This is a genomic window from Demequina oxidasica, assembly GCF_000975115.1.
In the GTDB taxonomy this organism is placed as follows: domain Bacteria; phylum Actinomycetota; class Actinomycetes; order Actinomycetales; family Demequinaceae; genus Demequina; species Demequina oxidasica.
Window position 1 is genome coordinate 287971 of sequence record NZ_BBRE01000003.1, and the last position, 56643, is coordinate 344613.

General features: G+C 64.7%; 54 protein-coding genes and 2 tRNA genes (2 of these 56 cut by a window edge). 15 read left to right on the top strand and 41 right to left on the bottom strand.

What is annotated here, in order from left to right:
• A protein-coding gene (locus AOP77_RS10190) for a polysaccharide pyruvyl transferase family protein (RefSeq protein WP_062213241.1) crosses the window boundary here: on the top strand, positions 1-230 show its 3' end. 1294 nt of this gene lie to the left of the window's left edge; 230 of the gene's 1524 nt are visible here — the last part of the coding sequence; its start codon lies beyond the left edge, outside the window; it ends in the stop codon at positions 228-230.
• A gap of 27 nt (positions 231-257) precedes the next feature.
• Here AOP77_RS10190 and AOP77_RS10195 read toward each other — a convergent pair whose 3' ends face one another.
• From AOP77_RS10195 to AOP77_RS10205, 3 genes are read right to left on the bottom strand one after another with little or no spacing between them, the layout of a single operon-like run.
• Positions 258-2465: a bifunctional glycosyltransferase/CDP-glycerol:glycerophosphate glycerophosphotransferase gene (locus AOP77_RS10195; protein WP_062213244.1), complete on the bottom strand. Its 2208-nt coding sequence runs from the start codon at positions 2463-2465 to the stop codon at positions 258-260.
• A gap of 60 nt (positions 2466-2525) precedes the next feature.
• On the bottom strand, positions 2526-3512 hold the full coding sequence (locus AOP77_RS10200; RefSeq protein WP_062213245.1) for a malate dehydrogenase: 987 nt from the start codon (positions 3510-3512) through the stop codon (positions 2526-2528).
• 11 nt (positions 3513-3523) lie between these two features.
• A complete protein-coding gene (locus AOP77_RS10205) occupies positions 3524-4741 on the bottom strand; it encodes an NADP-dependent isocitrate dehydrogenase (RefSeq protein WP_062213247.1) in 1218 nt (405 codons plus the stop codon).
• 178 nt (positions 4742-4919) lie between these two features.
• Here AOP77_RS10205 and AOP77_RS10210 point away from each other — a divergent pair, with 178 nt between their 5' ends.
• Complete coding sequence (locus AOP77_RS10210) at positions 4920-5762, top strand: aquaporin (protein ID WP_201774119.1); 843 nt, start codon at positions 4920-4922, stop codon at positions 5760-5762.
• 99 nt (positions 5763-5861) lie between these two features.
• Here AOP77_RS10210 and AOP77_RS10215 read toward each other — a convergent pair whose 3' ends face one another.
• The 3 genes from AOP77_RS10215 to purN are packed head-to-tail and all read right to left on the bottom strand — an operon-like array spanning position 5862 to position 8491.
• Positions 5862-6251 (bottom strand): hypothetical protein, encoded by a 390-nt coding sequence (locus tag AOP77_RS10215; protein ID WP_062213252.1) that lies wholly within the window; start codon positions 6249-6251, stop codon positions 5862-5864.
• Positions 6252-6268: 17 nt separating this feature from the next.
• Positions 6269-7828 carry a bifunctional phosphoribosylaminoimidazolecarboxamide formyltransferase/IMP cyclohydrolase gene (gene purH / locus AOP77_RS10220; protein WP_062213255.1) on the bottom strand — a complete coding sequence of 520 codons (1560 nt, stop codon included), beginning with the start codon at positions 7826-7828 and terminating at the stop codon, positions 6269-6271.
• Positions 7829-8491: a phosphoribosylglycinamide formyltransferase gene (purN, locus tag AOP77_RS10225; RefSeq protein ID WP_062213258.1), complete on the bottom strand. Its 663-nt coding sequence runs from the start codon at positions 8489-8491 to the stop codon at positions 7829-7831.
• A 50-nt stretch (positions 8492-8541) separates the two neighbouring features.
• Between purN and AOP77_RS10230 the strand changes: the two genes are divergently transcribed.
• Complete coding sequence (locus AOP77_RS10230) at positions 8542-9006, top strand: hypothetical protein (protein WP_062213261.1); 465 nt, start codon at positions 8542-8544, stop codon at positions 9004-9006.
• On the opposite strand, the gene AOP77_RS10235 is transcribed toward AOP77_RS10230, so the two are convergent.
• Positions 8993-10372 (bottom strand): cell division protein PerM, encoded by a 1380-nt coding sequence (locus AOP77_RS10235; protein ID WP_062213263.1) that lies wholly within the window; start codon positions 10370-10372, stop codon positions 8993-8995. The genes AOP77_RS10230 and AOP77_RS10235 overlap by 14 nt on opposite strands.
• A 302-nt stretch (positions 10373-10674) precedes the next feature.
• Between AOP77_RS10235 and AOP77_RS10240 the strand changes: the two genes are divergently transcribed.
• Positions 10675-12312 carry an HNH endonuclease signature motif containing protein gene (locus tag AOP77_RS10240; RefSeq protein WP_062213266.1) on the top strand — a complete coding sequence of 546 codons (1638 nt, stop codon included), beginning with the start codon at positions 10675-10677 and terminating at the stop codon, positions 12310-12312.
• A gap of 247 nt (positions 12313-12559) precedes the next feature.
• Here AOP77_RS10240 and sucD read toward each other — a convergent pair whose 3' ends face one another.
• Together sucD and sucC are read right to left on the bottom strand one after the other, a co-directional pair.
• On the bottom strand, positions 12560-13450 hold the full coding sequence (gene sucD, locus AOP77_RS10245) for a succinate--CoA ligase subunit alpha (protein WP_062213270.1): 891 nt from the start codon (positions 13448-13450) through the stop codon (positions 12560-12562).
• A gap of 13 nt (positions 13451-13463) precedes the next feature.
• On the bottom strand, positions 13464-14630 hold the full coding sequence (gene sucC, locus AOP77_RS10250; RefSeq protein WP_062213271.1) for an ADP-forming succinate--CoA ligase subunit beta: 1167 nt from the start codon (positions 14628-14630) through the stop codon (positions 13464-13466).
• A 339-nt stretch (positions 14631-14969) separates the two neighbouring features.
• Between sucC and AOP77_RS10255 the strand changes: the two genes are divergently transcribed.
• Positions 14970-15839, top strand: a complete 870-nt coding sequence (locus AOP77_RS10255; protein WP_062213273.1) for a L,D-transpeptidase — start codon at positions 14970-14972, stop codon at positions 15837-15839.
• Positions 15840-15929: 90 nt separating this feature from the next.
• On the opposite strand, the gene AOP77_RS10260 is transcribed toward AOP77_RS10255, so the two are convergent.
• The 5 genes from AOP77_RS10260 to AOP77_RS10280 all read right to left on the bottom strand — a co-directional run bounded on the left by AOP77_RS10260 (position 15930) and on the right by AOP77_RS10280 (position 20895).
• Positions 15930-16886 carry an L-lactate dehydrogenase gene (locus AOP77_RS10260; RefSeq protein WP_062213276.1) on the bottom strand — a complete coding sequence of 319 codons (957 nt, stop codon included), beginning with the start codon at positions 16884-16886 and terminating at the stop codon, positions 15930-15932.
• Between the two features lie 93 nt (positions 16887-16979).
• The gene (locus AOP77_RS10265; protein WP_062213278.1) at positions 16980-18068 is read right to left on the bottom strand and encodes a hypothetical protein; all 1089 of its coding nucleotides are present in this window, start codon (positions 18066-18068) and stop codon (positions 16980-16982) included.
• A gap of 52 nt (positions 18069-18120) precedes the next feature.
• Positions 18121-18699: a GNAT family N-acetyltransferase gene (locus tag AOP77_RS10270; protein ID WP_236685815.1), complete on the bottom strand. Its 579-nt coding sequence runs from the start codon at positions 18697-18699 to the stop codon at positions 18121-18123.
• A 9-nt stretch (positions 18700-18708) separates the two neighbouring features.
• Positions 18709-19956 carry a molybdopterin molybdotransferase MoeA gene (locus AOP77_RS10275; RefSeq protein WP_062213281.1) on the bottom strand — a complete coding sequence of 416 codons (1248 nt, stop codon included), beginning with the start codon at positions 19954-19956 and terminating at the stop codon, positions 18709-18711.
• The gene (locus tag AOP77_RS10280; protein WP_062213284.1) at positions 19957-20895 is read right to left on the bottom strand and encodes a UTP--glucose-1-phosphate uridylyltransferase; all 939 of its coding nucleotides are present in this window, start codon (positions 20893-20895) and stop codon (positions 19957-19959) included.
• A 79-nt stretch (positions 20896-20974) separates the two neighbouring features.
• Here AOP77_RS10280 and AOP77_RS10285 point away from each other — a divergent pair, with 79 nt between their 5' ends.
• Positions 20975-21601 (top strand): 5-formyltetrahydrofolate cyclo-ligase, encoded by a 627-nt coding sequence (locus tag AOP77_RS10285; RefSeq protein ID WP_062213491.1) that lies wholly within the window; start codon positions 20975-20977, stop codon positions 21599-21601.
• A 9-nt stretch (positions 21602-21610) separates the two neighbouring features.
• Entirely contained in the window at positions 21611-21832 is a 222-nt protein-coding gene (locus AOP77_RS10290; RefSeq protein WP_062213287.1) for an FmdB family zinc ribbon protein, read from the top strand.
• Positions 21833-21960: 128 nt separating this feature from the next.
• Here the strand turns inward: AOP77_RS10290 and AOP77_RS10295 are convergent, their stop codons facing one another.
• From AOP77_RS10295 to manA, 11 genes are all read right to left on the bottom strand, one after another.
• The gene (locus AOP77_RS10295; protein WP_152649859.1) at positions 21961-26550 is read right to left on the bottom strand and encodes a PDDEXK-like endonuclease domain-containing protein; all 4590 of its coding nucleotides are present in this window, start codon (positions 26548-26550) and stop codon (positions 21961-21963) included.
• A gap of 259 nt (positions 26551-26809) precedes the next feature.
• Entirely contained in the window at positions 26810-27241 is a 432-nt protein-coding gene (locus tag AOP77_RS10300) for an arsenate reductase ArsC (protein ID WP_062213292.1), read from the bottom strand.
• Positions 27238-27672 (bottom strand): ArsR/SmtB family transcription factor, encoded by a 435-nt coding sequence (locus tag AOP77_RS10305; protein ID WP_084622540.1) that lies wholly within the window; start codon positions 27670-27672, stop codon positions 27238-27240. Before AOP77_RS10305 ends, AOP77_RS10300 begins: the two co-directional genes overlap by 4 nt.
• Positions 27669-28787: an ACR3 family arsenite efflux transporter gene (arsB, locus tag AOP77_RS10310; protein ID WP_062213297.1), complete on the bottom strand. Its 1119-nt coding sequence runs from the start codon at positions 28785-28787 to the stop codon at positions 27669-27671. The genes AOP77_RS10305 and arsB overlap by 4 nt, the downstream gene beginning before the upstream one ends.
• Before the next feature lie 147 nt (positions 28788-28934).
• Complete coding sequence (locus AOP77_RS10315) at positions 28935-30248, bottom strand: MFS transporter (RefSeq protein ID WP_062213300.1); 1314 nt, start codon at positions 30246-30248, stop codon at positions 28935-28937.
• Between the two features lie 62 nt (positions 30249-30310).
• Positions 30311-30383, bottom strand: a tRNA-Arg gene (locus tag AOP77_RS10320).
• A gap of 25 nt (positions 30384-30408) precedes the next feature.
• Entirely contained in the window at positions 30409-31395 is a 987-nt protein-coding gene (locus AOP77_RS10325; protein ID WP_062213304.1) for an aldo/keto reductase, read from the bottom strand.
• Between the two features lie 124 nt (positions 31396-31519).
• Positions 31520-32269, bottom strand: coding sequence for a C40 family peptidase (locus AOP77_RS10330; protein ID WP_062213305.1), 750 nt, complete (start codon positions 32267-32269; stop codon positions 31520-31522).
• A 166-nt stretch (positions 32270-32435) separates the two neighbouring features.
• Complete coding sequence (locus AOP77_RS10335; RefSeq protein ID WP_062213309.1) at positions 32436-33119, bottom strand: metal-dependent transcriptional regulator; 684 nt, start codon at positions 33117-33119, stop codon at positions 32436-32438.
• Entirely contained in the window at positions 33116-34450 is a 1335-nt protein-coding gene (locus AOP77_RS10340) for a UDP-glucose dehydrogenase family protein (protein WP_062213311.1), read from the bottom strand. The genes AOP77_RS10335 and AOP77_RS10340 overlap by 4 nt, the downstream gene beginning before the upstream one ends.
• Before the next feature lie 10 nt (positions 34451-34460).
• Entirely contained in the window at positions 34461-35717 is a 1257-nt protein-coding gene (gene manA / locus AOP77_RS10345) for a mannose-6-phosphate isomerase, class I (RefSeq protein ID WP_084622563.1), read from the bottom strand.
• Here manA and serC point away from each other — a divergent pair.
• Both serC and AOP77_RS10355 read left to right on the top strand, forming a co-directional pair.
• Positions 35701-36825, top strand: coding sequence for a phosphoserine transaminase (serC, locus tag AOP77_RS10350; protein WP_062213317.1), 1125 nt, complete (start codon positions 35701-35703; stop codon positions 36823-36825). The two genes, manA and serC, sit on opposite strands and share 17 nt — an antisense overlap.
• Positions 36822-37646 carry a CAP domain-containing protein gene (locus tag AOP77_RS10355; protein ID WP_062213320.1) on the top strand — a complete coding sequence of 275 codons (825 nt, stop codon included), beginning with the start codon at positions 36822-36824 and terminating at the stop codon, positions 37644-37646. The genes serC and AOP77_RS10355 overlap by 4 nt, the downstream gene beginning before the upstream one ends.
• Here the strand turns inward: AOP77_RS10355 and AOP77_RS10360 are convergent.
• Genes AOP77_RS10360 through AOP77_RS10370 form a run of 3 tightly spaced genes read right to left on the bottom strand, consistent with a single transcriptional unit; the run spans position 37643 to position 40266 of the window.
• Positions 37643-38860 carry an MFS transporter gene (locus AOP77_RS10360; protein WP_062213325.1) on the bottom strand — a complete coding sequence of 406 codons (1218 nt, stop codon included), beginning with the start codon at positions 38858-38860 and terminating at the stop codon, positions 37643-37645. The two genes, AOP77_RS10355 and AOP77_RS10360, sit on opposite strands and share 4 nt — an antisense overlap.
• An 8-nt stretch (positions 38861-38868) precedes the next feature.
• Complete coding sequence (locus AOP77_RS10365) at positions 38869-39876, bottom strand: DUF3027 domain-containing protein (protein WP_062213331.1); 1008 nt, start codon at positions 39874-39876, stop codon at positions 38869-38871.
• Positions 39877-39882: 6 nt separating this feature from the next.
• Positions 39883-40266, bottom strand: coding sequence for a cold-shock protein (locus AOP77_RS10370; RefSeq protein WP_061962912.1), 384 nt, complete (start codon positions 40264-40266; stop codon positions 39883-39885).
• 196 nt (positions 40267-40462) lie between these two features.
• Between AOP77_RS10370 and AOP77_RS10375 the strand changes: the two genes are divergently transcribed.
• The 3 genes from AOP77_RS10375 to AOP77_RS10385 all read left to right on the top strand — a co-directional run bounded on the left by AOP77_RS10375 (position 40463) and on the right by AOP77_RS10385 (position 41895).
• A complete protein-coding gene (locus AOP77_RS10375; RefSeq protein WP_062213335.1) occupies positions 40463-41170 on the top strand; it encodes an HD domain-containing protein in 708 nt (235 codons plus the stop codon).
• A 124-nt stretch (positions 41171-41294) separates the two neighbouring features.
• Entirely contained in the window at positions 41295-41585 is a 291-nt protein-coding gene (locus AOP77_RS10380; protein WP_062213337.1) for a WXG100 family type VII secretion target, read from the top strand.
• A gap of 34 nt (positions 41586-41619) precedes the next feature.
• The gene (locus AOP77_RS10385) at positions 41620-41895 is read left to right on the top strand and encodes a DUF4031 domain-containing protein (protein ID WP_062213340.1); all 276 of its coding nucleotides are present in this window, start codon (positions 41620-41622) and stop codon (positions 41893-41895) included.
• Between the two features lie 105 nt (positions 41896-42000).
• On the opposite strand, the gene groL is transcribed toward AOP77_RS10385, so the two are convergent.
• The 3 genes from groL to AOP77_RS10400 form a co-directional block, all read right to left on the bottom strand.
• Positions 42001-43629 (bottom strand): chaperonin GroEL, encoded by a 1629-nt coding sequence (gene groL, locus AOP77_RS10390; protein WP_062213344.1) that lies wholly within the window; start codon positions 43627-43629, stop codon positions 42001-42003.
• A gap of 243 nt (positions 43630-43872) precedes the next feature.
• Positions 43873-44490, bottom strand: coding sequence for a LytR C-terminal domain-containing protein (locus AOP77_RS10395; protein ID WP_062213347.1), 618 nt, complete (start codon positions 44488-44490; stop codon positions 43873-43875).
• Between the two features lie 9 nt (positions 44491-44499).
• Positions 44500-44805 carry a DUF3263 domain-containing protein gene (locus tag AOP77_RS10400; RefSeq protein ID WP_062213348.1) on the bottom strand — a complete coding sequence of 102 codons (306 nt, stop codon included), beginning with the start codon at positions 44803-44805 and terminating at the stop codon, positions 44500-44502.
• 272 nt (positions 44806-45077) lie between these two features.
• Between AOP77_RS10400 and AOP77_RS10405 the strand changes: the two genes are divergently transcribed.
• Positions 45078-45749: a uracil-DNA glycosylase gene (locus tag AOP77_RS10405; RefSeq protein WP_062213349.1), complete on the top strand. Its 672-nt coding sequence runs from the start codon at positions 45078-45080 to the stop codon at positions 45747-45749.
• A gap of 6 nt (positions 45750-45755) precedes the next feature.
• Here the strand turns inward: AOP77_RS10405 and AOP77_RS10410 are convergent, their stop codons facing one another.
• The 7 genes from AOP77_RS10410 to AOP77_RS10440 form a co-directional block, all read right to left on the bottom strand.
• Positions 45756-46529: a hypothetical protein gene (locus AOP77_RS10410; protein WP_062213351.1), complete on the bottom strand. Its 774-nt coding sequence runs from the start codon at positions 46527-46529 to the stop codon at positions 45756-45758.
• Positions 46526-47146, bottom strand: coding sequence for a signal peptidase I (locus AOP77_RS10415; protein ID WP_062213354.1), 621 nt, complete (start codon positions 47144-47146; stop codon positions 46526-46528). Before AOP77_RS10415 ends, AOP77_RS10410 begins: the two co-directional genes overlap by 4 nt.
• 27 nt (positions 47147-47173) lie before the next feature.
• Positions 47174-47584, bottom strand: a complete 411-nt coding sequence (locus tag AOP77_RS10420; protein WP_062213358.1) for a hypothetical protein — start codon at positions 47582-47584, stop codon at positions 47174-47176.
• A gap of 304 nt (positions 47585-47888) precedes the next feature.
• Positions 47889-47961, bottom strand: a tRNA-Thr gene (locus AOP77_RS10425).
• 159 nt (positions 47962-48120) lie between these two features.
• On the bottom strand, positions 48121-48897 hold the full coding sequence (locus tag AOP77_RS10430; RefSeq protein ID WP_062213361.1) for a DsbA family protein: 777 nt from the start codon (positions 48895-48897) through the stop codon (positions 48121-48123).
• A gap of 3 nt (positions 48898-48900) precedes the next feature.
• On the bottom strand, positions 48901-49458 hold the full coding sequence (locus AOP77_RS10435) for a MauE/DoxX family redox-associated membrane protein (RefSeq protein ID WP_062213365.1): 558 nt from the start codon (positions 49456-49458) through the stop codon (positions 48901-48903).
• Between the two features lie 144 nt (positions 49459-49602).
• On the bottom strand, positions 49603-51213 hold the full coding sequence (locus AOP77_RS10440) for a serine/threonine-protein kinase (protein WP_062213368.1): 1611 nt from the start codon (positions 51211-51213) through the stop codon (positions 49603-49605).
• Positions 51214-51380: 167 nt separating this feature from the next.
• On the opposite strand from AOP77_RS10440, the gene AOP77_RS10445 reads away from it, so the two are divergent.
• Together AOP77_RS10445 and AOP77_RS10450 are read left to right on the top strand one after the other, a co-directional pair.
• Positions 51381-52538 (top strand): ABC transporter ATP-binding protein, encoded by a 1158-nt coding sequence (locus AOP77_RS10445; protein ID WP_062213370.1) that lies wholly within the window; start codon positions 51381-51383, stop codon positions 52536-52538.
• Positions 52539-52661: 123 nt separating this feature from the next.
• Positions 52662-54113 carry a DUF4032 domain-containing protein gene (locus AOP77_RS10450; RefSeq protein WP_084622542.1) on the top strand — a complete coding sequence of 484 codons (1452 nt, stop codon included), beginning with the start codon at positions 52662-52664 and terminating at the stop codon, positions 54111-54113.
• Here the strand turns inward: AOP77_RS10450 and rlmB are convergent.
• The 3 genes from rlmB to ispF form a co-directional block, all read right to left on the bottom strand.
• Positions 54110-55078 (bottom strand): 23S rRNA (guanosine(2251)-2'-O)-methyltransferase RlmB, encoded by a 969-nt coding sequence (rlmB, locus tag AOP77_RS10455; RefSeq protein WP_062213372.1) that lies wholly within the window; start codon positions 55076-55078, stop codon positions 54110-54112. The two genes, AOP77_RS10450 and rlmB, sit on opposite strands and share 4 nt — an antisense overlap.
• Before the next feature lie 26 nt (positions 55079-55104).
• Complete coding sequence (gene cysS, locus AOP77_RS10460; RefSeq protein ID WP_062213493.1) at positions 55105-56523, bottom strand: cysteine--tRNA ligase; 1419 nt, start codon at positions 56521-56523, stop codon at positions 55105-55107.
• Positions 56524-56603: 80 nt separating this feature from the next.
• Positions 56604-56643, bottom strand: partial view of a 2-C-methyl-D-erythritol 2,4-cyclodiphosphate synthase gene (ispF, locus tag AOP77_RS10465; RefSeq protein ID WP_062213374.1) — the final stretch only. The gene runs 434 nt beyond the window's last position; the window shows 40 of its 474 coding nt (coding positions 435-474); its start codon lies beyond the right edge, outside the window; its stop codon occupies positions 56604-56606.

The window sequence follows — 56643 nt, forward strand, 5'->3', positions numbered from 1 at the left end:
TGTTTGACAACTACGCAAAGACTGTCGATCTGAGCAAGGAACTGGCGGGCTTCCTCAAGGATGCGCGAGAGAGTAAGAAGCAACTCACAGCCTCCGTGGAAGCGACCCAAGAGAAGCTGACGAAGGCCGAGTCCGACCTCGAGCAATCCCGGGCGACCGTCAGCCGTTACAAGAATCGCAAGGTCGTCAGGCTTGCCGACAAACTCGGACGGATGTTGCCTGGCCGGTAGTGGATGGTCGCTTGACTTCGCGTGAAGTTAAGCGACTCGGTCCATCTGCCACGTGGCGAGCGAAGGTACATTACTTCGCTCGATCTTTCTCGCGGGTGCGCCCTCAATCACGCGCGCCACAATATCCCTCGCGGCGTGGCCAGTGTCGAACTCACAGAACAACTCCTGGAAACGGTTGAGGCGTGCTGCGCTTTCCGGGCTCTCGTACTCACGTGAACTCAACGCGGCAGCCAACTCACTCGCGGTGCGTGCCACGATCCCGGGGGAATCCACCGTGATGTCGAAGTAGGTCCCTCGTTGGATCCTGTACTGTTCCCAGTCATATGCGAACACAATGATGGGCCTGTTGAGGTTGGCGAAGTCAAACATCGCACTTGAGTAATCGGTGATCATGACGTCAGCTGCGAGGTACAAGTCCTCTACCGCATCGTAGGAAGTGACATCCAACATGGAGGCATGCAGCTCTGCGCCACGCTCCCGTCCCGCCAGATAGTGGCCACGCATGAGGAGAACGTCGCCGTCGTCTAGGGCTTCAGCGATGAGGTCAAAGTCTGCTGCCGGGATAAGATCTCTGTCCCGTTCACGGAACGTGGGCACATAGAGAATGACACGGGCATCGGAACCGACTCCGACGCGCTCTCTTGCGGCCTGCACGGCCGAATCGTCCGCGTTGACCAGGACGTCATTGCGAGGGTAGCCATACTCGAGTGTTTCGCAGTTGACGGGGTAACTGTGCTTCCAAACCTCCGCGCTGTAGGAGTTTGACACCAGCGAGTAGTCCCAGTTTTGGCACCTCCCCAGCAGTCCGTTTACCCAGCGGCGGTCTTGTCCTACTTCCTCAACTCCCATTCGCTTGAGCGGGGTGCCGTGGTGAAGTTGGGTGAACACCTGTCGAGGACGCTTCTTCCAGAAGCCCGGAAGGTTGACGTCGAGGAAGAAGTACTTGGCCGTCGCGAGTACTCGGTAATATTTGTGGCTGCCCTTGACCACGTACTCCCAACCAGAGGGCACTCCCGGGGTATCTGCGGCGCCGACGCTCCACACAATTCTCATACCGGGATGGGTCCGACGAATCTCGCGATCAATAGCCAAGCAATTCAGCCGAGGCGCACGGCCCCACAGATTCTCCATCACGACCATGCCGCTGTTGACTCGGGCAAAACGTCGGTAGAAGTCGTAGGAGCGGCGGTTATGGTAGTTCGCTCGCAAAAACTTCACCACTGATCTCGCGCCGTTGCGCAGAGCGGTCTTGGTGGCGATCAGCGCCTCTGACGCCCGCATGCGCAAGGCGAAGGGCTCATACGAGAGCGACCAGAAACGCCGCATCAACTTCCACTTATCGCCCTGAGTCGGCAATACGTAGCTGGCGGGAGCATGCTGACGAACGCTGCGGCGCGCATTGGTGTAAAAATCGCGACGCATGTTGGCCGGAATTCGATGACGCTTTGTCGTCGCGAGAGTGATGATGTTGCGTAGGGCACGCGTAAACACCTCCACGCGCATCTTCTCCTCGATGCCGAGTCCATCCATGACGTCCATCAACCTGTCGAACTGGTCGACAATCTGAACGTGCCTAGCATCGGTGCTGCGGAGAATGGAACCAGACCAGCGTTGGCGATAGCGATAAATGGGTTCGTCGAGTCCAACAATCGAGTTCGCCGCCGCAAGGATCGGATAGGACCACGGGATGTCCTCGTAGTACCCCACTGGAAATTCGACGCCAAGCTCATCAAGGAACTCTCGGCGGTAAACCTTATTCCAGGCAACGTTGAGGACGTCGAGGATCGAAGTGTGGTCAGCAGCAACAAAGGGCCCCTCGAACTGCAACGGCGAGCGCTGAACTCCCTCGACCGCGGATCCATTCGGGTACAGCCGCTCGTATCCGAACACCACAACATCCGCTGCGTACTCATTGAGCGTAAGACGAAGACGCTCAAGCGCGCCTTCCTTGAGGTAGTCGTCGCCGTCAAGGAACACAATGTATTCGCCCTGCGCCTCACGCATCCCCAGGTTGCGAGCACGGCCCAGGCCCACGTTGCTGTCGGGACGCTCGACGCGTACCGATGCGTACTCCGCTGCTAGTTGGTCCGCCAGAACTGATGTTCCATCCGTGGAACGGTCGTCGACAACAATCACTTCCACAGACTCATACTGTGCGACAGACATGACTGCTTGGCGTAGGTAACCCTGAACGTTGTACGCGGGAATGACTACTGAGAACTGAGGGGCGTGCATCGACACTTCTTCCGTTTCATTGTCGCAATCGCTCAACAACCGTGGCGAGCTAGGAGAAAATTAAAGCAGCCCGAGCTCGGTTACAGCGTCACGCTCTTCCACGAGCTCAGCCACAGAAGCGTCGATCTTCTCGCGCGCATAGTCGTCAATCGACAGGCCCTGAACGATCTCCCACTTGCCGCCCACGGATTTCACGGGGAACGAGCAGACGATGCCTTCGGGGATGCCGTACGAGCCATCGGACGGAACCGCCGCGGACGTCCACTCCCCCTCAGGCGTGCCGTTGACCCAGTTGTTCACGTGCTCGATGGCAGCGTTCGCGGCCGAGGCAGCGGACGATGCTCCACGAGCGTCGATGATCGCCGCGCCGCGCTTGGCGACGGTGGGGACAAACGTGTCCTTCACCCAAGCATCGTCTCCGATGACGTCGCCGGCAGGCTTGCCGCCAATGGTCGCGTGAGCGATGTCCGGGTACTGCTTGGCGGAGTGGTTACCCCACACGATCGCGTTCTTCACATCGCGCACGGGAACGCCGGACTTCTCCGCGAGCTGAGCCAGCGCACGGTTGTGGTCCAGGCGCATCATCGCGTTGAAGCGCTCGGCCGGAACGTCGGGCGCGTTGGAGGACGCGATCAACGCGTTGGTGTTCGCGGGGTTGCCGACCACGAGGATACGCACGTCGTCCGCCGCACCGTCATTGATGGCCTTGCCTTGCGGGCCAAAGATGCTGCCGTTGGCCGCAAGCAGGTCGCCGCGCTCCATGCCCGGTCCGCGCGGACGGGCGCCCACGAGCAGGCCGACGTTCGCGCCCTCGAAACCCTCGGTGGGGTTGTCGTAGATGTTGATGTCACCCAGCAGCGGGAACGCGCAGTCCTGGAGCTCCATCGCGGTGCCCTCGGCTGCCTTCACACCCTGTGGGATCTCGAGCAGGTTGAGGTTGACGCGCACGTCTGGCCCCAACAAGTGGCCCGAGGCGATGCGGAAGAGGAGCGCGTAACCGATCTGGCCCGCCGCTCCGGTGACGGTGACATTCACTGCATTCGACATTTGCGTATCTCCTAGGCGAGGCGGGCGGCGAGGTTCTCGTCCAGCGCCGCGAGGAAGTCTTCAGTGGTCAGGAAGGCCTGCTCGGGACCGACGAGCAGAGCGAGGTCCTTGGTCATCTTGCCGCTCTCCACGGTCTTGATGACGACGTCCTCGAGGGTTTCCGCGAAGTCGGTGACCGCGGGGGTGCCGTCCAGCTTGCCGCGGTGCTTGAGGCCACCGGTCCACGCGAAGATCGACGCGATGGGGTTGGTGGAGGTGGGCTTGCCGGCCTGGTGCTGACGGTAGTGACGGGTCACGGTGCCGTGAGCGGCCTCGGCCTCGACGGTCTGGCCGTCGGGCGTCATCAGCACGGAGGTCATCAGACCCAGCGAGCCGAAGCCCTGTGCCACGGTGTCCGACTGGACGTCACCGTCGTAGTTCTTGCAGGCCCAGACGTAGCCGCCCTCCCACTTCATCGCCGCGGCGACCATGTCGTCGATCAGGCGGTGCTCGTAGGTCAGGCCGGCAGCTGCGAACTGCTCGGCGTACTCAGCGTCGAACACTTCCTGGAACAGGTCCTTGAACTGACCGTCGTAGGCCTTCAGGATGGTGTTCTTGGTGGACAGGTACACCGGATAGTTGCGCTTGAGACCATAGGCGAACGATGCACGGGCAAAGTCACGGATGGACTCGTTGAAGTTGTACATGCCCATGGCGACGCCGCCGCCCTCGGGGTAAGCGACTACCTGCTGGTGGATGGGCTCGGAGCCGTCATCCGGGGTGTACGTCATGGTCAGCGTTCCGGCACCGGGCACCTTGAAGTTGGTGGCCTTGTACTGGTCGCCGTGCGCGTGACGGCCGATGATGATCGGCTTGTTCCAGCCCGGCACCAGGCGCGGGATGTTGGAGATGATGATGGGCTCGCGGAAGACCACGCCACCGAGAATGTTGCGGATGGTGCCGTTGGGCGAGACCCACATCTTCTTGAGGCCAAACTCCTTCACGCGGTCCTCATCGGGCGTGATGGTGGCGCACTTGACGCCAACGCCGTGCTTCTTGATGGCGTGAGCGGCATCGATGGTGATCTGGTCGTCGGTCGCGTCGCGCGACTCGATGCCCAGGTCGTAGTACTCAAGGTCGATGTCCAGGTAAGGGTGAATCAGTCGGTCCTTGATGAACTGCCAGATGATGCGAGTCATCTCGTCACCATCGAGTTCCACAACTGTGCCTACGACCTTGATCTTTTCCATGCGAAAGCGCTCCTCTAATAAAGGGAATTGTCCTGCCCTCTAGGGTAGTCCACGCTCACGGGTCCCGGGGTCGGTGCAAAACAGCCTGGCATTCCGACGCGCCAACGCGAACTCAAGCTCACCACGTGCCACTATTCATGAAGGGCAGATGCCCGCCAGTTACTACATGGAGGTCACTATGGCCGAAGAGCCTACGCAGCCCAACGCTGCTGATATAGACGAAGTTCTTGTTGAAGAGGAAATGATCGAAGACATTTGGGTCGAGGACAATTCCGCTCCTAGCCTCATGGCGCGACTCGGAGCTGAGATTGCGGGTACCTTCATCCTGGTCGTGATGGGTGTTGGCACCGCGCTGTTCCTTTCCGTTGGCAACAACGGAACGCTGACCGCGGGACTCGCGTTCGGTGCAGCTGTGGTGATTGGCGCCACGGCGTTCGGTCACATCTCGGGTGCACACTTCAACTCCGCCATCACCGTGGGCGTCTGGCTCTCGGGCCGGTTCCCCGGCCGCGACGTCGCGCCATACATCCTCGCGCAGCTCGTTGGCGCCTCGCTCGCCGGTGGCGCTTTGTACATCATTACGCTCGCCAACCCGCAGATCGTCGATTCTGCGAGCGCACAGACCGTTCTCGCCTCTGGTGCGAACATGTTTGGCGAAGGAACCGCCGGCGGTTGGGGCGTAGGAGCCGCAATTCTGGTCGAGGTCATCGCCACCGCAATTCTGGTGCTGGCTGTCCTCGCCGCCACCTCGGTCCGCGGCGTGCGTTCGCTCGCGCCGTTCATCATCGGTCTCACCCTGGCGTTCGTACTCGTGCTCGCCATCCCGGTGACCAACGGTTCGGTTAACCCCGCCAGGTCGACGGGTATTGCGCTGTTCGCCGGCGCTGACGCTCTCAGCCAGCTCTGGGTGTTCTGGGTCGCGCCACTGGTCGGTGCGGCGATCATCGGCCTGCTCTACCGCGCGTTTGGCCGCGAGGACGAGATCGAAGAAGTCGAAACCATCGACTTCGTCACCGACTAGGTTCTTCGGTACAACGAATCGGGGCCCGTCCATTGCGGGGGGGCCCCGATTTTCGTTTGACGAGTACGTACCGGCCGATGCCGCGGCTGGCTGTGCTTGCTACTCCAGCGGGGTAGCGAATGCCAAGAACAGCAACACGCCACCGAGTATCGCGAGCGTCGCCACGTCAACGGCGCGACGGCGGATGGCGAACGCCATCTTGGCCGGCATCACGATGCGTGCGATCGCCCCGCCAAGGGCCAAAGTCGCGAACAGCACCAGTGCCAATTGCACGCTTACGAGCCATGCCACCGCGACAATCACGAAACACGCCGCCAACGCGCCCACCGCGAGCCGCAACGGCACTAGCCGCAACTTGGGAAGAATCACGAGCTTGCGCACAGCGGCTCGGGGGACACCGTTGCCGGAACCTACGCTTCCGTGCGCAGCGTCGCCAGAGTCCGCGGCTTCAGCCGAAGCCGGCTCGGGTGCTGCTGCTTTGGGGGTCACGGAGGTCTCGGCAGTTCCTAGTGGAAGAAGTGCCTAGTACCGGTGTGGTACAGGGTGATCCCTGCATCCTGAGCGGCCTGGATGACCTCCGAGTCGCGCACCGACCCGCCGGGCGAGACCACGGCGCGAACGCCGGCGTCGATCAGCACCTGGAGGCCGTCTGCGAACGGGAAGAAGGCGTCGGAAGCCGCCACCGAACCAGCGGCCCGCTCGGCGCCAGCACGCTGCACGGCGAGTCCGCACGAGTCCACGCGGTTCACCTGCCCCATGCCGATTCCCACCGCGGCGCCGTCCTTGGCCAGCAGGATCGCGTTCGACTTCACCGAGCGGCACGCGCGCCACGCGAAGTTCAGGTCCGCGAGCAGGGCGTCATCCGCAGGCGAGCCCGCGACCAGCTGCCAGTGCGACGTGTCGTCGCCGGGGGCATCGATGCGGTCCGCGACCTGCACCAGCAGACCGCCGGTGATGCGGCGCATCTCCGTGGCCATGGGCGCGGGGTCGATCTGAAGAATTCGCAAGTTCTTCTTGCGGCTGAGAACCTCGACCGCCTCGTCGTCAAAGCCTGGGGCCACGACCACCTCGGTGAAGATCTCAGCGATCTGCGTGGCCGCCTCGGAGGTGATGTGACGGTTGGCCGCAATCACGCCGCCAAAGGCGGAAATGGGGTCCGTCGAGTGGGCGCGAGCGTGCGCCTGGGCGATCGACTCCCCCACCGCGATGCCGCACGGGTTCGCGTGCTTGATCACTGCGACGGCGGGAAGGCGCTGGTCGTACGCGGCCCTGACCGCGGCATCGGCGTCGAGGTAGTTGTTAAACGACATCTCCTTACCGTGCAGCTGACGCGCGTTAGCGATGCCGCCGGAGACCACCGGGTCCGTGTAGACCGCCGCGGGCTGGTGCGGATTCTCGCCGTAACGCAGCGATGCCTTGCGCTCGAACGACGCGCCCATCCACTCCGGGAAGCCGTCACCGTCGTGGCTGGGGGCAACCACATTGCTCATCCACGAGGCGACATTGAGATCGTAGTCCGCTGTGTGACGGAAGGCCGCCGCCGCGAGCTGCTGGCGCTCCTCGAGCGTGAAGCCACCGTCGGCCACGGCTCCCACCACGTCGCGGTACGAGGCAGGGTCAACGACCACTGCCACCGAGGGGTGGTTCTTAGCTGCGGCGCGGACCATCGAAGGTCCGCCGATGTCGATCTGCTCCACGGTGTCGTTTTGGCTCGCGCCGGAGGCGACGGTCTCCGCGAACGGGTACAGGTTCACCACGACGAGGTCGAACGCCTCGATTCCGAGTTCCTCGAGCTGCTCGACGTGGTCAGGCAGGCGACGGTCCGCGAGGATGCCGGCGTGAATGCGCGGGTGCAGCGTCTTGACGCGACCGTCGAGGCACTCGGGGAACCCGGTGACCTCCTCGACGCCGGTGACGGCGACCCCAGCATCGGCGATCCGAGCGGCAGTGGAACCGGTGGAGACCAACTCGACCCCGGCATCGGCAAGCCCGCGAGCCAGCTCCTCCAGTCCAGTCTTGTCATAGACGGAGATCAGTGCGCGGCGCACAGGTTGGCGGTTCGACATCTAGCTACCTTCCTCGGTGTGGCCCACCCTTACGGTGCGCCCCTGAACTGTCCATCCCTCACGTGCCATCCGGCCCACCGTCGTCACGACCAGGTCGCGCTCAATGTCCTTGATGCGCGCGTGCAGGGATTCCTCGGTGTCATTGTCCCAGACATCGAGCGCCGCCTGAGCGACTATTGGGCCCGTATCCACACCCGCGTCGACGATGATCACGGTGCAGCCGGTGACCTTGGCGCCACCCTCGAGGGCGTCCTTCACGCCGTGCGCGCCCGGGTATGCCGGTAACAGCGCAGGGTGGGTGTTGACGATGCGTCCGCCAAACTGAGACAGTGACGCCCCACCCAGGATCTTCATGAACCCCGCGCACACCACCAAATCTGGGGAGAACGATGCAATGGTCCGGGCCACCGCATCGTCCCAAGTAGCGCGGTCGGGAAAGTCTTTGAGGGACACCACGGCGGTGGGGATGCCCGCGGCGCGCGCGATTTCCAGTCCGGTGGCGCCGGCGCGGTCGGCAATCACGCCCGCGATTCGTGCGCCGTAGCCTGCGTCACGGCTCGCCTGCTCGATGGCCTCCATGATGGATCCCGTCCCTGAGATCAGCACCACAAGGGACTGGGACGATGCGCGGGCGGGGCTGGGCGGCGGGGTCCGGTTTGTCACAGGGCGAGCATATCGGCATGCTAGAGGCCACACCTAGTACAAGGAGTCGCGTGACCGACGACAAGCAGCCACCCTCGGGCGGCTCAGCGGAACCAAAGGACGTGGCACCGACCGAGACGTCGCCCACGGAGTTGACGCCGCGCGCCCGCCTCTACACCCGATTGTTCATGGGGTCGCTGGTCGTGACGCTGCTGCTGTACTTCATGTCGATCCCGTTCATTTACTTCGCGTGGGTCTCCGCGCCCGCGACCATCGTGTTCGCGATCCTGGCGCTAGTGGCCTCACGAGCCCAGAAGAAGATCACCGGATTGCGGCTGGGGCTGTCGATGGGAATAGTGCTCGCCGGGCTGTCGATGGTGCTCGCGCTTGGCGTGTGGATTTTCCAAGACGCAATCATCGCGCAGCGCGACTGTGTGGCGCGCGCGCTCACGAATACCGCGCAGAAGCAGTGTGACGTCGCCTACGAGGAGGCCTACCAGGCTGAGCTCGAGAAGTTCGGGCTCACTCTTCCGTAACTGCTGCGTCGGGGGCCGTTGTTTTCGCGAAGGCACTCACTGGTTTCTTTGCCGGGTTCTTTGCGTTGACCGCGCTTTTGGTTCTGATGGTGCTGGAAACCGGCTTGTCGGAAGCGGCGGTCTTGGAAGCATCGGCCGTCTTGGGAGCATCGGCCGGCGTGGGCTTCTTGCCTTGCCCCACGCGCGGCACCACCACGCGCCGGATCAGGAGTTCGAGTCCACCCACCAAGGCGAATCCTGCCGCGACTAGCCCTGCGCTCACGAGTGCTACGGGCAGCCACGACACTCCCGCCTCGCTCATGCGACCGGGGCCCAGCGAGCCGGTGGCGATGATGCCAAGTCCGGCGACCGAGGCGCCCACGACGACGACCGCGACCACGGAGGCCTTCACGTCCGCCCAGTGCAGATCCAGGCGGCGGCGCATGGCGAAACGGGCGATGGCGGCCACCGCGATCAGGACGACGGGCGCCCACACCAAGATGCCGCCCGATGCTGACGGCAGGGCTCCCAAGAGCGGCACCTCAGGCAGGGCCCCGACTTCCAGGGTTTGTGGCGAATAGAGGCTGTTCTCGCCCACGATGAAGCCCTGGCCGGTGAGCCAAGCGAGCATCCACACCACCATGACGGGAACGTAAAGAGTCTCGGTCGCGGCGAGCAAGGCACCGCCCACGGCATCGAGACCCAAGGAGGAGGAAGAATCCGCGATGACCTCCCTGCCCTGGAAAGCGAAGGCTGCACCGGAAAGAGCGGCAACGAACATCATCAGCGCCAGCGTGCCCGCGCCAAGGCGCACTCCAGTGCGGACCCAGAGCGGGAGGCGGTCGAGCCAGCCGAACTCAGCGCCGTGGGCGCGCCAGATGCCCCACGCGACAGACGGCGCCGCCATGAGAACCGCGACGATCGTTGCGGTGGTGACGGCGGTGACCGCATCGGCCGAACGGGCGTACATGATGGAAGTAACGATCGCGACGGTGCCTGCGTAAGAACCGACCGCAATGGCCCAACTCCCCCACGACCGCGTCGCAAACCGGCGAGCGATCGCGACCAGCATCGCCATGGAGATCAGTGTCAGGCCCAGTGGCGCGATGGAAAAGGTCGCTTGCTGTGTCACGAGGGGGACGCCGTGTGCGAGAAGCCAGAAGTGCGTTCCGAGACTCGTCGCCCCTGCCCAGTCCACGTTGGTGGAACTGTCAGCGGTGGGCGCCGATGCTGCAATGGTCAGCGCGGGCGCGATCACCATGAGCAGCGACAACAACGCGGCCTGAGAGCCCACCAGGATTCCACCGAACCACTCGGGAACCCCCGTCAGCGACTCGCGTACGCGTTTGCGCGCACTGCTGAGGTCACTAGTGAGGGATCGGGCCATGGGTCTATGGTCGCCCTTTGCCCGCCGGAAACGACGGAACGGCTCGCGCCAACTGGGGGTTCTACCTTTTGGCGTGCAGACGTGTAATCGGTTCATAGTCCCCGGGTCACCCTCGGGCGAACTCGACATTGGGCCACCACGGGAGCGGCGGTTGACCAACTATTGCCCGAGGTCACGCTTGACAGCCGAGCGCAGTGGGGAGCTCTGGCGACGGTGGTTCACAGTCGGTGGCTGCTGGCGCCTGATCCACAGATTCCTGTGAGGGCGAGTTGGCTGTCAGTCCCTTTTGGTTGAATTGTCCTATGAGCACGACCGCCGGCATTGAAGCCGATCTTGACACCCCCACCAGGGGCGATGTTGCCCCTGCGCTTGTTGGCGCGTCGGCAGAGGACGTGGTTTCGCGGGTGCGTGCTGGTGTGGTGTCGGGTTCGGGATGGCAGGGAATCGACGTGGATGCGTTGCCGCGTCCTGATCTTCTCGCCTCGCATCGTGACTTGGCGCGAATGGGTCGTGAGATTGCCGCAATGTTGGCATATTCGAGTGCGGCGATCGCGCGACGCTCCACAGCCGAGGACGGGCAAGAGGGGCTCGCGAAGCGTGAGGGGTATCGCACTGCGGAAGAGCTGATAGCGAGCATCTCGGGCGGGTCGACCGGTGAGGCGCACCGGCTCATCGAGGTCGGTCACATGTTGGCCGCCGACGAGCGCGATGCACGCGCAGGTGAGGGTCTTGGTGGTGAGGATCCTGGCGGTGAGAGTCTTGGTGGTGAGGGTCTTGGTGGTGAGAGTTTTGGCGGGGATGCCGAGGCCGGGCGAGGCTCTGCGCAGCAGCCTGAAGGGTGTCTTGGCTCCAACGTGGTGGCGTTGTCGCCTCGGTTCGCGGTCGTCAGTGATCGGGTGCGAGCGGGCAAACTCAGCATTGATGTGGCGAACATGATCAAGCGGATGCTGACCCGTATATGGGACCGTCGCGACGACCTGGGTGTGGAACTCAGTGACATTGAGCGGGTCGAGCGCATGCTGGTGGAACGCTCGCACGGGTTGTCGTCGAACAAATGTGGGCGTCTCGTGCGTCAATTGGAAGCCCAAATGGATGCCGGACGTCATGCGTTGACTGAGGAACTGCAACGCCAGGAACGCTCTGTGACGATGTATGAGGACTCTGAAGGAATGTTCATCCTGCGCGCACGCCTTGACGCGGAGACTGCGGCACCGGTGCGGGCAGTTATTGATGCGCTCGTGGGAAGTGCACTGCATCAACGACGCAACAACCAGGCCGGATGCAGTGAAGGACTGGGCCCTGATGGACGACCAGTGTGCGAGGACGACCGTTCGGTGACGCAAATGCGAGCCGACGCTCTCGCGTCCCTTGCACGCCACTGCCTGGGCTGCACGTCGAAGGACCTGCCGTTCGCGTCCACCACCGTCGTGGTGCGCATGACGTTGACCGACCTGCAAGACGGCTCCGGGGTGGCCGAGATCGACGGTGGAGGCCAGCCCGTCAGTAGCTCCGCAGCTCGCCGCATGGCAGCCAACGGCGGGGTCATCCCCGTCGTCCTCGGTACCGACAGCGAAGTCCTCGATCTGGGCCGCGAATCACGACCCTTCAACTATCGACAACGCATCGCACTGATAGAACGTGATGGAGGCTGCGCGTTCTGTGGAGCACCACCGGCCTATACGGAAGCTCACCACATCAAATGGTGGGCCAGAGACCAAGGCAGAACCGACTTAGAAAACGGTGTGCTCTTGTGCTCGGTCTGTCACCATCGAATCCACCGCGACAACTGGGAAATCGACGTTCGAGACAACCAAGTGTGGTTCACCCCACCCTCAGCCGTCGACCCTCGACGCAGACCCAAGCTAGGCGGCCGAGCAAGATTCGGTCCACCCAAAATTGGTCCACTCAAGCGGGACCAGACTAGATCCGAGGCTGCGTAACTATGCGCCGTTCCATCCTCGACTGGTGAGCGACCACCATGAGGGTCGCAACACCGGAACGTGGAGACGTGTGAACGCCGGAACGGAGAGGCGGAGCGATAGCAGGGCCCGGGAACACGGGCGTTGAGAAAACCTGCGATTCATCCCCCTCCGCGGGCCAATACAAAACGGCCCGTGTCAACCGAGGGGTGTCCTCGGCGGCACGAGCCGTTCTGCGTAATGAGACTCGGTGATGCGGAAGCGCTCTTTAGCCGTTAAGGATTGCGCGCATCAGGTCAGCCGTCTCGGTAGGCGTCTTGCCCACCTTCACGCCGGCGGCCTCGAGGGCCTCCTTCTTGGCCTGAGCGGTACCCGCGGAGCCCGACACGATGGCGCCAGCGTGGCCCATGGTCTTGCCCTCGGGAGCCTCGAAGCCGGCCACGTAGCCCACGACGGGCTTGGTGACGTGATCCTTGATGTACGCGGCTGCGCGCTCCTCGGCGTCGCCACCGATCTCGCCAATCATGACGATCGCCTCGGTCTCAGGATCCTCCTGGAAGGCCTTAAGGCAGTCGATGTGCGTGGTGCCGATGACCGGGTCTCCACCGATTCCGACCGCGGTGGTGAAGCCGATGTCGCGGAGTTCAAACATCATCTGGTAGGTCAGCGTGCCGGACTTGGACACGAGGCCGATCTTGCCGGCACCCGTGATGTTCGCCGGCGTGATGCCCACGTTCGACTGGCCGGGTGTGATGAGTCCGGGGCAGTTGGGCCCGATGAGCTGCGTGCCCTTCTCGGTGGCGTAGGTGAAGAACTCGGCGGAGTCCTTGACTGGCACACCCTCCGTGATAATCACGGCGAGCGGCATGCCCGCGTCCACCGCCTCGACCACTGCGGCCTTGGTGAATGCCGGGGGGACGAACAGCACCGAGACGTTGGCGCCGGTGGCGGCCATAGCATCGGCGACCGTGCCGTAGACCTCAACCGAGACCGTCTCACCGTTGACGTCGAAGTCGACGGAGGTGCCGGCCTTGCGGGGGTTCACGCCACCCACGATCTTGGTGCCCGAGGCGAGCATACGAGCCGTGTGCTTCTGGCCCTCGGCGCCCGTCATGCCCTGGACGATGACCTTGGAGTCGGAGTTAATGAAGATTGACATTGCTAGACGTCCTTTACGCGTTGGCCAGCTCGGCGGCCCTGGCCGCTGCGCCGTCCATGGTCTCGATGATGGTCACGAGCGGGTGGTTGGCTGCGGCGAGAATCTCGCGGCCTTCCTCCACCGAGTTGCCGTCGAGGCGGACCACGAGGGGCTTAGTGGCGCTGTCGCCCAGCGTCTCGAGCGCGCCCACGATTCCGTTGGCCACCTCGATGCAACTAGTGATGCCGCCGAACACGTTGACGAAGACGCTCTTGACCTGCGGGTCGTTCAGGATGACATCCAGGCCATTGGCCATGACAGTGGCTGATGCGCCGCCGCCGATGTCCAGGAAGTTTGCGGGCTTCACGTTGCCGTGGTTCTCGCCTGCGTAGGCGACCACGTCGAGCGTTGACATGACCAGGCCGGCGCCGTTGCCGATGATGCCAACCGAGCCGTCGAGCTTCACGTAGTTGAGGTTTAGCGCCTTGGCCTTGGCCTCGAGGGGATCAGCAGCGTCCTTGTCCTCGAGAGCGGCGTGGCCCTCCTGGCGGAAGGCGGCGTTCTCGTCGATGGTGACCTTGCCGTCAAGGGCGATGATCTTGCCATCCGCAGTCTTGACGAGGGGGTTGACCTCGACCAGCGTCGCGTCCTCCTCCTTGTAGACCGTCCAGAGCTTCTCGATCGCATCGGCGACAGGGCCGGCGAGGTCAGCGGGGAAGTTTGCCTCGGCGACGATCTCCGCAGCCTTGGCCGCGTCGATGCCAACGATGGGGTCGACAGCCACGCGGGCGAGAGCCTCGGGACGCTCGACGGCAAGCTGCTCAATCTCCACGCCACCCTCGACGGAGCACATCGCGAGGTAGCGGCGCTCGGACCGGTCCAACAGCACGGAGAAGTAGAACTCCTGCTCAATCTGGGCACCCTGCGCGATCATCACACGGTGTACGGTGTGGCCCTTGATGTCCATTCCCAGGATCGCCTCGGCGTGCTGCTCAGCCTCCTCCGGAGACTTGGCAAGCTTGACGCCGCCGGCCTTGCCGCGGCCTCCAACCTTGACCTGAGCCTTGACGACGACAACGCCGCCGCCCAGCTTCTCTGCCGCGGCGCGCGCCTCGGCGGGGGTTGTGGCAACGATGCCGCCAAGCACGGGTACGCCGTGCTTCTCGAACATGTCACGTGCCTGGTACTCGTACAGGTCCATGTGAGTCCTTATCGCTGGCGCGCGCAAGGGTAGAGCGGGCGCAATTAACGGTGGTGTTCCCACCTTAACGCGCACTCATGTGCGCAGAGTCACGTTCGGCTCACGCGACGCTGAGAACACCAGTAAGGACAACTCACCGCTGCCCTCAAGCGGCAACCCTCCAGCGCTCACCGCCACCACCGCACGGCCACGTCCGCTCAACTGCGTCCGCACCCTAGATCGCGCACTGGTGAGGCGCGGCACGCACGACCGGACTTCGAAGAGACCGATTTAGGGTGCGGACGTTTTCAGAGCGGCGAGGGGGCGCGACGGGTATCGTCGCCATATGAGGGAGAATCCGTGAGCGGGCGGGCGTGGTGGGTCCTTGGCGCCTGCATCGCGATGCTTGCCGCGGGCGCGAGCGTGGTAGCAATCGTCGCGACGCCTCCGAACCCAGACCACGCCCCCGCGCTGCAGGCACAGGTGCGGTTGCACGCGGAGGCGCACCCTACGTTCAGCGCGATCACTGCCCCGGCGATAGCCGCGCCTCCTACCGAGATCAGCATGCCGAAAGTGGACGGCATCGGTCCCGGTGACCTAGTTGCCACGATCGCCGGCGAGACCATAGGCATCTACGACAACCCGGGCGACGCTACTCCGCGCGAGAACTGGAGTCGGCTCAGCTACTACAGCAACCCGCGTACGTTCATGGGGCTTACAACCAAAGACGTGGACGGCACCCAGTGGATCCTCGCCCAGCTTCCCGAGTACCCCAACAACACGGAGGGGTGGATTCGCGCCGATGAGGTCACGATCGCCTCCACGGACATGCGCGTCAACGTGTATCTGGACGAGCGCGAAGTAGATCTGCTGCGTGACGACAAAGTCCAGATGACGTCGACCGCAGTGGTCGGAACGGCCGCGACTCCCACTCCCCTGGGGACGTACTTCATCAGCGATCCGGTCGACCTGACCGCGAGCCCGAACGGCATCTACGGCGCCCACGCGCTCGGGCTGTCCGCCTACTCCGAGACGCTCGAGACGTTCAAGGGCGCGCTTCCACAGATCGCGCTACACGGCACTAGTTCCGCCAAGTACTTTGGCCAGGCCGCCTCCAACGGATGCGTGCGACTGCCGGACGAAGCAATCCGCGCACTTGCCGCTGAGGCCGCACTCGGCACCCCCGTCGTCATCCATCAGAGCAGGAACTCCGCAACGTCTGCGCCCTAAAATCCACGCCGACCGCCACCCGTACGCGTGGGACGGCTCCGAAGGACCCGTTGTAAGGTGCGGACGTAGCGGGCAGCGAGCCACTATCGACTAGTTGACGCCAAATTTCTCAGCAGTCTCAAGGATAGAGCGTGCCGACGCGGCAAGCGCCTCGGTCTCCTGCGGGTCCAGCGGCACCGGCACGGAGTGCTTGATGCCGGAGCGACCCACGACGGTGGGGAGCGACATGCACACCTCACCCACGCCCGGGAAGTCGATGAGCGTGGAGACGGGCAGTACCCGGTTCTGGTCGCCCAGAATTGCCTCGACGATGCGCGCGCCAGCAATACCGATGGCATAGTTTGTCGCGCCCTTGCCCTCGATGATCTGGTAGGCGGACTGCACTACGTCGTGATGGATGCGATCGCGAACATCTCGCGTCATGACCGGGCGCCCGGAGTCATCGTGCCAATCGCTCAGTGGCACGCCGCCGATGGTCGCGGAAGACCACAGCGGGACCTCGGAGTCGCCATGCTCTCCGGCGATGTATGCGTGGACGTTGCTCACAGCGACCTGGCACTCCTTGGCCACCTGGTGACGCAGACGCGAACTGTCCAGCACTGTGCCCGAGCCAAACATCTTCGCGGGGCTGACCCCGGACTTCTTGATGGCCGCATAGGTCACGACGTCGACGGGGTTGGTCACCAGTAGGTAAACCGCGTTCGGGGCCACCTCGAGCAACGGGGGTAGCACCTTGTCCATCAGAGAGATGGTGGCTCCCGCCAAGTCCATACGACTCTGTCCAGGCTGTTGCTTGGCACCTGCGGTGACGACGACAACGTCCGCGTCCGCGCACACCCCCACCTCCGAAGAGCCCAACACTGTTGCCTCGGGCATGAACTGAATACCCTGCGCGAGGTCGAGTGCCTCAGCCTCAACCTTGGCGGTGTTGATGTCGTACAGCGCCACGGTGCGCGCAAATCCGCGCATGAGTCCGGCGTAGGCGAGGGTGGAACCCACCGCGCCCGCGCCAACAATCGCTACCTTCGACGTCTTGGCCTCGTACATTGGTTGCCTCCAGGGGACACGGCTAGTGCAGACAGCCTAGCGACGATGGGACGCTCGGGGGCGTCATGACTTCGAGTTTGCCGTTGGCTGCGGTTACGCGCTGGCCTGGCGACGCTTTGCGAGAATCGCGTCGAGCGCACCGACCGTAGCGGCTTCGTCCGCACGCTGGGGTGCGAGCGGCGAGCTGTTCGCGGTAGATCCCGCGGGTGCGGCAACGTGGGCGGTAGCACGCGTCGCAGGGTCGCCCGCAGTGCGCTTCGCTGTGCGTGCGTCGATAGCCCGCTCCGCGTTGCGAGCCGACGCCGCGAGGTCTTCGTCAGTGATGGGCCTGGCTACGGCACGGCGCACCGAGGCCTTCAGCGTGTAGGCGGGCGCCGGAACACCGCTGGGAGACCAGCTCTCGCTGGTGCGGATAGGCTCCTCAACATCGCCGATGACGTGGCTAGGTAGCTCAGGTGCGGGAACCGGGGCTGGAGCGGCGAGCGGGGCAAGATCCTCGGTGGTGACCACGCGAATAGCCTGCGTCTCAACATCGGACGGCTGGGAGTCGTGTCCCTCGGAACGTTCACGGGCGACGCGGCGCAGGGCCTGCGTGGCCGTAGCGGCGGCCTCGACCTCACGGGCGATCAGGCGAACATTGTGGTCTGCCTTGCGCTGTGCCGCCGCGGTACGCGCCCCGGCAACCACCACTCCAAAAACGCTCGCGGTCAAGACAGCGGCGATGAGCGCCGGAAACCCGGTCGTAGCGACGAGCACCCAGCCGATGGTCGCCAGCACTGCGGCGACTCCCGCAACGACGCTACGGCGGCGGGCGCGCTGTGCGCGCTCTGCGAGCACCACGGCGCGGTCCGAGCGCAACGACAGGCGTTCGCGCTGAGCTGCGGTGGCAGCACGGTCAAGCGGTCCGGACGGGCGGGACATCTGCTCGTCTCCGAGCGCTGAAATCGAGGCCCTCGCGGCACCAGTCACCAACAGTGGCACCTCACCCGAGTCGGTGGACGGACGAGCCGCGGCCCGCTCGGCACGCTGAGCGGTGGACTTCACCACGCGCATCTCCGCGGAGTACCTATCCTCGGTGCGGACGAGTGCATAGTCGGATCGTTCTTTGATGCGCTGCGGAAGCACATATGCGAGAACCATGCCTACGGCGATGATTACGAGCAATCCGGCTGGGGTGGTCATGAGACGACGGTACGGGCGACCGGGCTCAAGGTACCGGAGCGTTATCGGCGTGTCAGAATGATGGGTCCCAGAAGGGGCCCTCGCGCAGCTCCTCGGAGGTCAGCGCAAAGACGGCATGGTCGCGCCACGCGCCATCAATATAAAGGTACTTTTCGCGCAAACCCTCCGAGCGGAAGCCCAACTTCTGTACTACTCGTTGGCTGGCCGAGTTCTCTGGACGCAAGGCGATCTCCAGCCGGTGGAGACCCTCGTCAAACGCATAATCGCTGATCATCGCCACCGCGCGCGGGACGATTCCGCGACCGGCTTGTTCCTCTGCAATCCAGTAGCCAATGGACCCGCCACACTGCGCTCCCCACTCGATCGCGTGGACGGAGACCCGACCTACGAGTGCACCCTGCCACTCAATAACCATCGAGAACGCGGTCCGGTTCTTCCAGCGCCGCCTCTCGCGCCGCACGTACGCGGGAAAGCTGGCAGACACTGGGGGGCGTCCGGGGGGAATGTTCGCCTCCCAGGGCCGCAACCACGCGAGGTTCTCGCGGCGCACTGCCATCCACTCCGCCTCGTCGCTGCGCCGCAACGGGCGCAGCGTCAAGGCCCCGCGTTTAAGGATCACCTCGCGAGCCACGGTCCCTCTCTAGTCCCACAAGGTGCAACGAAGCGAGTCGCCACGTGTGACGTGGGCAACCTCCGAGTCGACCCAGGCCAAAGCATCGGACGCTACGACGTTGGTCAGCGAAATCTCCCCGGGGATGCCCACCGGGGTGGCGAAGTGCTGGCCCGAGCCCGTGGTCTCGATCGTGACGGGCACCGGCTGTACTTGCCCCTCGAGGGACCGCCAGGAGGCGATCGAGCGTGCGTGGATGGTGGGCCGGTCTACTTCGGTGCGGCCGCTCATGACACGGAGCGCAGGGCGGACGTATGCCTCGAAAGCGACGAGCGCGGCCGTGGGACTGCCCGGAAGCGCAAGAACCGGAATGGGGTGCTCACCGTCGGCGCTCACCAGACCGTAGCCGTGCCGCTTGCCTGGCCACAGCCCCACTTCTCCTACGCGGACGTCCCCCAGATCCTGCAGCACCGCGGCAACCGTGTCATTGCGCGCCTCGGACAGCCCCCCGGTGATCAGCACCACGTCCGCGCGCACAAGTTGATCCTCAATCGTCGCCCTCACGCTGCCACGATCGTCCGCCACCACTCCCACCCGGTAGGCATTGGCGCCGGCCTCACGCACGAGCGCGCTCAGCATGTAGGCGTTAGATTCAGGCACACGAGACCCGGGCCTGCCGGCGCCGGGCTCCTCTAATTCGGAGCCCACGGAGATCACGACGACTCGCGGCACCGGGCTGACGGTGAGACGCGCATTTCCGAGTGCCGCCGCGAGCGCGATGCGCCGGGCATCCAACCTCGAGCCCTGGGCGATGGCCAATGCGCCGGCCGCTGCCTCGTCACCAGCCGTGCGGATATTCGCCTGCGTGTGGGTGGGCGCCATGATTCGCACGCGAGCGACCCCGCCGTCCGTCGCCGCCACGGGGACCACGGCATCGGCTCCGATGGGGAGGGGTGCACCCGAACTAATTCGGGCCGCCGCACCGCGAATGTGGCGGCGTGGGGCGCGCGCGTCAAATGACACATCATGAGACACCGTGAGCGAGATAGGGTTCTCGTCACTTGCCTCGGCAACATCCGCGGCCTGCACTGCGTACCCGTCACACATCGCGACATCAGTGGCCGGCAGCGCGTGCCGGGCGACCACGTCGCCCACCAGGGTCGCTCCCGTCGCGTCCGCTACAAGCACGTCTAACGGGGGCAACGGCCGCAACCCCGCAATCACCTCCGCCCGATGCTGAACGAGGGTGCGCGACTGCGCGGCGCTACTGAAACTCATTTACGCATTGTCGCGCGTGGACACGAAGCCCTGCAACCAAGCGGTGAAGTCGGGCCCGAGGTCCGGGCGCTTGGCCGCGAGCTGCACCACGGCCTTGAGATATTCCAGCTTGTCGCCCGTGTCATAACGGTGGCCGCGGAAGACTACGCCATACACCCCCCCGCCGTCTTCGGCCGGCATTGACGCCAGGGTGGAAATCGCGTCAGTGAGCTGGATCTCCCCGCCCCGGCCGGGGGGCGTGCTCTTCAGAACCTCAAACACCGCGGGGTTAAACACGTAGCGGCCAATCACGGCCAGATTCGAGTATTCCTCGCCCGGGGCCGGCTTCTCGTTGAGACGGGAGATGCGGTGGATCTCCAAACCCTCAGGAACGTCCCCTTCCCCCGGGAGGTCCGCGGCGTCCACGGCGATGGGGTCGACCGAGCCGTACATCTGAATCATGTGAGCGGGCACCTCGAGCAGCAGGATGACCGAGCCGCCCGTGCGCTCCTGGATGCGGCACATCGCGTCCAACGTGTAGTCGTCGGCGTCGAGGAAATCGTCGCCCAACAGGACAGCGAACGGCTCGCCGGCGACCCACTCTTCGGCACGCCCTACAGCGTGGCCGAGCCCCTTGGGCTCACCCTGGTTCACAAATGCGATCTCTCCTTTGGAGGAGGCCTCGCGTACGGCGTCGAGCCGGGCCTGATCACCCTTGCGCTCCAGCGCGGCTTCTAGCTCTGGGGCAGGAGCAAAATGGCGCTCCATGGCCTCCTTGCCGGGATTGGTAATGAGGCACACGTGGTCGAGTCCCGCCGCGAGCGCCTCATCGACCACATATTGGATCGCGGGCTTGTCCACCACCGGGATCATCTCTTTGGGAATCGCCTTTGAGGCTGGTAGAAAGCGGGTTCCCAGTCCAGCGGCGGGAACGACGGCCTTACGAACATGAGAGGTCATGGCACGAGACTATCGGGTGACCTTGGTCACATCGGCCTGGCGAAACATTCTGTTTACCAAATTTTGGCACAATGGAATCATGACACAGCAGTCCATGACCCCCCAGCGCGCAGTCGAACCGGCCGACTCTAAAGCCCTTTTGCGCTCCAGCATCCGCAAGGGGCGTGCCGACCGCAGCGAACGACGGCTCAAGGAGCACGCGGAGGCTCTCCGCGACCACGTTCTGGCTCTCCCCTCCGTCGGCAAGGCTAAGTGCGTTTCTGTCTACGCCTCGCGCAAGTTTGAGCCAGGCACTCTGCCGCTGATCGAGGCCTTGCACCAGCGCGGCGTCAAGGTGCTGATTCCCATGCTCGGCGACGGCCTCAAGCGTGGGTGGGGTGTCTACCAGGGCGCTGATGACCTGATCGAGCGCGCACCAGGCCGTCCCCCCGAGCCTTCCGGCGAGTTCCTGGGCCAGGAAGCCCTCCACGAGGCAGAGGTGGTTGTTGTGCCTGCGCTGGCCGTCGACGCCACCGGCAACCGACTGGGCCAGGGCGGCGGCTGGTACGACCGCGCACTGTGCGACGCTGCGCCAAACGCCCCCATCGTGGCGCTCACCTTTGCCGGTGAATTGCGCGACGAAGCTCACGCGCTTCCCCATGAGGAACACGACATCATGGTGCACGCTGTGATCACCCCGCAAGGAGTGACCCGACTCCCGGCGTAAGATACGTGCATGCCTACGTACACCTACGCATGTTCCGCATGCCAGCACCGCTTCGATGAGGTGCAGTCGATTCACGATGACGCACTCGTCGCATGCCCCGAATGTGGTGGCGCGTTGCGCAAGGTTTTCGGCACCGTGGGAGTGACCTTCAAGGGCTCTGGCTTCTATCGCACCGACTCGCGTGAAGCCAAGAAATCGGCACCGAGCAATTCTGGTAGCAGCTCTTCCTAACCCGCTAGGCGCGCCCAGACCCCTGACAGGCGAGCAGCGCTATTGCGCGCGCCTCCAGAGCCCGTAATGGACCGATTTCGCACGCCATGAGCGCTCGCTGCGCCCCATTGATGCACGACGACCCGGCCTCACCAGTGAGGCGGCTTGTCCCGCTTGATCTCCTCGTCCCGCGAGGACCCGCCGTGCGAGCCACCCCAGGCCTCGTCTACGTCCTCCCACGCACGCGTGGGAATCAGTGGCCGGTCTGCGCCGCGGTGACGTGCCTTGACGTCGGGCTCGGGAGCCTTCGGTTTAGGCGCCGCAACCTCGTCCTCCGTCTCGGCGGAGGCGTGCTCGACGGACTCGCCGGTAGCATCCTCGGCGTCGGCCATCGTGTTGTCCGCCTCACCGCCGTCAGTGTCACTCGCGTCCCTGCTCGCGTCGGTGCCGACAGTGGAAACGTCAGCGGCGCTAGTTTCCATTGACACGACCGGAGCGGCGAGCTTAGGCACGCCGAAACCCATGCTGAAGCTGGGCAGCGGCGTGGGGCCAGAGTCGGGGGCGAGTTCCGGCACCACGATCTCCTCGTCGGAGCCATCGTCCGCTAGGTCGTCTGAGAGCTCCTCGGCGTCAGCACTCTGGTCGTCGACAGCGTCATCGCCATCAACGGCGTCATGTTGCTGCCCCACTACATTCTCTTCATCAACCCGCTCCACCTCGGCGGTGTCAGCCACCTTGGCAAACTGCGGAGCATCTGCAGGGCGCTCGGCATCCACGGCCACAGCCTCGGAACCAACAGATTCGGGTACAGCAGGCTCGCCGCCGATCTGCTCGTCGATGAGGGCGGAAATCCCTAGCGTCTGGGGATGAGGGTCATCGCCTGTGCCAGCCACAGCATCGGCCGCGTCGTGGGAGCCAAAGCCGGAGTCCTCCACGCGCAGGTCAGCGATGGCAAAGTCGTTGCCGTCCTCGCGGGCGGCATCCAGTGCGTCGTGCTCCGGGGGAAGCTCGACTCGCTCAACCTCAATGTCGAGAGCGGGCTGGGTCACCTCACGTACGGTGCCCGCGCCCACCGTGGGGATCGCGGCAGTGCCGATGGCAGCGGTGCCGCCCGGACCATCCTCGGGGCGGGACTCACCGAGCGCGTCGAGCACCTGCTCGATCGCGGAATCCGGATCCATAAACACGTCGAGTGTCCACAGGGAGACGACCTTCCAACCCAGGGCCTCGAGGGTCGAGTACTGCCAGCGCATGCGGTCGCGCAGACTGGCGGCGCCCACGGCTGCCGCCTCATCAGTGACGACGGCGACCTGGTAGGTCCGGTCATGACGACCACCCACCACCATCGCGATGGTGTCGGAGCCCACGCCGTAGCGCAGCCGTACCGCCAGACCGTGCCTACGAAGACGACCCGCGATGTCCGCGAGCAACCAGTCACTAGGACCGGGGTCGGGGCGCTCCGGAGTCACTACAGGCAAGTCAACCGAGGACATCAGGTCCCGGAGGTCGTCGATCCCGTGGCCCTCCTGCGCCCGGCTCGCCGCACCAGAAAGTTGAGTCGGATTGAGCGCCGTGAACACGCTCACGCGCTCCGTCGACACCACGAGGGCCTGCACCAGCGCCTGCCTGCCCCACGTCTCCGAAAGAGCACCGAGCTTGGCAGGGGCCACGCCCCGTGCATCGGCGGCGTAGCCGAGCGAGACGACCACCTCGTCCGCCACCACGCCCGCGGAGTCCCCAAGGTTCATGACGTGCACCACGTTAGCGAGCCGGGCATCGCGCTCGCGCAAGGCGTCAACGATGCGTGAGCCGTGGAGGTCGTTGCCGGCCACCACCGCTAGCGCGCGGCGCGGCAGGGAGGCACGCACTCGCGCGACGTGGTCGACGACGGCCGTCACCTCGGCTCGGGTGGACTCCACCTCGACGGCGCCCGCCACCGGGGCACCCACCGCGTCGAGCACAGTCACGGCCAGCCCGCCACGTTCCTCGGCCGCGGGCAGCGCCGACAGCGAGCGTCCATAGGCGGCGCTCGCAAGCACCGCGGTCACCCGGGGGTCACGAGGCTGAGGAACGGCATGCATGACAATGTGAGGCAGGAGCCGGGCTAGCGCTGCCACGCCGGACCGGGTCGCAGTCTGCGCGTCTCCGAGCACCACTACCTGACGTGCGCGGGCCAGGGTCGACACGAGTTCGGCCAGGGCGAGCGATTCCCCTGCCACGATGACCGCCAGGTCGATGCACCGGCTGGCGGGCGCCATGCGCGCCACCTGCTCCGCCCCAGCAATGACTACCGGGCGTAGCGCGGTGACGAGCGGCGCATAGTCGCGCCAGAGCTCTTTGAGCGATCCGTCGCCGCCCTCAACCAGCGCGGCAAAGAGGTCGCGGGCGTAATGGGGGTGTCGCGCGATCGCGGTACGCCGACGCTCCGCGACTGCTCGCATCAACGGGCCCACCCGCGACGCCCCGAAGGCAGTGTCGCGGTCCAGGAAGGCGTCGACGGCCTTGCCGAGCGCGCCGGTCTCGGTCAGGCGGACGTCAGCGGCGACGATGGAGTCGAACGCAGCCGCCCACCAGGAGAACTCAAGGTCGCGCCGCACCTGCTCGGGGCCGGCTCCGCGGTCGTGCAGGTCCGCGAGCAGCTCAGCGAATCCCACCGCCTCGATGTCCGCCTCGATGGGCACAGCCTCGACCGCGTCGAGCGAGCCAGGGATACCCTCCGCCAGCCTGCTGAGCACCGAGACCATGTGATCCCAGGGCTGCTCGGCGAGTTTTTCCTCACCCGATGCCTGCTCCACCGCCTCGACGATCAGGCCCCACAGTTCGGCCGAGTTGTGCAGCCTCTCGCTAAAGATATCGAAGTCGTCGGGAACTACGGGCCACCCGCCAGAGGGGCTGTGAGCGCGCCACTTGAGGGCCTGCTCGTGGGCATTAACCAGGTTCTCGTGGAGGTTCTCCTTGCCACGCCCCGGGCGCAGCAGCTCGACGGCGCGGCGCACCATTCCGCGGCGATCGCGGCGCGGAACGTCCTGGTAACGAGGTGATGACGACGGCGCTGTGGCGGCCACCAGGTCGTGTAGAGAACGGTGGAAGACTGCGGGAGAGAACACGTCGAGCGTGGCCCGAATATCGTCAAACATGGTGACCTGGTCAGCCCACACTGCGAGCGAGGGCGCCTGATCCACGCCGGTCTCGTGCGCCGCCAGTGCGGCCTCGGTGCGCATCTTAGGAATCTGACGCACCAAAATCGTCGCGAGCGCCTCGTCGTACTTGGCTCCCACCTCGGCGTCGTCCGTCGTTGCGGACCACCACGGCACCAAGTCTTCGGCCGGGACGGAAGTCTCCGCGGCATCGTCCGCCTCGGGCTCTTGGGCGGCGCGGTTCTCGGCCGCCGCGGTCTCACCTAGATGGGCGACTAGTTCGGCCGCCACAGAGGCAAAGCCGTGGTCGGCGACGATCGCTCCGGCATCGGCGCCCAAACGCACCGCCGTACCCGGCGAGGGGTCGCTCGACGTCAGCCTCACCACGGCCTGCACGGCCTCGAAGGCGCTCACGCCCCATGGACGGTGGGGACGGTGCAGGGAGTCGAAGCGCTGTTGAAGGCCGTGACGCGCGCGGAGCATGGCCTCGCCGCCCTCGCGCAACTGTGCGTCGTCCACGTCGACCGCGCCTAGCGTGATGGCCGAGAGCAACCGAGCCCGAGCCTCCGCGTTCCAAGTCCGCGAGTGCCCGTCGATGTACAGGTCGCCCGCGCCCAGGTCGTCGAGACAGCGTCCCACGCCCGCCACCGCGCCGTCACTCCCCGAGACAACGGCGACGACCTTGCCCGATGCTGCGGCGTCGGCTGCCACCGCGGCGGCCATGGACAAAGCATCGGCGCCGGGGGGAGCCTGCAGGAAGACGCTGCGGCCCGTCGCGATCACGTCGAGGGCTGCGAACTGGTTGTCGTCCAAATCGCCAATGCCGCGCTCGGCGAACGGGTCACGGTCGCCTTTGGGGAAGGCTGGCAGGGGGCTGGCGAGAAGCTGGGCGGCGTCCTGGTCGCCGGCGACGGCGGCAAGAATGTCCGATGCGCCGATGACCGCGTCGCAGTCGTCCAGGTCGTCGAGCAAGCGCTGCTCGGGATCGTCATATGCCCCCACGAGCAGGTTCTCGACCACGGCGAAGTCCTCGCCAAAGAGCGTGCCGCGCTCGCGCAACGCGTTCCAGATGGGACGCGGGTCGAACGCCTTGCCGGCGCCAGGAGGCGGGACGAGGTCGGCGAGGGAGGCGGTGTCCCCACGGGTGCGCAGTTCCGTGGCGACAATGGGGTTGAGGGTCACGCCGTCCAGCAGCGTGAGGTAGAAGTCGCGGTCGTTGAAGGCCTCGACCAGCATGGGGCGCAACAGCACCGGAACTTCGCGGCGCGCACCGTCCTGCGTCCAGGTGGCGGTGCCAACAGACATCGCCGCGGTCCAGACGCCCGATGCCGCCTTGACCTGCGTGGCCTGGCGGTAGATGAGGCCGATGCGGTGAAGGGCCGCGGCCTGTGGAGCCTCGTCGCGGATCAGCGCGGAGATGAGGGTGGGACGGCCGGCAAACAGCGGAGCGATGCCGGCGGGGTGCGCGCCGCGCAGATCGACCACGTCCGCGCCTGCCGAGACAAGGTCCCGTAGCGGCGAGACGGTCGCCGATGTCGCGAGTTGCTCTCGCCATTCCTGAAGCGCCTCAGATACCAAGGCGCGGCCGATGTAGTCCACCACTCCCCTACGGTAACGAGCGCAGCGAATTCACGCGCGACACCACGCCGCACCCGGTGCTGTGCTCTTGCGCACACTCACGGACCGCCAGCAATATTTGCTTGCGCCAAACGTACGTTGCGGGACCGCTAGAGGGAGTGTTGCGGCCGGGCAAAAAAAGACAGTGCGCGCCGACTTATCCAGCCGACACGCACCGTTGGAGAAATTGTGGACCTCCGGACCTTGCGCGTCAACTCGGACGCGCCGGCCCAGCGTCCGCAGGCTAAAGTTCTACCGGCTCCACTCCGAGCTGGCCAATCAGCACCAACACACGCGCGTGGATCTCGTCACGGATGGGCCTCACTGACTCGATACCCTGTCCGGCCGGGTCGTCGAGCTTCCAGTCCTCGTAGGTCTTGCCGGGGAAGTACGGGCAGACGTCGCCGCAGCCCATCGTGATCACGGCATCGGACGCCTCGACAGCCTCGGGGGTCAGCACCTTGGGCTGCTCCTCGCGGATGTCGATGCCAAGCTCGAGCATTGCGTCGACGGCGGTGGGGTTGATCTGGTCGGCGGGCATCGATCCGGCCGACCGCACCTCGACGGCGCCGCCTGACAATGCGCGCAGGAAGCCTGCCGCCATCTGTGAGCGGCCGGCATTGTGCACACACACGAACAGTGCGGAAGGTCGTTGGTCAGCAGATTCAGCGGTCATCGGTTTTCTCCTGTGATGAGGGGTGTGGACTGAGGTGCAGAAATGGCGCCCAACAGGGCGTCGACGGCAGGCGCGTGGGCGGGAGCAAGCGAGTACCAGACCCAGGTCCCGCGCCGCTCTGACGTGAGGATGCCGGCCTCGCGCAGCACCTTGAGGTGATGCGAGACCGTGGGCTGCGACACGTCAGCGAGTTCAGCGAGGTCGCATACGCACGCCTCCGCCTGGCCGGACTGGGAAAGGTAGGACAGCATGCGTAGCCGAAGCGGGTCGGCGACGGCCTTGAGTAGGCCCGCGGCATTGGCGGCGGCTACCGGGGATAGTGGCGCGACGCCCTGGGCGGGCGCGCAAGCATCGGCGGCAATGCCTGCACCCGATGCTGGCACTGCAGTCACGTCAGTCACCGGAATCGCCTGTCGAGTGGGGGTACTCATGACTTGACCTCAGCGCGGTTGGATAGCGGCAGCCCGGTGGTGGGGTTGATGTGCCACCAGCGCCGCGCGAGCCATAGCGAGACGTAGACCAGTCCAACGAGCACGGGCACCTCGATGAGCGGACCCACCACGCCCGCGAGCGCCTGGCCGGAGGTGGCCCCAAAGGTGCCGATTGCCACCGCGATGGCGAGCTCAAAATTGTTTCCCGCGGCGGTGAACGCGAGCGTCGTGGAGCGCGCGTAGCCGAGTCGTAACTGGCGGCCCGTGACGATGCCGATGCCCCACATGAGCGCGAAGTAGACCAGCAGCGGCAGCGCAATGCGGGCCACGTCCCAGGGGTTGGAGGTCACTGCCTCGCCCTGCAGGGCGAACAGCAGCACGATCGTGAACAGCAGGCCGTAGAGCGCCCAGGGGCCGATGCGTGGTATGAACTTGTCCTCGTACCAGTCGCGGCCCTTGGTGCGCTCGCCCACGTATCGCGACGCGAAGCCGGCCGCGAGCGGGATGCCTAAGAACACCAGCACGTTGAGCGCTATCTGCCCCATGGACACCTCGAGGCCCTGGGTATCCAGCCCCAACCACCCTGGCAGTACTGTCAGGTAGAAATAGCCGAGTACCGCGAACGCCACCACCTGGAACGCCGCGTTGACCGCGACCAAGACGGCCGCCGCCTCGCGGTCGCCACACGCCAGGTCGTTCCAGATCACCACCATCGCGATACAGCGTGCGAGGCCAACAATGATCAGCCCGGTGCGGTACTCCGGCAGGTCGGCCAGGAAGATCCACGCGAGCGCGAACATCAGCGCCGGACCCACGATCCAGTTGAGCGCGAGCGAGCTCACCAGCAGTCGCTTATCCCCCGTGACTGCGGTCATCCTGTCGTAGCGGACCTTGGCCAGTACCGGGTACATCATCACTAGCAATCCGATGCCGATCGGCACCGAGATCCCGCCCACTTCCAGCTCGACCAGCAGGTCGGACAGCCCCGGGATGAAGCGTCCCAGCAAGATGCCGCCCACCATGGCGAGTCCGATCCACAGCGGCAGCCAACGGTCAAGCGTGGAAAGCCGCGCGGGCGCTGTTGTGGACTGGGAAGCAACTACTTGATTCGACATGCGTCTATATTGACAGTCGTCGATTCATAACGCAAGGCCCGCCGCCGATGCTGGGGCAAGGAGCGCTCGCCGTTCATCTTGCTCACGACGTGCGTTTACCCGCCATGACTAGTCGCCACGGTTGCCCACCACGCCCATTCGCGATCACTATTCGCCGCGCGACTGCTTCCGGAGCGTGTCGCGCACCCGTGGCACGTGAACTCCCGTCGACGCCATGTGAGCCCGAGTGCGCCTGCGGCTGCGGATGACACCCACCAGTCCTACCGCCCAGGGGATCGCGAGCGCCGCGAACGCGAGGCGGAACTCGTTCAACGTGTACTCCGTCGCGCCCGGGGGCGACGTGAGCTGCAGCACCAGACCGATCAGTAGCACGGCGACGATCGTGGACAGGAACCCGCCGATGTTCACGAACCCGGTAGCAGTCCCCAGTCGCTCCGACGGAGAGAACGTGCGCGCGAAGTCGATTCCCACCAGCGAGATCGGCCCTCCGACCCCGATGACCACGCAGAACACCGCAAGCTGCCACAAAGGCCGCGGGGTACTGAAGGACAGCAACACTACCCAAGCAATCGCCGATGCCGCGGCGGAGCCAAGCACGATCCACGACCTCCGCATCGGGAAGCGCGACGTGAAGAAGCCCGCGGCCGGCCCCGCAATCATCGCTGACACCGTGAGCACCACGAGCAGGCTGCTCGCCTGCGCCGGCGCGAGCTCCTGTGCCATCACTAGGAACGGCACGCCCCACAGCAGGGCGAACGAGTTGGTGCCGAACGGGGCAAGGAAGTGGCTCCAGAATCCAAGTTGCGTTCCCGCCGGGGTGGTGGCGGCGCGCACCGACTTCCAGAACTTCTCGCGCTGAGCCACCACCGGCGACTCCGCGGCGCTGGGAGGCATGCGTACTCCAAAAAACGCCACCATCGCGGCCACAACGCCAAAACCGGCCAGGATGGAGAACGTCACCGACCATCCACGCGCGTGCAGCAGTAGCGCGACGGGTACCGCGGTCGCGAGCTGACCCGCCTGGCCGATCAGCCCCGTGACCTGTACCAAGATGGGCACCCTGCGCGGAGAGAACCACTCGGCCACCAACCGGGCAGCGGCGATGAAGATGGGAGCGTCTCCGGCGCCGATGAGAACACGGGCCACGAGCGCGAGGGCGACGTGATCGGTGAGGGCCAGGAGCAACTGTCCCGACGCCATCACCAGCGATCCCACGGTCATCACCGCGCGCGGACCCCAGCGGTCGAGCAGGTGCCCGGCGGGGACCTGCATCAGCGCATAAGCGCCCAACTGCACCACGGTAAACATCGCGAGCCCAGTGGCCTGAATGCCAAACCTGTCGACCGCCTCGACGCCAGCGACGCCCAAGGCAGTACGGTGCACCACCGCCGCGAAGTAGACAAAGACGCCGGCCGCGAAGACTACCCATGCAAAGCGAGCCGACGGTACCCGTGTGCTCATGCATTGATCCACATGGTTACCAGGCTCATCTCGCCAGCGTACGCCGCGAGGCGGCGTGGGGGTGCGCCTGGGCAGATTCGAACTGCCGACACCCGCTTTAGGAGAGCGGTGCTCTATCCCCTGAGCTACAAGCGCTTTACGAGAAAAAGCCTACCTGGGGTTACCACCTGGCGTGAACGTGCTCACGAATGTCGCGGTTGTAGATCTCGGCGAGTTTCGCCATGGTCGCGTCGTCGAGCTGCGGGTAGTCTCCGACTGCGGAGTTCAGCCGCGCCTGCTCGGGCGTGCGTGCCCCGGGAATCATGGTCGAGATGTCCAAGGACGCCAGCCATGCCAGGGCGAGTTGCGAGGTGGTCCAGCCCTGGGGGGTCAGCGCAGCCACCTCGCGCGCGGCCTTGACGCCCACACCAAAAGGGACTCCGGCAAAGGTTTCGCCCACGTCAAAGGCGGAGCCGTCGCGGTTGTACGTGCGGTGATCGTTGTCGGCAAAGGTGGTGTCCTCGTCGTACTTACCGGACAGCAGGCCCGAGGCAAGGGGCACGCGGGCGATGATGCCCACGCCCGCCTCGTCCGCCGCGCCCAGGACGCGCTCGAGCGGCTTGCGACGGAACACGTTGACGATGATCTGAATGGTAGCGAGGTCGGGCTCGCCTAAGACACGCATCGCGTCGTCCACAAGTTCGACGGACACACCCCATTTGGCGATGCGCCCCTCGTCGACGAGAGTACGCAGGTTGTCGAACGTCTGTGGGTCGTGCATCACCTCGGAAGGCGGGCAGTGCAACTGCACCAGGTCGAGGCAGTCCACGCCCAAGTTTTCGCGCGAGCGGTCCGTCCATCGACGATAGTTGTCGAGGTTGTACTCGGCTGCGACGTGCGGGTCAGCTCGCCGCCCCATCTTGGTCGCGACCGTAAAGCGCGCCTTGTCAGGGTGAGAGTTCACGAATGCACCAACGGCTCGCTCAGAGCGCCCGTCACCATAGACGTCTGCGGTGTCGAAGAATGTGGTCCCGGACTCCGCAGCGGCCGCCAGAATCTTGTGCGACTGCTCGTCGCTCACGTCGCCCCAGTCGGCGCCGAGCTGCCAGCAGCCCAGGCCAACCTGCGAAAGGTCTCGACCAAGACGGGGAACACGATTACTCTTCATGCCCCCACGCTAGAGCACTATCACCGGTGTGCGCCACCACGAGGGGACCAGTCTTATCCCTGCCGACCGCCCAAAGACGACAAAAGCCGCCACCTCACGGTGACGGCTTTTGCACGAGGCGTTCTTAGTTAACGCGGATGTAAGTCGGGTTGCTCTGCCAGATCCCACGGAACTGGATGGTCTTGCCGGGACGCGGCGAGTCAATCTGCAGGTTCGGGCCTGCGTAGATGCCCACGTGGCCGGGGGACACGATGATGTCGCCGGGCTGAGGTGAGGACACGCGCGTTCCCACTCCGTAGTAGGCGCCAGACGAGCGCGGGAGGCTCACGCCGAGCTTGCCGTACACGTAGGACGTGAAGCCAGAGCAGTCAAAGCCGCTCGGGCTGCTTCCACCGTACACGTAGGGGGTACCCACGTACTTGGAGGCCTCGGCGATGACTGCGCTACCGCTGATCGCTGCCGTGACGTTCGCTGAGTTGGAGACCGGGCGGGCCGTAGAGGTGCTGCGGCTCGAGCTGGTGCTAGTCGACGCAGCGGGCGCGGGGGCCGGGGCCACCACCACAGGCTTGGGGTTTTCCTTGACGTTGACCTTGGGAGTGTCGAGCGAGAGCTCCACATCCTCATCGGCTGCTACGACAGCGGGAACCTCAGCGGTCACGCTGATGCCGGCCTGAGCCGCGTCAGCGAGCGGCGCTGCGCCGGCCTCAACCGGAGCGACCGCGTCTGCAAAGTTAAGTGACGAGTCCGCGCTCACCTGAACGGTGGCCGTGTCGGGCTCGGTGGCCACGAGGGCGACGGCTGCTGCTCCAGTCAGGGGAACCACAACAATGGCGGCGCCTGCTGCTGCAGCTACCGCTCGCGCTCTTGCGCGCATGTATCCGTGCGTCAAATTTCAGTCCTTCCGCGCCACGTGCGCGTTTTCTTATCTTGATGCCCCATGCTTCTCAGATGTGAAGCGGTCCCTCAGTCAAAACAGGCATCAGGAGGAAGTTCCTCAGGTCCTACGGTCACTCACCATACATAACAATTTCGTGTCCTGCCTAATGGGCCCTGACGAAAACGTGCCGAGCGGCTTCATGCGTGATCGTTACCGTACCGTTATCGGTCGTAACCAAAACGTCATCATCGGCGGCCTCAACGCGAAGCGTCGCCCCAGGTACGAGTCCTGCTTTGACCGACTCATCGAGGAACCCAAGTGCCGCCTGAGGGTTCTCCCCGATGCGTACCAGGGTGACCTCAGTCACACCGTCCAAAATAATTTGATTTAGCGACACGCCGGGAGCACTTTTGGCCGCCTCTTCGCTCATTCCAAGTTCCGCGAGGCCGGGAATCGGGTTCCCATACGGCGAGACTTGAGGGTTACCCAGGATCTCGAGCAAGCGCCGCTCGACCCGGTCGCTCATCACGTGTTCCCACCTGCAGGCCTCCTCGTGCACGTACGGCAGCTCTAGCCCCACTACATCGGTCAGCAACAGCTCCGCGAGGCGGTGCTTGCGCATCACGCGTACAGCGATGGCCTCGCCCTCCGCAGTGAGCTCCAGGTGACGGTCACCAGACACGATCACCAAGCCGTCCCGCTCCATGCGCGCGATCGTCTGCGAGACGGTGGGCCCCGCATGGCCTAGTTGCTCGGCAATCCGCGCGCGCATCGGAGTCACACCGTCTTCGATCAACTCGTAGATGGTGCGGAGGTACATCTCCGTGGTGTCAATCAGGTCACTCATCCGCTGTGCCTACCCATTCCGTAGTAATCCCAACCCGCATCGATCCATTCTTGCGAGGGCAAACAGTTACGTCCATCGATAATTCTTGTGCTTCCAACTGCGGCCGCCAGGACCACGGGATCCATGGTCTTGAACTCGCCCCACTCCGTCGCGACAATCACCAGATCCGCGCCACGGCATGCGTCATCGATGCTGTCCGCGAAGGTCAGCGTGGGCCAGATGGCGGCCGCATTGCGCATTGCCTCTGGGTCGTAGACACGGACGTCAGCACCGCGCAGGTGCAGGCTTCCGGCGACATCCAGGGCCGGCGAATCCCGGACATCATCCGACTGTGGCTTAAAGGCCGCACCAAGGACCGCTACGTGGATACCCGACAAAGAGCCGCCCACCACACGGGTGGCCAGCTCCACGGCGTGCTCACGACGGCGCATGTTCACGTTGTCGACTTCACGCAGGAAGGTCAAAGCTTGGTCAACTCCGAGCTCTCCGGCGCGAGCCATGAATGCGCGGATGTCCTTGGGCAGACAGCCGCCCCCAAAGCCCAGTCCGGCGCCCAAGAATTTGCGGCCGATTCGCTCGTCATGGCCGATCGCGTCCGCGAGGGCAATGACGTCGCCGCCCGAGGCTTCGCACACCTCCGCAATTGCATTAATGAAGGAGATCTTCGTAGCGAGGAACGCGTTGGCGCTCACCTTGACCAGTTCCGAAGTCGCCAAGTCCGTGACAATGAAAGGAGTGTCGCGCTCCAACATCGCCGCGTAGACACGCCGGGCGGCCTCTTCGATCCTTCCAGGGCGCTGAGGGTCCACGCCAATGACTAGTCGGTCGGGAAACAGCGTGTCCTGCACGGCGAAGCCTTCGCGCAGGAACTCGGGATTCCAACCCAGCTGAGCATCGTCGCCGACGGGAGCGATGTCTCGTAACCGGTCGGCAAGGCGTGCGGCGGTGCCGACGGGAACGGTTGACTTACCGAGGATGACGGCGGGGCGTGTCAGGAGCGGGCCGAGCGTCTCAATGACCGCGTCCACGTAGCGCATGTCGGCCGCGTTCTCTCCCTTCTTCTGGGGAGTTCCGACGCCAATAAAGTGCACGTCGGCAAAGTCGGCAGCCTCTTGAGGGTCTGTGGTGAACCGTAGGCGCCCCGATTCAACATGGCGCCGTAGCACGTCGCTTAAGCCTGGTTCAAAAAAGGGGACCTCACCGCGGCGCAGGAGGTCAATCTTGGCGGGATCAATATCCACGCCAATGACCTCGTGGCCAAGCTCGGCCATTCCCGCAGCATGGGTGGCACCGAGGTACCCGGTACCGAAGACGGAGATGCGTTCTGGCATGCCGCCAAGCCTAGTCGCCAGTGGGGGCGCCGGTTCCGCGTGCCGCTGAGAGCGGAACCGAGGCGATCACTGCGTGCCCGGGGGTGCGCACCGTGATCTCGCCGTCACCAAAGGGCACGAACACCGCCTCGCCACACGCGAGTTCTCGCTCCTCGTCAGCGCTGGTCACGGTGGTGGAACCGGCTAGCGAGAGGACGATGCGTGGGCCGGCGGGGGCGGTCCAATCGCCGCCGCTCACCGAGGCCAGTTCGAACTCCGCGACAGGCGCACTATATATAGTGACCGCGCCTTCCGTCACGCGTTCGGGCCTCTCGGCGGTGGCCGGCACCGCATTCATGAGGTCGAGCAGTAATGGCACATTGATGGGCTTGGGGGTGAGCCCGGCACGCACCACATTGTCAGAGTTGGCCATGATCTCCACGCCGACGCCCGACTGATAGCTGTGTACCGTACCGTCGCCAACAAAGCATGCGGAGCCGGGGCGCAGGTAAAGGACGTTCATCGCGAGCGCCACCAGCGCGCCGGGGTCGCCGGGATGTGACGCAAGCGCGCTACAGGCGGCGCGCACCTGGGCGGAAGGATCCGCGCTGGAGTTCAGCGACGCGAGGGTAGTGACCACGTGAGCGCCCCTCGGAAGCGCCAAAACACTCCTTATATATGCAGTCACCGCTGAGGCGGGGGATTCGGCGTTCTCCACGAGCTCCAGCAGGGCCGCGCCATCCTTGCCCAGCAGGTGCAAATCACCGCGCAGCCCGGGCAGGTCGCGAAACCCCGCGAGCACCGTCATGGGGGTGAGGGCCACAATCATCTCGGGCTTGTGCGAGCGATCGCGAAAGGTCCGAGCCGGTGAGGTGGGCGGTATTCCCGCGGCCTCTTCGATATCGAATCCCTCGGCGGCCTGCTCCATGCTGGGGTGTACCTGGATCGACAAGGGAGCGTCAATCGCCAGCACTTTCAGGAGGAACGGCAGCCGTCCATCAAACTCCTGAGCGACATCGACGCCTAACGCGTGGTTCGGGTCGCGGTCGATCAGAACGTCAAGCCCTAGTGCCTGGTCGTCGCAGTCCACGGTTGCCGGGGATGCGGGGTGCGCGCCCCACCAGGCCTCGGCCACGGGAGTGTCGCTGGGCTCACTTCCGAGCAGCTCGGGGATGGAGTCGGTGCGACCCCAGGCGTAGTTCTGCAGGGATGGATTCAGCGAGTACACCCAGCCATCATGCCACCCTCGCCGCGCCCAGTACGCTGTTGCCATGTTTGAACCGATCATGATCCCCGCCAACCTCCTGCCCGCCGACGGCCGTTTTGGCTCTGGACCCTCCAAGGTTCGTGGCGAGCAGCTCGACGCTCTCGTCGCGGCACAGCCCCTAGTGTTGGGCACCTCGCATCGTCAGGCACCCGTCAAGGACCTCGTGGGCGACGTGCGCTCCATGCTTGCTTCCTTTTTTGACGTGCCTGATGGCTATGAGGTCATGCTCGGCAATGGCGGATCCACCATGTTCTGGGATGCTGCCGCCTTCTCACTTGTTGAGCGCAAGGCGCAGCACGCCGCGTTCGGCGAGTTCGGCCAGAAGTTCGCTAAGGCGACTACCGCCGCGCCCTACCTTGAAGCATCGTCCGTCCGCACGGCCGAACCCGGCACGGTCATCCTTCCCGAGGCCGAGGATGGCATCGACACCTACGCGTGGCCGCACAACGAGACCTCTACGGGGGCGATGGTTCAGGTAGTACGACCTCCGGCGATCGGAGACGCGCTCACCGTGGTGGACGGCACCTCAGCCGCCGGCGGGCTGTTCCTCGAGACGCGCCAGGCCGACGTCTATTACTTTGCGCCGCAAAAGAGCTTCGCGTCCGACGGCGGAATCTGGTTTGCGTTGGTCTCCCCTGCGGCGATCGATCGCATCGAGCGCATCGCGGCCTCAGGACGCTATATCCCCGAATCACTGTCGCTCGCGACGGCCCTGACAAACTCGCGCGCGAACCAGACGCTCAACACCCCCGCCGTCGCCACGCTAGTGCTCATGCGGGCGCAGTTGGAGTGGATGTTGGCCGGCGGCGGGATGGACTTTGTGACATACCGCACATCACAATCCGCGCGCTCCGTGTACGAATGGGCCGAGTCGCGTGCGTGGACTGAGGCTTTTGTCACAGAACCTTCAAACCGCTCGACCGTCGTGGCTACCATCGGGCTCGCCGACAAGGTGGATTCGTCCCTTTTGCGCCAGCACCTCCGTGCCAATGGCGTCGTGGATGTCGATCCTTACCGGAAGTTGGGCCGCAATCAGATTCGCATCGGGATGTATCCCGCGGTGGATCCGGAGGACGTCTCAGCTCTCACCCGCAGCATTGACTACTTAGTGGAGCGATTACTGACATGACCGAACAGCAGGATGACTTCCGCCCCAGGCGTCACCGACGCCACGGCAACACCATCCTGCTAGGTTCGATCCCCGTCGCAGTGGCGATCACCGCGCTACTCACTGCGGGAACCTGGGCCCCCGGTCCCGTCGCAGCCGACCTTGCGGACGGGTCCACCCCGCGAGTAGATGCTCCGGCGCCGATGCCCGAGATAGTCGCCCCCGGCACGCTCGCCGATGCGAAGGTCGCCTTTCACGACGTGACCGTTACGCTGCCTCCGCCTCCTAAGCCGGTGGTCGCCCCCAAGCCTGCGGCTGCGTCGCCCACACAGAATTCGACGGCGTCTACGTCGACCACCGCGACAACGACGACCGCTTCCAAGAAGGCTCCAGCCGCAAAGAAGACCGCGTCAGTGAACTTCACCGCCTACTGCGCCAACCCCAAGGCTCCCTACACGGCGTCCGGCGGCCCTCAGGCGCTGCTCGCGGCGGCGAACAAGGAACGAGCGCGACTGGGGATTGGCAAACTCAGCTGGTCATCGTCGCTGGCCTCCGCGGCCACCGCGTGGTCAAAGGCGATGGCGACCAAGGATTCCAAGACCGACGCCCCCTACGATGCACTCGCGCACAACCCCAACCGGCCGGGCGCCGAGAATGTCGCCGTGGCGTACTCGAGCAATGGCATGGGCGAGGGCAGCGCGATTGCCCGCGCACACAAAAACTGGATGTACTCCAATGGGCACTGCCTGAATCTGATGAACCCGTCGTACTCAACTATGGGCGCGGGCACCGCCAAGACCTCTGACGGAACCACCTGGTACACCACCCAGAACTTCCGCTAGAGATCCAGGGAGGTCACCGGCTGCGGATGCGAGGGGTTGCCCCGCCACGGCGGGATCCAGCGATACATGCCGTATGCCGTAGCAATTCCGGCGCCCCCCACGAGCCAAAACCCCACCGGTAGTGCAATCGCGGCGCCCACTGACACCACCATTGGTCCGATAAAGCCGCCCACGTCCTGTGCGATGCTCCACACTCCGGTGAAGACCGACCGGGTGGCGCGCGGCGCGACGTCGGCGGCAAGCGTCATGATCAGGCCCGAGCCCCACCCGTTGCCAATGCCCAGCGCAATGGCAGCGAGGGTCACCCCGAGCGCGCCTGACGTCCACGTGAGGGCAATGGTGCCGAGGCCCAACATGAGCGCAGACGGCACCGCGGTCCACACTCGTCCGTAGCGATCCATCACGACACCCGCGGGGTAAAAGAGCACCATGTCCACTGCTGCGTTAATGCCAAAGATGAGGGTGGCGACCTGCGGGCTCAGGCCCACGTGAGTGGCCCACAGCGGTAGAACCACGAGTCGCGCGGCGCGCACCGCGCCGGTAAACACCACCGCCACTCCCAGAGTGCGGAACACCTTGGCGTTGTCCTTGACCACTGTGAGCGGCGACACCTTCTGCTCCGGCTCCGCCTCGCGGCGCAGGTGCCACGCCGGAGACAGGCGTAGCGCGATCATCGCCGCCACAGCCGCAATCACCGCTGCGACGTAAACGTAGTGAATGCCCCAGACCCCAATGATGGCCGCCCCCATGAGCGGGCCCACAAAGTTTGCGATGCGCCACACCCCTGCGAGCGTGGTCAGCGCGCGAGCCCTGTACTGCGCGCTCACGGCGGCGTTCACCTGCCCCTGCCGGGCAATGTGATATCCGGCGTGGCCGACTCCTACGGTCAGCGCGCCCACCACGAAGGGAACGATCATCGGCGAGGCCGCACATACCGCAGCACCGGCTGCGAGGACGGCCAACATGACCATGGCCGCGCGCGCAGGGCCGAGCCCGGCGCCTAACCGGCCGCCTAGAGCCGAGCCGACGATGCGGCCTATCGCGTACGCGGCCACGGCCAGCGAGGCGATGACCGAGTCGTAGTCGAACGACAGCACCGACAACGCGAGCACGGGTAGAACCGCGCCGATGCCGATCTCGGAAAGGAACGTGGGGATGTACGTCGACGTTGCGAGGTCACGCACCACCTCGCGGCGCGGCTCGCTACTCGCCATCGGCGGACTTACCTCGCGTCGGGTTCGGCGCTAGTCTCTGCTGCGACCTCAAGGGAGTCGAGCGACGCGTCGGCCGGGGAGTCGGCAACAGGCTCAACGACTGGCTCAGCCACGGCATCGGCCGATGCTGCGTCGGCGACCTCAACCGTTGCGTCGACCTCAACCGTTGCGTCGGCTTCGGGCTTGGCGTCGCCATCAGTCGTCGCCTCAGCATCGGGCACGGCGCTGACGTCTACGGCGTCGTCTACCTTGGGGTCAGCCTCGGGCTCGGGGTCCGGGGTGGCCAGGTCGAACGCAACGGGCACGTCGTTCTCAAAGACGGGGTCCGTCTCGGGCCACTGAGACTGCTGGCGCTCGACATCGGTCTGCGAGTGTGCGCCACAGCCGTGGTCGACCGCGACCACGCGGCCGTCGGACTGGGACCACTCGTTGGTGCAAGCACCGAACGCCATGCGAAGCGATCCGGTGAGCGGCACAAAGAACGCGCAGGTCGAGCAAGGAGCGGCGGACGCGATCGCGGAGGGCGCCGTCTTGCCGTGCGAGCCCCGAGCCCAACGCTGGGCGACGTCCTCTCGCCCCTCGGGACCAAGCACGCGCTCGCGGCCAAGCCCAAACTCGTAAATAGCCAGGGCATCGGCGTCAGTGTCGCCCGTCGCCTCGTACCCTGGGACCAGTCGCGAATCCTCCTTGACGAAGGGGAGCATCATGCTCGCGTCGAGGTCACCAGGCTGGACACGATCGGCCCACGGAATCCAGGCCGGCGCCAAAAGCGCATCGTCCGTGGGAATCAGTTCGGACTCGCACACAGTGACCGCCTTGGCCCGCGGGGCGCGCGCCAGCGTGACCGACCACACCCAGCCGTGATACCCCTGCAGGGTGCAGGCGAAGAGGTGAGTGACCAACCGCTCGCCCGCCTTGGCGGAGCCTACGTGCACGCCCACTGCAGCGTCATCGTTCGCGGTCTCGACTGCTGCCTCGCGGGCAATATCGATTGCTTGGTCAAGAACGGTATCCATGTAGTCCTAAGCGTCTAGCTGCTCGGCGACGGCGCGCAAAACGGCGGCTACCTGCTTGCCCTTGGCGGGCTCCGGGTAGCGGCCCTTGCGCAGCGTATTAGAGACGCCGTCGAGCATTTTGATGAGGTCCTCGACAATGACGGTCATGTCATCGGCGGGCTTACGAAGGTTCTGTGCGGTCGACTGCACGGGCTCGAGCATCGTGACGGACAGTGCCTGGGGGCCGCGGCGGCCATCAGCAACGCTGTACTCGACCTTGGCGCCCTTGCGCGGGTTGGTGACATCGCCAGGAAGCGCGGAGGCGTGCAGAAACACTTCTTCACCTGCGTCGCTCTGGATGAAGCCAAACCCCTTGTCGGCGTCGTAGAACTTCACTTTTCCCGTGGGCACATTAACCTCGCGTCAATCAGCGCGCCGCTTGTTCGACGCCGTGCCCCAGTCTAGCCGGACGTTCCGATACGAGCCACGTTCCCACTGCGCGCGCCAACCGGGTAGTGTGCCGTGCGGCGTTGCATTTGGCGCGGCACCCTGCGCGGCGGCACACTGAAGTAACACGCATCGCCCTTTTACGAAGTCTGAGGAGACCATGGCCCCCACCGCAACACCCACGTGGTTGCTTCCCGTGTATGCCCGCGCGGCGACGGGGGCCGGGGCCACCGCATCGCAGAGCGAGATCCTGGCTGCCGCTAGTCGCCTGTTGGCACGCTGGGAAGAACCGTCGCGGCACTTCCACAACGTGCGCCACCTGGTCGACTTGCTTCAGCATGTGGACGAACTCCAGCAAGAGACCCATAAGCCTCACGCCGTGCGGCTGGCTGCCTGGTATCACGGCGCAATCTTCTCCTCGGACGAGGCGGCCGCGTACGCACACCGCGGCGGAGAGGACGAGGACGCCAGTGCTGAGTTCGCGCGCGAGGAACTTTCCGCGCTGGGCCTCCCCACAGAGTCGATCAACGATGTGACCACCATGGTCAAGGCGCTCGCTCGCCACACCCTGGATCCCTCAAGTTCAGACTGTGCAGTGCTGTGCGACGCGGACCTTGCCGTGCTTGCCTCCGACCCCCAGCGTTACAAGGAGTACCTCCGTGACGTGCGCGCGGAGTATTCGCATATTCCCGACCGCAAGTTCCTCGAAGCTCGCCAGTCCATCGTCAAGAAGTTGCTCGCGCGTCAGCAGTTGTATGTCTCCCCCCTTGGTGGCACGTGGGAGGAACGTGCGCGCCAGAACCTCGCTGGAGAGGCGTCGCGCATCGAGAAGGCCCTGGACCGCATCGGCGCTGCAGACGCGTCCTAGTTCGGGGTCGGCGCTAACCGCGCCTATTTATCCACAGATTGGTTCTGCGGCCGATGCTCGGGCCCACTTCGCTTCTAGCCTCGGGGAAGGACCCAACACTGGGTTCGAAACCTAAGGAGGAACGATGACGCAGTACAACGTAGACGCGGCAGAGATCTCGCGTGGGGCGCAGCGCGCGACCCAGTCCGGGGAGAACATTCGGGTGGAGGTCGCAGGACTTATGAGCACCCTCTATGCCCTTGAGGGCACCTGGCAAGGCGGGGCCGCAACAGCATTCAACGGCGTACTCGAGCAGTGGCGTGCGGCACAGGCCCAGGTAGAGTCCGCCTTGGACTCCATGGGCGTGGCCCTGGGCCAGGCGGCGACCGAATATGAAGCCGCCGAGACGCAGGCCTCGAAGCTCTTTGCGCGCTAGCGGGGGCTCCCGCGCCGTGACGTAGGCTCGTCGCGTGAGCGTGCTGATCGATCCCCCGTTGTGGCCCAACCACGGCACCGTGTGGGGACACTTGGTCTCCGATACCTCACTCGACGAGCTGCACGCGTTCGCGCGAGCCGCCGGCATCCCCCAGCGCGGCTTTGACCTTGACCACTACGACGTGCCAGCCGAACGCTACGAGCAGCTTCAGGCGCAGGGCGCCCAGCTCGTGGACGGGCGCGAGTTGGTGAAGCGCCTGCGCGCCTCTGGCCTACGAATCACATCAGCGGCGCGCCACGGCCGGTCATAGCCTCGAGTCACTCCGGGCATAGAAAAAGCGGCGAGGTGCCGTTCGAGGGGATCAAACCTGACCGCCCCGAGCACGGCACCTCGCCGCCTTAAACTACTGTCTGGACTAGAAGCCCATGCCACCCATGTCGGGTGCGCCGCCGCCGCCCATGTTGGACTCGGGCTCGGGCTTGTTCGCCACCACCGCTTCGGTGGTGAGGAACAGTGCCGCGATGGATGCAGCGTTCTGCAGAGCAGAGCGCGTCACCTTTACCGGGTCGTTCACGCCAGCAGCGAGGAGGTCCTCGTACTCGCCGGTCGCGGCGTTGAGGCCGTGTCCGGTGGGTAGGGTCTTGACCTTCTCGACTACAACTCCACCTTCGAGGCCAGCGTTGATGGCGATCTGGCGCAGAGGAGCACCAACCGACAACTCGACGATGCGAGCGCCAGTGGCCTCGTCACCCTCAAGGTGCAGGTTCTGGAATGCGATTGCTCCGGCCTGAATCAGGGCAACGCCACCACCGGCGACGATTCCCTCTTCAACTGCTGCCTTGGCGTTACGCACGGCGTCTTCGATGCGGTGCTTGCGCTCCTTGAGCTCGACCTCGGTCGCGGCTCCGGCCTTGATGACTGCAACGCCACCGGCCAGCTTGGCCAGGCGCTCCTGCAGCTTCTCGCGGTCGTAGTCGGAGTCCGAGTTCTCGATCTCGGCACGGATCTGACGAACGCGACCCTCGATGAGCTCGGCCTCGCCGGCTCCCTCGACAATCGTGGTCTCGTCCTTGGTCACAACAACCTTGCGTGCCTGACCCAGGAGCTCGAGGCCCGCGGTGTCGAGCGACAGGCCGACTGACTCGGAGATGACGGTACCGCCCGTGAGGACGGCCATGTCCTGCAGCATCGCCTTGCGACGGTCGCCAAAGCCAGGAGCCTTAACAGCTGCAGCCTTGAACGTGCCACGGATCTTGTTCACGACCAGGGTCGCGAGGGCTTCGCCCTCGATGTCCTCGGCAATGATGAACAGCGGCTTTCCTGCCTGCATGACCTTCTCAAGCAGGGGCAGGACGTCCTTGATGTTGGCAATCTTCGACTCGACCAGGAGCACGTATGCGTCCTCGAGGACAACTTCCTGACGCTCAGGGTCGGTGACGAAGTAAGCGGACAGGAAGCCCTTGTCGAAGCGCATGCCCTCGGTCAGCTCCAGCTCGAGGCCCAGCGCGCTGGACTCCTCGACGGTGATGACGCCTTCCTTGCCGACCTTGTCCATCGCCTCGGCGATGAGCTCACCGATGGCGGGGTCGCCAGCGGAGATGCCAGCGGTCGCTGCGATCTCTTCCTTGGTCTCAACTTCCTTGGCAGCCTTGAGCAGCTCCACGGTGACAGCCTCGACGGCCTTCTCGATGCCCTTCTTGAGGGCGATCGGGTTGGCGCCGGCTGCGACGTTGCGTAGACCCTGCGTTACCAGTGCCTGTGCGAGCACAGTGGCCGTGGTGGTGCCGTCACCGGCAACATCGTCGGTCTTCTTGGCAACTTCCTTGACGAGCTCGGCGCCAATCTTCTCGAAAGGCTCTTCGAGCTCGATTTCCTTGGCGATCGACACACCATCGTTCGTGATGGTGGGTGCGCCCCAGCTCTTCTCGAGTACTACGTTGCGGCCCTTGGGGCCGAGGGTGACCTTGACAGCATCAGCGAGGGCATTCATGCCCCGCTCCATGCCGCGGCGGGCCTCTTCATCGAAGGCAATGATCTTTGCCATGGGTAAATCCTCTTCCGATGGGTTTTGGTTGTGCGCTGCCCGCGACGGACGATGCCGGTCCACGAGTTCACGTCACTCGCAGACACAAGCACCTCAACGACACAACCGAGGTCTATTAGCACTCTCGGGTCGAGAGTGCTAAGTCTGATTTTGGCACTCTGGACCGCCGAGTGCAAGCCACGAGCGCGCGTTCCGCCCACGGCGGATATCAGCCCGCCCGCGCATCGGCGCTACTGACTGCTGTTAGGCGTCGGGGTCCGAGGCGAGCAGGACCTCAATCTCGGCGCCGCCTGGAGTACCGCCACCCTGAACCGCATCGATGCCGAGCGTCTCTGCGACGTCTTCAGCGGTGTCCTTCAGTCGGTCCTCGGTGTAGGTCACCGTGTTCGTGCCATCGGGGATCAGCGAAGAGTTGATGTTATTCGCAGCGACTTCGGTGTAGTCGGCGTCCTCGAGCTTCTGCTCCTGCTCGCCAGCAAGGCCCGAGATACCCGAGCCGTTCCGCACGTGGATCTGCGCGTCGTAAATAATCACGGGTTCGGGCTCGGCGGTCTCGGAGGGTTCCGGCTCGGCAGTCTCGCTCGGGGTGGCCGAAGGGGCGTCGGACGTCGTCGCGGTGGGGCTAGGCGCCACGCTCTCGGTCGCCGTCACACTCGGAGTTGCCGATGCGCCCGGCTGGGGGTTGTTGTCCTGGTTCCAGAGGAAGGTCGCAAACACGTATGCGATGAGTCCGGCCACGATGAAGACGATGAGTGCAGGTAGCAACCGCACGTACCACTTGCGGGGCGCACGGTGCACGCCAACGGGACCACCGGCTTGGGCAATCTGGTCGAATTCGTCAGGCTCATAATTTTCTGGCACGTGAAAACCTTACCCGTGAGTCTCTGCACCCCAGGTACGGGTGACGCGTCCGCGTTGGCGCGCCGCACGCATCCTTCGCAGTCGCTTCACCAACATGGGGTCGTGGGCCAGCGCGGCCTCCGTGTCGATCAGCGCGTTGAGCACCTGGTAATACTGGGTGCCCGACATTGAAAACAACGCCCGTATCGCGTCTTCCTTCGCGCCCGCGTACTTCCACCACTGACGCTCAAAGGACAGAATATCGGCATCGCGCTCGCTCAACCGTGGGGCAGGATGAGGCTGGGCGTCGGAGATTCTGACTACGTTGTCCGCCACGACGCCTCCTTTCTCCACACTCAGATCGCCGCGAGTTTGCATAGCGATGTCGACCTCACCTTAGCGGCGAACCACAGCCATGTCATTCAGGCACACCCGTCGCGCCGCTCTTGGCGCTCATACACATCCCTGAATCCGGCCACAACCTACGTCCGCACCCTCCATCGGCTGTGGGTCTCGTTGCTCATGCGTGCCGCGAGTCGGCAACGGGTGACTTAGGGTGCGGACGTATAGGGGAGCTGTGCGGTGCAGGGCACCTATACCCTGGCGCTATGAGCGATTGGTGGCGCGATGGCATGGCACGTGATTGGGCCGCGGCGCTGGAACCCGTCGCCGAGCACCTCACGGAGATTGGGCGGACTCTTGACCACGAGCGAGCCTCCGGACTTCAGATTCTGCCGCCTGCGCCGCACATCATGCGCGCGTTCCAGCAGCCAATGGCCGACGTGCGCGTGCTCATCGTCGGCCAGGATCCGTACCCCACCCCGGGGGACGCGGTGGGCCTAAGTTTCTCCGTCGCCCCCGGACGGCCGATGCCGCGGTCGCTGACGAACATCGCTACCGAATTGGCCGCGGACACCGGCGACATTCTGGACGGCGGCGACCTGTCCGGATGGACCGAACAGGGAGTGTTACTGCTCAACCGCGTGCTGAGCGTGCGGGCAGGCGAGGTTGGTTCGCACCGGCGCATCGGCTGGGAGATGGTGACCGATCAGGCAATCCGAGCACTCGCAGCACGCAGCGAGCCGCTAGTCGCGGTCCTCTGGGGCAAAGACGCGCAGTCCGTGGCGCCGCTGTTAGGAGATGTGCCGATAATCGCGAGTGCCCACCCGAGTCCGCTCAGCGCGAGGCGTGGGTTCTTTGGGTCCCGGCCGTTCTCACGGTCGAACAACCACTTGATCGCAGAATCTGGCACCGCAATTCGCTGGGGCGTCGATCACTGAGGTCAGTTAAGGACCAGGGCAGACGTCACCTTGCGAGGTCTGAGTGATCTGGAGATAGTAAGTGCCGTTCCAGGTGGGCGTGTTCAGAGTGAGGACCGGCAGCGTCGAACACGTTGTTTCCGGCGCGGCTTCGAAGTTGGCCTTGGTCACTCCCGCCGGGGTCCAGCCGGGGAATGGCGACTTGGAGAAGTCAAATGTGACTCTGGCCCGCGGCGCGGAACTAGAAACCGTGACGTAAACGTTGGCGTAACGCGCACCCGGTGACCCATATTGGTCACTCGCGTTGATTGACGTCACGGAGCAACTGCCTGACACTACGTTCCCTGCAGCGTCCATCGGAACACAGGTGGCGGGAGAATTTGAGGTAGGTGGCGTCCAATTGTTGTTGACCCACCAACCATTGAAGAAGACCGCCACGCTAGCGATCTGGGCGGTGCTGTGCGATCCCACAGTCACGTTGTTGACACCAGCCACGGCACTCGCAAGGTTGCCCGTCGAGATCACCTGGCCGTTCGTCCCGACGAGTGTCACCGACACTGACTTACCTGCACATGTAGTAGGGATGGCGGAAAGTCGCACAGTAGTGCTCGACGTACTCGCAGCGGGCGCTGTACTTGAAACGCTACCCGCGGTGCACCTCGCTGCGGTGTCCGTCACGGGGCGCGAGTTCTTCACCGTAAGTTGTGCGGCCGACGCGGGCGTCGCCACCGCGAGGGCAAAGAGGAAGATGATGAGCGCGGCAACGGCCGCGGCAAGGGAGCCACCCAGCCGGCGCGTCACTCGCGTACCTGACCCGGCTCAGAGGTGGGCGGGAGGGCCGAACCTTCCGAGGCACCGGCATCATCGGCGGTGGAGTCATGGCCGCCGTCGCCAGCCTCGCCCTCGGGCAACTCAGGGCACTCCTTGGAGGGCCAGATGACGAGGCCGAACGCGATGAGTAGCATGCTGCCCCACACGAGGGGGCTGCTCAAGATTCCCGCAATCTTGCCTACTGCAGGGAAATGCAGCTTGGCGATGCCAAGTACTTCGTCGTTGGTGGGGTGGAAAGGGTCGACGAAGTCGTTGTTGTCTCCCTGGATATCCCAGCCTGTTTCACCGTCCCCGCCGATGATGCGGTGCACAATCTTGCCTCCACTCAATTCCGGAGTGGAGTAGACCACCACGTCGCCGATCTGCGGGTCGCCCTTACGGGCGGCCACAATGTCGCCGGTGTGATACGTGGGTTCCATCGACCGGCCATTGACCACGATGGAAGTAGTTCCTCCACCCAGGTTGGACGGCCAGATGAAGAAGGCCACGACAAGGAGAAGCCCCCATGCCAGCACCGATTTGAGTACGCGGAACCACCGGCGGCTAGTAAAGCCGTCGGTGATCTGCGTCTCAAGGGTGGACGTCATGGGGGCGCCTCGCTTGCCTAGGAGTGACTAGCTAATCGAGACAGCGGCGCCGTAGACGTTCGCGGGGTCAATCTTGGTCGCAGGCGACGTGGGGGTGGGCGTCAGCGTGACGGACGTGCCGGTGATGTTACCAGCGGCGGTGCCGAGGGTCACGGGTGTAGCGGCGTTGTTCTGCACGTAGACGGTGATCGTCTTGTTAGCGCAGTTCGCGTCGATGCCGCTGACCTTAACGGTGTCAACCTTGAACGCGTTGTTCGCGAAGGAACTGGTGTAGCTCACGTCAACACCGTTGGTGTCGCAACCGTTGTCGGTACCGATTCCCACGAGCGGCGAGCTCTGGTTGACGGTGAGCTGCGCAGCCGAGGCGAGGCCGAGGCCGGCGATGCCGACGATGCCGAGTGCGATTGCCGCGTACTTGCGCTTGTTGTTCTTGGCCATGACTATTTCTGTCCTTTGAGTGTGATGAGTTTGTGGCGCGCGGCTGTTTTTGGCCGTGCGTGCCCCCGTGGATGAAGGTTGCGTAGTTAAGTACTACTCAAGGTCGTGCACCCATCAAGGGAGGCACTTCCACTACATGAGACCAGTGAGATCCGTAACTATGACGCATGTCACAGAGATTTTGTTCCAGAGGGCAGTCTCACAGTGTGTAGTATGCGCCTTCGTTTTGGTGCCGTGCACCAATTACCAGGCATTCGGGTCAAATCGGAATTATGGTTCCGAAAATACATTCCGCAAAGATTTGAGCTGGCAGTGGGACTTGAACCCACAACCTCCCGATTACAAGTCGGGTGCGCTACCAATTGCGCCATGCCAGCGAAGCGCGATCACGAGGATCGCGCGCCTATTCTCTCATTCGAGCGCCTCTTGCCAAAACACAGAAACGCCCGCACCCATCGTTGCCATCGCAGGGAACCCCGAGTGAGGAACGTTCGATGACACCGCGCTAAGGGGTGCGGACGAATCTGAGTTCGCGGCTAGAGCGACTCGAGGTAGGCCTTAAGCGTGCCCGGGTTGAAGTAGGACACCTCAGTCTGATCGAGGATCTCGCGGTTGACCATGACGGTCGGAGTTCCCGACATGCCATCCTGCGAGGCTTGGTCCGTTGCTGCGGCAACCCACTTGCGGAAGTCGCCGTCGGCAATCGAGTTGGCAACGTCCTGCGACACGCCTACCGACACGGCGATGTCCGCCATGGTGGCGTCGCTCAGGCCCTCGGTGTTCTCTTCGGGCTGGTTGGCGTAAAGCGCCTCCGCGAACTCGTGGAAGTGCTCAGGCGACTGGTCGGCAATGGTGGCGGCCGCATTAGCCGCTCGCGTCGAGTAGTCCGTGCCGAGCGATACCCGGTCAAGGATAGAGATGGGGTGGTAGTAGACCGAGATCTCGCCGGCCTCACGTAACTCGTCAAGGTCGGCGGCGTTGGTCTGCTCGAACTGGTTGCAGATGGGGCACATGAAGTCTTCATAGATGTCGACACGAGTAACGTCGTCTCCCGGAACGTCGACCCCTACAGTTCCGGTGGAACCCACTGGAATACCACCCGTCTCATCAGAGCCGGCGGGAAGGACTGCCCCGGCATCGGTCAACGCGGGAATCTTGGAGCTGTTGACAATGAAGAACACAATCCCACCAAAAATCAACAATCCCACCACTGAGGCGGCAATGATGATCATCGTGGACTTGCGTTCCTTCTGGTGCACCTGTGCCTGCGCGAGGGCACGCGCCTGTGCTGCCTTTTCGTTCTTGCTTGCCATGTTTCAGGATCCTTCCGGGGTCTGAGCCACATCGTTCTGAGCGACGCTGTCTTGGTCGCTGTTGTCTTGGTCAAAATTGTATGCGGTCGGATTCATCCATCCGTCGAGCGAAAACTTGCTACGGGGGAAGATCAACAGATAGGCGCCCAGCGCGCTAAAGCCAAGTCTCTCCGCCAAATGTAGGGGGTAGTTGGTGGTGCCCTCGGGCACGTCGCCGCCGCCGCCAAAGCAGCCGCAGTCGATCGAGTAGCCCTTGGCCCACACCCAGATCACACCGATGGTGAAGCCCACCATCATCACCAGCCACACAATCGACGCGAGGCGCGTAAACAACCCGAGAATTAGCAACGCTGCGAGAAGCAGCTCGAGGAATGGCAGCAGGTTGCCGACCATCGGAACCACGGCCTCGGGAAGCAGCCGGTAGGCGCGGACCGCGCGGACCGAGCCGGGCAGGTCGTCGAGCTTGGGGATCGCGGCAAAGATGAGGATGCCTGCCATCGCGAGGCGCACCACCAGACTCAACCACGGCTGGGCAGTCAACCATCCTTGCTTGCCAGTCACGTGCGTTCCTCTCAGCTATGTTTAGCGGCTCACGCGCCAGGTATACGGCAGCGCCCCGAACAACTCTGTTGTGGCAACTCGGTTGTCGGCTCAACGTACAGTATTGCGCGCAAGTTCCCGGCGGCGCGAACCCCGGTCCTCCGGCTACGCGGAATCGGGAACTGGCGGCAACGGCCACCACCAGATGTCGGCCTGCAAATACGTCGTCACGACAGCAATTCCCACGGCGGCAAGCGCCACGACCACCCACAACGTCGCGATGCTCCGAGTCGGCGCGACTGCGTAAGCGATGCGGTGCGCGCCCTCACGTGTCCCACCCGTCAGTGGACCCCACGCCAGCACCACCATCGCGATCACCGCCCCACCCGCGAGTGCGATTGCGTGTCCCCACGACTGCCCCGCTGCGGTACCAGTGGCGACATGCTCTTCACTCACTAGCCACCACCCTGCTGCAGCTGTTCCCGCGCCGGCGGCAGCGGAGAGCAGCAGTGACGGCACCAGTTCGGCGGCGGCTCGCAACAGGTACCAAGGCAGGCCGATGGTGTGGACCACGGTGTCACCCCGTCGCACCCCCTTACGCGAACGGGTCGCACTTAATGCCTGGTGCCGGCGGAAAGCGGCGCGCGCGAAGATTGCGAGCACGACCATCGTGCCAAAGGCGACCACCGGAGCGACGGCGGCGCCCGCCGCGAGTGCCCCTCCCCAGGCCAGCAGCATGGTCCGCCGTCGCGGGGAGAAGTGGGCGGATGCTCCGGTGGAATCAACGTCGAAACTCTCGGCCGCGTCGGACGGGTCGTCCCGGCCATCCCCTGCCGTCAGCGAGCCGCTGGTGGCGGTCTCCCAACTGCCCGGGGCATCGGCCGCATCCGCAGTGCCGCTGACGTCAATGAACTGGGTGCCAGTGGGAGCCGCGGCAGCCATGACGGAGGTGGCGGCGAGCGCGTGCTCGCCTCCGCCGCGCTCCATCACGGTGGTGGCACCCCGAAGGGCGGCGACCACGTCACGCATTCCGGGTCGAGCACCGATGTCGCGGCCCAGCGCTGCAGCTACCGCCTCCGCGCCGGGCACCTGGGCGATGGTGAGGTCACCGTCGAGGGTGCGGCCGATGGACTTGGAGCCCGAGCCAAACGGCGCCGTGCCGCTCATCGCATAAGCGACCGTAGCCGCCCACGACCAATCGTCGGCGACGGGACCGGGGTCCGCGCCGTCAATCACCTCGGGCGCAACGTACCCAGCGGTGCCACTGACGAGCCCGTCGCGCGTCAGCCGCTCGTCCTCCTGACGGTGCGACAGCCCAAAGTCGATGAGCACGGGACCATCGGGGCCCATCATGACGTTCGAGGGCGTGACGTCGCGGTGCACTACGCCGGCAGCGTGCGCGGCCTCGAGTGCGCTCGCCATGCGCTCGGCGAAGGAGGCTAGTTGCTCGCCCTGGAGCGGGCCGTTCTCCTGCACATAGTGAAAGAGAGAATCGCCGGGGACCAACTCGAACACTACGAAAGTTTCATCCGCGTCCAGCTCGGCGTCGATCACGCGCGGCACCGCCTCGTGCCGCATGGACTGCAGCGCCGCCACCTCACGCTCGAGGCGAGTGGCGGCCACGGCATCGGCCCTGGCATCAACTAGTTTGAGAGCTGCTGGAGTTCCCGCATCGTCGGTGACCCGGTAGACCGCGCCCGAGCCTCCACGTCCCAAAACACCCGTCACTTGGTAGCCACCGATGCTCTCGCCGACTCGTCGATCCACGCTTGCCATGCACTTACGCTACCGTTCACACGCTTGGCCGGAACGCACCGCTGTGGCAAGATGGTTGCACGGCCGCACCGATGCGGCCGTAAGCAAGTGTCACAGTGGACACCACCTCGGCACTCTTCACCACGGATCGTCTGGCACGTACCTGCCAGTGAAGGGATTTATCAATCATGGCTACAGTCACTTATGACGGCGCCTCGCGCATCTACCCCGGAACCGAGCGTCCCGCAGTAGACAAGCTCAACATCGACATCGCTGACGGGGAATTCCTCGTCATGGTCGGCCCCTCCGGTTGCGGTAAGTCAACGTCGCTTCGCATGCTCGCGGGCCTCGAGGACATTGACGACGGCGCCATCTGGGTCGGCGACCGCGACGTCACCCACGTGCAGCCCAAGGACCGCGACATCGCGATGGTGTTCCAGTCCTACGCCCTCTACCCTCACATGTCGGTAGCGGACAACATGGGATTCGCGCTCAAGATCGCCAAGATCGACAAGTCCGAGATCCGCAGCCGGGTTGAAGACGCCGCCAAGATCCTGGACCTCACCGAGTACCTGGACCGCAAGCCCAAGGCTCTCTCAGGTGGTCAGCGTCAGCGTGTGGCCATGGGTCGCGCCATCGTCCGCCAGCCGCAGGTATTCCTCATGGATGAGCCGCTGTCCAACCTTGACGCCAAGTTGCGCGTCCAGACGCGTACCCAGATCGCCGCTCTCCAGCGTCGCCTCGGCACCACCACGGTCTACGTTACGCACGACCAGACTGAGGCACTCACCATGGGTGACCGCATCGCGGTCCTCAAGGATGGCGTGCTCCAGCAGGTCGGCACCCCGCGCGACATGTACGACACCCCCAAGAACGTGTTCGTCGCAGGCTTCATCGGCTCGCCCGCGATGAACTTGGGCACCTACCAGGTGTTTGATGGCCAGGCTCAGGTTGGCCGTGCCAAGGTCACCCTGACGCGCGATGCCATTGCACAGCTGAAGGCCGACGACAAGAACCACGTCGTGCTGGGCTTCCGTCCCGAGTCACTCGACCGTGCTGCCCCGAACGCTGAAGGCGCTATCCCGATCGAGGTTGACATTGTTGAGGAGCTCGGCTCTGACGCGTTCGTCTACGGCTCCATCCCCAACGAGTTCGGCGAGAGCAAGGATCTCCACTTTGCTGCCGGCGACTCGCAGGTTGTTGTCCGCATCGATCCCCGCGACGTCCCCGCCAAGGGCGACACCATCTGGGTGACCATTCGCGGTGGCGAGCAGCACGTGTTCTCCGCAGCCACAGGTGACCGCCTGAACGCCCCGACGATCCACCAGGACGCGATCGTTAAGTAGCACTTCCGCTTTCACGAGTGACGCCCTGGGGCGGACAGATTTTCTGTCCGCCCCAGGGTTTTTTATGCCCGATGCTGTGGCGGCTGGTGAGGCGCGCAGGATCGCCTTCGCTACGCTGACGGTATGCCGCTACACATCAACGGAGCCGGTCACCCCGAGTTCATGACCCTGCCCTGGTCCCTGCCGCTGGAGCAGTGGCCCACCGACCAGATTGCGGCGCTTCCCCGCGGCATCTCGCGCCACGTGGTGCGATTCGTCAAGCTGGCGGACAAGGTGGTCGCCATTAAGGAGACCAACGCGACTATCGCCGAGCGAGAGTTCGTCATGCTGCGCGAGCTACAGCGTTTGGGAGCGCCGGGCGTGGTGCCCCTGGCGGTAGTGTCCGGCCGCACCAACGCCTTGGGCGAGCCACTAGAGGCAGCGCTCATCACCGAACACCTGCAGTTCTCACTCCCCTACCGCTCACTGTTCTCGCAGGCGCTGCGCGAAGAAACCACCACGAGGTTCGTGGACGCTCTCGCAGTGCTGCTGGTCCGCCTCCACTTGCTGGGCTTCTACTGGGGCGACGTGTCGCTCTCCAACGCACTATTTAGGCGCGACGCGGCCGAGTTCACGGCGTACCTGGTAGATGCGGAGACCGGCGACCTCCACGCCGCACTGAGCGAGGGGCAGCGCTCCTACGACACCGAGATTGCCCGGATGAACATCATCGGCGAACTCATGGACCTGGAGGCGCAGGGACACCTCGAGGACACCGTTGACCCCATGGCCATCGCCGATCGCCTTCAGGAGCGCTACGACGAACTCTGGGAGGCGCTGACGCAAACCGCGACTTACACGTCCAACATCCCGCTCCGCATCGCCAACCGGGTGAAGGAACTCAACGAACTGGGCTTTGACGTCAGCGAGATGGACATGCGCGAAACTGACGACGGCGAGGCTCTAGTGATGCGCGCCAAGGTAGTCGACGCCGGGCACCACGCACGCCGCCTCATGCGCCTCACCGGCCTAGACGTCCAAGAAAACCAGGCCAGACGCCTCCTTAATGACCTGGACGAGTACCGCATGCTGGTCTCGCACCCGTCTGAGGACGAGGGCTACTCGGCCCACCAGTGGCTCATGAAGGTTTTCGAGCCCACTGTGCGCGCGGTGCCACGCGAGTTCCGCAAGAAGCTCGAGCCCGCGCAAGTATTCCACGAGGTGCTCGACCACCGTTGGTTCCTCGCCGAGGCCGCTGATCACGACGTGGCGATGCCCGTCGCTGTCGCCTCCTACGTCAAGAACGTATTGCCTAACCGCCCCGACGAGCAGTCCGTGCTGGGCACTCCTGCCTCCGAGCTCAATGCTGCAGAGATGACAGCCGACCTGCCCGCGCTGACCGCCGAGGTGGAGGCACGGTCGCAGGAGACCCCCATCTTCGAGGGCGACAACACCGGCGCCTGGGGCGGAGCCATTGACGACGAGGACTCCGCTGCGGATGCCGACGACGCACCATCATCCGCTCCGACGGTCACGCGTCAGTCGACCAAGCGCGAGCCCCCGGCGCACAAAGTGCCGGGCAGCGAGCGAGACTAAGCCTGCAGCGCTCGCTTTGCCTCGTAGAGCGCGATTGATGCGGCAACCGAGGCGTTGAGGCTCTCCGTAGTCGCCACGATGGGGATGGAAACGATCTGGTCGCAGGTCTCGCGCACCAGTCGCGACAGCCCGGCGCCCTCGGAACCCACCACAATGACGAGCGGCCCGTCGAGCAGCTGCGACTCGTGCAGGTCGACCTCTCCCCCGGCGTCCAGGCCCACGACAAAGAGTCCAGCCTTCTTGTAGTCCTCGAGGGCTCGCACCAGGTTGACGGCCCGGGCCACGGGTAGACGCGCAGCTGCACCAGCCGACACTTTCCAGGCCGCGACGGTTACGCCGGCTGCGCGGCGCTCGGGAATGACGACTCCGGTCGCACCAAAGGCTGCGGCCGAGCGCATGATCGCGCCGAGGTTGCGGGGATCCTGTATCGAGTCGAGCGCAACGATGCGTGCGGGACCATCGGAGTTATCGAGCAGGTCTTGATACTGCAGGTACTCATACGTGGGCACCTCGAGCGCGATCCCCTGGTGACGCGTGCCGTCGGAGAGAAGGTCGAGCGAACCCTTGGTGACCTCGCGAACCTCGACACCCTGCTCGACCGCAAGGGACACAATCTCGGTGACGCGGTCATCGGCGTCGATGCGGTTGAACACGTGCAGAACGTGCGCTGGCATTCCCATGCGCAATGCCTCGAGCGTGCTGTTACGCCCGATGACGAGCTCGAGCGACCCGGAAGTGCGGTCGCGCGGGGCGGCCTTGGGCGTACGACCCTGGGGACGCTTGGCCTCCTCCTTCTCCGCCCGTACCTTGGCCTTGTAGGCCTTGTGGTTTGGACGATCGGATGCCTTGGGAGTGGGGCCCTTGCCCTCGAGGGCGCGCCGCTGGTGGCCACCGGTGCCGACCTGCTGGCCCTTCTTGGAGCCCGACTTACGAATTGCGCCCTTGCGCTGTGAGTTACCTGCCATAGTGCGAAGCCTACCTAGCCAAATGGCTAGTCGTCTGCCGCGAGCGACCAGCGCGCGCCATCGGCACTGTCTTCAATGACGATATTCGCGGCCGCAAGGCGGTCGCGTATGGCATCCGCCGCGGCCCAGTCCTTGTTCGCGCGTGCGTCGGAACGTGCCTCAATGTCGGCACGTACCAGGGAGTCCAGTGCAACCAGGGCACCGGTGGTGGACGAGTCGTCGCGCCACTGGACCGAGGCGGGGTCGAGCCCCAGCACGTCAAGCATCGCGCGCACCGACAGGAGGGCCGACCGTGCGGCTTCATCGTCACCGGAGGTGAGTGCCGCGTTTCCGGCACGCACCGTCTCGTGAATGTGCGCGAACGCGCGCGGCACCGACAGGTCGTCGTCCATCGCCGTCACGAAGGCCTCGGGGAGTTCCGCGACCCAGACTTGCTCTGCGGTGGGCGCACCCACGCGATCGCTGGCGCGCAATACGAAGCCGGACAACCGCGCCCAGGTGGCTGTGGCATCGTCGAGTGTGGAGTCCGCGTACTCGAGCATCGACCGGTAGTGAACGCCCGCCAGCGCTAACCGCAGCGCGGCGGGGTGGTACTGGTCTAACACCTCGGACACCAGCAGGCCGTTGCCGAGCGACTTAGACATCTTGGCGCCGGACTGCGTCACCCAAGCGGAGTGCATCCACAGCCGGGCAAAGCGGTCTCCAGCCGCGCGCGACTGCGCCAGCTCGTTCTCGTGGTGTGGGAAGCGCAGGTCGAGCCCGCCGCCGTGGATGTCGAACTCGTCGCCTAGGTAGCGCTTAGCCATGGCCGAGCACTCGATGTGCCACGCGGGACGTCCGGGCCCCCAGGGCGAGTCCCACGACGCGGTCTCCGGCTCGGAGTCCTTGCGCGCCTTCCACAGGGCAAAGTCTCGCGGGTCACGCTTGTGTTCGGCGGGCGAGTCAGTTGCGGGCGTCAGGTCGTCGAGCGCCTGGTTGGTCAGCGACCCATAGTCGGGCAGTGAGCGCACGTCGAAGTAGACGGACCCCTCGTGCTCATAGCCGTGGCCGTTGTCGACAATGCGCTGGATCAGTTGCACCATCTGCTGGATGTGGCCGGTCGCACGCGGCTCGGCGGCCGGGTACTTAACGCCGAGTGCCGTGTACGCGTGGGAGAACTCGCGCTCGTAGCGCAGCGCGCGCGCCCACCACTCCTCGTTGTTCTCCGCCGCCTTGGCCAGAATCTTGTCGTCGATGTCCGTGACATTGCGCACCAAGGTCACGTCGTTGCCGCTGCGCTCGAGCCAGCGCTGAAGCACGTCGAGCGCCACAGCGGAGCGCATGTGGCCCACGTGCGGCGAGCTCTGGACCGTCGCCCCACACAGGTAGATGCCCACCTTGCCGGCAACCAAGGGCGTAAAGGCGCGCTCGGAGCGCGTCGCGGTGTCATACAGATGCAAGGTCACGGGGTTCAGGCTACCGGTCATGCACTGACGGGCAAAGACTTGCGGCCGATGCAGGGTCGAGTCGCGCTTAAGGTGCGGGCCTAGCGCGGGACGACGAGCGCCGTCGCGAAGGCCGCGAGA

What these genes read in the sequence shown, in the direction of transcription:
- AOP77_RS10195 (WP_062213244.1), bottom strand. Translation starts at nt 2,465, where the DNA reads ATGCACGCCCCTCAGTTCTCAGTAGTCATTCCCGCGTACAACGTTCAG.
- AOP77_RS10200 (WP_062213245.1), bottom strand. Translation starts at nt 3,512, where the DNA reads ATGTCGAATGCAGTGAATGTCACCGTCACCGGAGCGGCGGGCCAGATC.
- AOP77_RS10205 (WP_062213247.1), bottom strand. Translation starts at nt 4,741, where the DNA reads ATGGAAAAGATCAAGGTCGTAGGCACAGTTGTGGAACTCGATGGTGAC.
- AOP77_RS10210 (WP_201774119.1), top strand. Translation starts at nt 4,920, where the DNA reads ATGGCCGAAGAGCCTACGCAGCCCAACGCTGCTGATATAGACGAAGTT.
- purH (WP_062213255.1), bottom strand. Translation starts at nt 7,828, where the DNA reads ATGTCGAACCGCCAACCTGTGCGCCGCGCACTGATCTCCGTCTATGAC.
- AOP77_RS10235 (WP_062213263.1), bottom strand. Translation starts at nt 10,372, where the DNA reads ATGGCCCGATCCCTCACTAGTGACCTCAGCAGTGCGCGCAAACGCGTA.
- AOP77_RS10240 (WP_062213266.1), top strand. Translation starts at nt 10,675, where the DNA reads ATGAGCACGACCGCCGGCATTGAAGCCGATCTTGACACCCCCACCAGG.
- sucD (WP_062213270.1), bottom strand. Translation starts at nt 13,450, where the DNA reads ATGTCAATCTTCATTAACTCCGACTCCAAGGTCATCGTCCAGGGCATG.
- sucC (WP_062213271.1), bottom strand. Translation starts at nt 14,630, where the DNA reads ATGGACCTGTACGAGTACCAGGCACGTGACATGTTCGAGAAGCACGGC.
- AOP77_RS10260 (WP_062213276.1), bottom strand. Translation starts at nt 16,886, where the DNA reads ATGTACGAGGCCAAGACGTCGAAGGTAGCGATTGTTGGCGCGGGCGCG.
- AOP77_RS10265 (WP_062213278.1), bottom strand. Translation starts at nt 18,068, where the DNA reads ATGACCACCCCAGCCGGATTGCTCGTAATCATCGCCGTAGGCATGGTT.
- AOP77_RS10275 (WP_062213281.1), bottom strand. Translation starts at nt 19,956, where the DNA reads ATGAGTTTCAGTAGCGCCGCGCAGTCGCGCACCCTCGTTCAGCATCGG.
- AOP77_RS10280 (WP_062213284.1), bottom strand. Translation starts at nt 20,895, where the DNA reads ATGACCTCTCATGTTCGTAAGGCCGTCGTTCCCGCCGCTGGACTGGGA.
- AOP77_RS10285 (WP_062213491.1), top strand. Translation starts at nt 20,975, where the DNA reads ATGACACAGCAGTCCATGACCCCCCAGCGCGCAGTCGAACCGGCCGAC.
- AOP77_RS10290 (WP_062213287.1), top strand. Translation starts at nt 21,611, where the DNA reads ATGCCTACGTACACCTACGCATGTTCCGCATGCCAGCACCGCTTCGAT.
- AOP77_RS10300 (WP_062213292.1), bottom strand. Translation starts at nt 27,241, where the DNA reads ATGACCGCTGAATCTGCTGACCAACGACCTTCCGCACTGTTCGTGTGT.
- AOP77_RS10305 (WP_084622540.1), bottom strand. Translation starts at nt 27,672, where the DNA reads ATGAGTACCCCCACTCGACAGGCGATTCCGGTGACTGACGTGACTGCA.
- arsB (WP_062213297.1), bottom strand. Translation starts at nt 28,787, where the DNA reads ATGTCGAATCAAGTAGTTGCTTCCCAGTCCACAACAGCGCCCGCGCGG.
- AOP77_RS10315 (WP_062213300.1), bottom strand. Translation starts at nt 30,248, where the DNA reads ATGAGCACACGGGTACCGTCGGCTCGCTTTGCATGGGTAGTCTTCGCG.
- AOP77_RS10325 (WP_062213304.1), bottom strand. Translation starts at nt 31,395, where the DNA reads ATGAAGAGTAATCGTGTTCCCCGTCTTGGTCGAGACCTTTCGCAGGTT.
- AOP77_RS10330 (WP_062213305.1), bottom strand. Translation starts at nt 32,269, where the DNA reads ATGCGCGCAAGAGCGCGAGCGGTAGCTGCAGCAGCAGGCGCCGCCATT.
- AOP77_RS10335 (WP_062213309.1), bottom strand. Translation starts at nt 33,119, where the DNA reads ATGAGTGACCTGATTGACACCACGGAGATGTACCTCCGCACCATCTAC.
- AOP77_RS10340 (WP_062213311.1), bottom strand. Translation starts at nt 34,450, where the DNA reads ATGCCAGAACGCATCTCCGTCTTCGGTACCGGGTACCTCGGTGCCACC.
- serC (WP_062213317.1), top strand. Translation starts at nt 35,701, where the DNA reads ATGTTTGAACCGATCATGATCCCCGCCAACCTCCTGCCCGCCGACGGC.
- manA (WP_084622563.1), bottom strand. Translation starts at nt 35,717, where the DNA reads ATGATCGGTTCAAACATGGCAACAGCGTACTGGGCGCGGCGAGGGTGG.
- AOP77_RS10355 (WP_062213320.1), top strand. Translation starts at nt 36,822, where the DNA reads ATGACCGAACAGCAGGATGACTTCCGCCCCAGGCGTCACCGACGCCAC.
- AOP77_RS10360 (WP_062213325.1), bottom strand. Translation starts at nt 38,860, where the DNA reads ATGGCGAGTAGCGAGCCGCGCCGCGAGGTGGTGCGTGACCTCGCAACG.
- AOP77_RS10365 (WP_062213331.1), bottom strand. Translation starts at nt 39,876, where the DNA reads ATGGATACCGTTCTTGACCAAGCAATCGATATTGCCCGCGAGGCAGCA.
- AOP77_RS10375 (WP_062213335.1), top strand. Translation starts at nt 40,463, where the DNA reads ATGGCCCCCACCGCAACACCCACGTGGTTGCTTCCCGTGTATGCCCGC.
- AOP77_RS10380 (WP_062213337.1), top strand. Translation starts at nt 41,295, where the DNA reads ATGACGCAGTACAACGTAGACGCGGCAGAGATCTCGCGTGGGGCGCAG.
- groL (WP_062213344.1), bottom strand. Translation starts at nt 43,629, where the DNA reads ATGGCAAAGATCATTGCCTTCGATGAAGAGGCCCGCCGCGGCATGGAG.
- AOP77_RS10405 (WP_062213349.1), top strand. Translation starts at nt 45,078, where the DNA reads ATGAGCGATTGGTGGCGCGATGGCATGGCACGTGATTGGGCCGCGGCG.
- AOP77_RS10415 (WP_062213354.1), bottom strand. Translation starts at nt 47,146, where the DNA reads ATGACGTCCACCCTTGAGACGCAGATCACCGACGGCTTTACTAGCCGC.
- AOP77_RS10420 (WP_062213358.1), bottom strand. Translation starts at nt 47,584, where the DNA reads ATGGCCAAGAACAACAAGCGCAAGTACGCGGCAATCGCACTCGGCATC.
- AOP77_RS10430 (WP_062213361.1), bottom strand. Translation starts at nt 48,897, where the DNA reads ATGGCAAGCAAGAACGAAAAGGCAGCACAGGCGCGTGCCCTCGCGCAG.
- AOP77_RS10440 (WP_062213368.1), bottom strand. Translation starts at nt 51,213, where the DNA reads ATGGCAAGCGTGGATCGACGAGTCGGCGAGAGCATCGGTGGCTACCAA.
- AOP77_RS10445 (WP_062213370.1), top strand. Translation starts at nt 51,381, where the DNA reads ATGGCTACAGTCACTTATGACGGCGCCTCGCGCATCTACCCCGGAACC.
- AOP77_RS10450 (WP_084622542.1), top strand. Translation starts at nt 52,662, where the DNA reads ATGCCGCTACACATCAACGGAGCCGGTCACCCCGAGTTCATGACCCTG.
- rlmB (WP_062213372.1), bottom strand. Translation starts at nt 55,078, where the DNA reads ATGGCAGGTAACTCACAGCGCAAGGGCGCAATTCGTAAGTCGGGCTCC.